Origin of the sequence: Arcicella sp. LKC2W (assembly GCF_034931005.1) — a bacterium.
Classification (GTDB): Bacteria; Bacteroidota; Bacteroidia; order Cytophagales; family Spirosomataceae; genus Arcicella.
On the sequence record NZ_JAYGIN010000019.1, the window covers coordinates 1 to 57,671 of the forward strand.

The following is a 57,671-nucleotide window of genomic DNA, read 5'->3' on the forward strand; positions in this document are numbered from 1 at the left end:
GTTAAAATGAATATTTACGTCGATGAAAGAACAATTAACAAACAAAAATTTGGACAACAACTTGGACTTTTCTAAGTTTACAAATAATCAAAAAAGTCAACCTATTTTAGGACGGGACATGTTAAAAATATAAAACGTTTACTTCGCTCCATTGACAGGTTGGAAACCTGTCCTACCCACTATGCAAATAGGATTTTTAACAATTGATTGGATTGACATTTTAGATATTTTATTGGTAGCATTTCTACTATACCAAGTTTATAAACTCATTCAAGGGAGTATAGCTAACAAAGTATTTTTTGGCTACATATTTATTTATGCCGTTTATTTAGTGGCAAAAGCTTTAGGAATGGAATTGTTATCAGCCATTTTAGGGCAATTTATGAATGTGGGCGTATTGGCATTATTGATTATTTTCCAACAAGAAATTAGACGTTTTTTGATGATGTTAGGTCGCTCAACTTCCATTCGTGAAAACGCTATTCTCAAGAAATTTTATACACCAAAAGTTGCCAAAGAAAGTATCACTTCCATTCAGTCTATTTTGGATGCAACGAAGGTTATGGCAACATCACACACAGGAGCTTTAATTGTGATTGAAAGAGAAGACGATTTGAAAAAGTTTATTGAATCGGGAGATATTATTGATGCCGAAATTTCTAAACGACTGATTTTAAATATTTTTCATAAAAATACACCACTTCACGACGGAGCAATTATCGTAAAAGACGGTCGTTTAGCAGCAGCACGTTGTATGTTACCTGTATCTGAAAGCGGTACAATTTCACCTGCTTTAGGTTTTCGTCACCGTGCTGCATTTGGTATGAGTGAGCAAACGGATGCAGCCATCATCGTCGTTTCGGAAGAAAAAGGAGAAATTTCATTCATCAATCACGGCGGTATTTTTAGAAATATGTCTGTAAATGATTTGGAAGCAAAATTGACGGATTATTTGTTGAAGGTGTAGGAATTAAATAAACAAAATATCATGATTAAGACAATCGTAATACCTCAAAATAATAGTTATAATTTAGCTATTCCAAGTAACTATATCGGGAAAAAAATAGAAATCTTATTCTACTCACTTGATGAAGTGATGGAAGAAAAAGTAGTTACTCCTAAAAAAACAATGGCTGATTTATGGGGGAGAATTAGTATAGAAACTGGTGACGAGTTAAATAAAGAGGTTGAAGAAGGACGTAAAAGTTGGGAAGAACGACTAAATAAACAATTCTAAAATTCATGTATTTATTAGACACAAACACGGTTATAGATTTCTGCACTTCAAAACTACCCGTTAATGCAAAAAACTTGTTAGTCAGGATTGAACCAAAAAATTCTGTAATATCCCGAATTGAACTTTTTGCGAGTTCCAAAATTTCCTTACAAGAGAAAGAAACGTTGGAGTTATTTGTTGAGATGGCAACAAATTTTGACCATATTGATGAAGACATAATAGCTAAGACTATCAGGTTAAGACAACAATATAAAACTCAACTTCCTGATGCAATTATTGCTGCTACTGCATTAGTGAATGATTTAATTTTAATTACAAGAAACTCAAAGGATTTTGAGCAAATTTCTGATTTGCAGGTTATCAATCCGTACAATATTTAAGAGTTAAACTTCATTCAAACGTCGGTAAGATAATTTCTTACCGACGTTTTTTATTGAGTAAACTCCAAATCTAATTTTCTCTTAGTTTTGTAAAATACTTACTACAAATCAGAGCCATCATGACCAATCCTAATCTTGTAGAAACACTCATTAATTCTGTTGGAAAAGAAACTATTCTCACGCATGGAGAAGCCTCTGTGCGTCCTGCCAGTGTGTGGCGAGCAGGTACAAATCTCCAATGTAAAGCATTAGCCAGACCAAAAAGTACGGTTGAGGTTTCGGAAATTATGAAAATTTGTTTTGCCAATAATCAGACTGTTGTGCCACACGGTGGCTTGACAAACGTGGTAGGAGGGGTGAAAACCAGTTTGGATGATGTTGCGATTACTTTGGAACGAATGAATATGATTGAAGAAATCGACGTTCGGAATAAAACCGTGACAGTGCAAGCGGGAGTAATTTTGCAAGATTTACAAAAAGCGGTTGCCGAAGCAGGACTTTTATTTCCTTTGGATTTAGGTGCAAAAGGCAGTTGCATGATAGGCGGAAACATTTCAAGTAATGCAGGAGGTTTACAGGCTTTACGGTACGGTGTGATGCGTCAATTGGTATTGGGTTTAGAAGTTGTTTTAGCAGATGGAACTATCATTTCATCCATGAATAAAATGATGAAAAATAATGCAGGTTACGACCTCAAACATCTTTTCATTGGTTCAGAAGGCACATTAGGAATCATCACAAAAGCAATCTTGAAATTAGAAGATGCCCCTCAAAGTAGAAATACGGCTTTGGTGGCTCTGGAAAGTTTTGATAAAGCCATTGATTTCCTAAATATTGCCAAACGAACTTTAGCAAATACATTGACTTCTTACGAAATTATTTGGCAAGATTACTACCAATTAATGACTTCGTCTCCTTCAACTTTTTCAGCTCCACTTCCTCAGAATTATGCTTATTATGTGTTGATTGAAGCTTTGGGGCAATTGCCAGAAGCAGATACAACTTTGTTTCAAAACCTACTTGAGCAAAGTTTAGAAAATGGTTTAATTGCCGATGCTGCTTTGGCTCAGTCGCAACAAGAATTAGATTGGTTTTGGGGTATTCGGGAGCAAGTAGAATTTGTTTTTTCAGTCCATAATCCTGTGTTTTTGTTTGATGTAAGTTTACCCATTACCGAAATGGAAAATTACATTGAAACAATTAAAACCAATTTGAAAGCCGTCTGGAATGATGTAGCTTTTTATGCCTTTGGACACATGGGAGACGGTAATTTGCACCTGTTTGTTAGTTGTGGACAGGATGATGAAACTACACGCCACAAAGTAGAAGAAATCGTTTTTATGCCATTACAACCAATTGGTGGTTCAATTACTGCCGAACATGGGATTGGTTTAGAGAAAAAAGCATGGTTACATTTAAGTCGGAGTGCGGAGGAAATAACTTTAATGCGAATGCTCAAAAATACCTTAGACCCTAAAGGAATTTTGAATCCGAATAAGGTGGTTTAGATTAGCTACAAATAATAACTGGTGATTCTTTATTATCTATATCATTTTTGCACGTTTTCCAATCGTTCAATTATATCTTTGATTTGTTATAGAATGAAATTCGCAATATCAATAAAACAAAACCATGAACGTAAAGACCAATCAAGACAAATTTGATATTTTAGATAAAAAAAATGATGAAGCGTTGTTAGGCGGAGGCGAAAAAAGAATTGAGGCTCAACACAAAAAAGGTAAATTGACTGCTCGTGAGCGTGTTACGCTATTGTTGGATGAAGGAAGTTTTGAAGAGATTGGAAAATTCGTCATGCACCGTTGTAAAGATTTTGGTCTTGATAAAGAATATTACTTAGGCGATGGCGTAGTGACTGGTTACGGCACAATCAATGGGCGTATCGTATATGTATTTGCTCAAGATTTTACGGTTTTTGGTGGAGCATTATCCGAAACTCACGCTGAAAAAATCTGTAAAATCATGGATTTAGCCATGAAGAATGGAGCTCCTGTAATTGGCTTGAATGACTCTGGTGGTGCAAGAATTCAAGAAGGTGTCACGTCATTGGCAGGTTATGCGGATATTTTCTATAAAAATACGTTAGCATCGGGAGTAATTCCTCAGATTTCGGCTATCATGGGGCCATGTGCAGGTGGGGCGGTGTATTCGCCTGCCATTACAGATTTTATCATGATGGTTGAAAATACTTCATACATGTTTGTGACTGGTCCAAACGTCGTAAAAACAGTTACGCACGAAATAGTAACTTCTGAAGAATTAGGGGGTGCTTCTACCCACTCAACGAAATCGGGCGTAACCCATTTTTCATGTGCCAATGAAGTTACTTGTATCAATGACATCAAGAAGTTATTGTCATATATTCCCCAAAACTGTGAAGACCAGCCACCATTCCTTCCTTATGAACCAAGCGATGAAATAAGAGCAAGTTTGGACTCTATTATTCCAGAAAACCCAAATCAACCTTATGATATGAAAGAAGTTATCGACATCATTACCGATACAGATTCTTTCTTTGAAGTGCATAAAAATTACGCTGAAAATATTATTGTTGGTTTTGCTCGTTTGGGTGGTAGAAGCATCGGTATTGTTGCCAATCAGCCAGCGGTGATGGCGGGTGTATTGGATATTCTCGCCAGTCAGAAATCGGCTCGTTTTGTTCGTTTCTGCGACTGCTTCAATGTACCATTATTGGTATTGGAAGATGTACCAGGATTTATGCCAGGAACAAATCAAGAATGGGGCGGAATCATTACGCATGGTGCCAAATTATTGTATGCTTTTTGCGAAGCAACCGTGCCAAGAATTACCGTAATTACTCGTAAAGCCTACGGTGGAGCGTATGACGTGATGAACTCAAAACACATTGGAGCAGACATGAATTACGCTTGGACTTCTGCCGAAATTGCCGTTATGGGAGCAAAAGGAGCGGCTGAAATTATTTTCAAACGTGAAATTGCTGAGGCAGAAAATCCACAAGAAAAACTACAAGAAAAAGTAGATGAATATACCGACAAATTTGCCAATCCATACCGTGCCGCTCATCGTGGATATATCGACGAAGTGATAAAGCCTTCGGAAACTCGCCAGAAATTAATACGTGCTTTCAAAATGTTAGAAACTAAAGTGGCAAATTTACCAAGAAAAAAACACGGCAATATTCCATTATAATCGTTATTTTTGTAAGTTATGCAAGATGATTGAATGATTGGTAAGAGGTAGTTTGTAAACTCGCTCAATCCCAATTCTTTCAATCATCTTTCACAAATCCACTCAACAAAAAGAAATAATGATTGCCTACATTGACGGAAAATTAACCTACAAAGACCCTGCTTATGTCATTATTGATGTAAACGGCGTAGGTTACGAAATGAAAATCTCTTTACAAACTTATTCTGCATTGCAAGACGGCACCGAACGCTGTCGGCTTTATACCTTTCTTAGTATTCGTGAAGATGCCCATACACTCTTTGGGTTTAAAGAACCTGACGAAAAAACGCTTTTCTTGGACTTAATCAGTGTTTCTGGCATAGGCCCAAGTACCGCTTTGGTGATGCTTTCGTCTTTGTCTTCGGGAGAAATTCGTCATGCTTTAATGCACGAAGACGTAAAAACCATTCAAAGTATTAAAGGAATTGGAGCAAAAACTGCCCAAAGAGCCATCATTGAGCTAAAAGACAAACTTCGTAAGGAAAATATGTTGGGAACTTCTGCTCCAACCATTTTTGGTTTATCGTCTTCAAAAGTTAAAAACGAAGCATTAGCTGCCTTAGTAACGCTTGGTATTCCTAAAAATGTGGCTGAAAAAAGTATTGAAGCTATCCTCAAAAAAGAAGGTGATGATGTTACCGTAGAACAATTGATTAAATTAGCTTTACGTTAAATTGCATTTTCAGAACAAAATTCTAAGGGTTTTATAATATTGGCAGGGTTTTAGACGTTTCAATTTTAATTACTTTATTAGGATTTTGTCCTCTTTTTTAGACCATTAAGCAATCCAAAAACATCAAACACATCAATACCTTTCCACTTGCTTGATTTGTAAGATGTTTGAATAATTACTAAGCTATAAACTGTGCAACATAAAAAGTTTTACATACTTTCTGGATTTCTCGTTTTTTCAGTTTTTGCATCGCTTGCTTGGGTGTCACCTTTGCGTGATGCTGTCATTAGGTACAACATACAATTAAATACTGAAAGACTTTTCCGCTCGCTGAAAGCTGATACTATTAAAAAATCGGGTCGCCGACCAAGACTCAAGCTGAAAGACCGCTATTCCAATCGTTTTACCGAAAAAACTCCTTCGTCCCCTTTCATTATCAAAGACCCCAAAAGTATTAGCACTGAGTTTAAATTAGACTCGGCAGGAAAAATATCGGTTTATGAAAAAGCGAAAGATTTGACAGGAAATGATAATTACCGTCCCGCCGAAAGAATGTCGATTGAAGATTATAATAATCTTCAAGAAAATCGTTTCATGCGTGATTATTGGAAAAAATATGCGGCTTCTCAAGACGGAAAAGATGATACCAAAGGACGTGGATTATTACCCAAAATTGAACTTCCACCTGCCATCGACCGAATTTTTGGAGGAACGCAGATTGATTTTAAACCCAACGGAAATATCCTTTTAGATATTGGTTACATTGGTCAATTTATTGATAATCCAGCCCTTCCAGTTGCTCAGAGGTATATCGGAAACTTAAATTTTAACGAACAAGCACAAATTAATTTTCAAGGTAAAATTGGTGATAAATTAAACCTTAATACAAACTTTGATACCAAAGCAAGTTTTAATTTTCAGAATCAGCTAAAATTAAATTGGAGAACTAATGAAGAAGATATTTTACAAAATGTAGAAGTTGGAAATACCTCTTGGCAACTCAATAGCCAATTAATTCCTGGCGTTCAAAACCTATTTGGGGTAAAAACACTCATGCGTTTTGGAAATTTAGACGTTACTGCGGTTGCTGCTCAACAACGTTCTAAACAAGATTGTATCACTTTACGTGGAGGCTCGCAAGGCAAAGGTTTTGAAATAAAAGGAAGTAATTACGATGAAAACAAGCACTTTTTCTTATCTCAATATTTCAGAAGTAATTACGAACGTTCATTAAGAAATTTACCAATGATAACTTCGGGTGTAACCATTACACGCCTTGAAGTTTATGTGACAAACCGTACTCAAAGTACAGAATCACTAAGGAATTTAGTTGGTTTTTCAGATTTAGGAGAAGGAAATCCATTCAATAGAACGCAGGTAAGAGTATCAGGAGGAAAAAATGCTACAAGTCCTGTCGATAACTTAAATAATAATTTATTCCAAAAACTTCGGGCTGATTCTGTAACACTTCGAAAAGTAAACGAAACCTCCTTTAGATTAGAAAGTAATTTTGGACTACGTAAAGGCACTGATTATGACCTTTTGCGTGGAGCTAAAAAATTGACTGAAAGAGAATATCGTTTCCATCAAGAATTAGGATATATTTCATTGATAACGCCACTTCGAAACGATGAAGTATTGGCAGTTGCTTATGAATATACCTTGAATGGACAACGCCATCAAGTTGGAGAATTAACCGAAGATTATCAGGGCTTAGCTGATAATCAGGTGCTGTTTTTGAAAATGTTAAAATCATCAACTATTCGGAATAACCTCGACCATCCGATGTGGAATTTGATGATGAAAAACGTGTATTCATTAAATTCTCAACAATTAACTCGTCAAGGTTTTCAATTTAGAGTAATCTACAAAGATGACCAAACAGGCGTTGATAACCCAAATTTACAGGAAGGGGAAAAAATTGTTGACAAAGAAAGAAACCTGAAATTGAAAGACACGCCTTTGTTACGAGTAATGGGGCTTGATAAATTGAACCAAAATAACGACCCACAAGTAGATGGTAATTTTGACTTTGTGGAGGGTGTAACGGTAGATAGTAAGAATGGAAATATCATTTTCCCTGTTCTTGAACCCTTCGGTCAGTCATTGAAGGCACAGTTTAATCCAGAGGAAATTACAATGGTTGATAAATACGTTTTTGATAAACTGTATTCTCAAACTAAAGCTGATGCTATACAATTAACAGGTAAAGATAAATTCTTTTTGAAAGGTAGTTTTCAGTCGGGAGTTGGCGGTGATGTCTCATTACCTTTTGGGGTAGATGCTAAATCGGTTCAGGTGACGGCTGGCGGTGTTCCACTTGCTGCGGGAACGGATTATATCGTTGAACCTCAATCGGGTAGAGTTCGTATTTTAAATGCAGGTATTTCAAATTCAAGTCGTGAAATTAAAGTTTGTTATGAAAAACCTGATTTATTCAATAATCAAATTCGGACACTTTTAGGAGCTCATATTGATTATACCGTAGGGCAAAACTTACATTTGGGCGGTACCATTCAGCACATGAGTGAAAGTCCTCCAGGTTTTTTGCGTCGTGTACAAATGGGCAATGAACCTGTCAATAATACCATTTTTGGTTTTGATGCTGCCATTCAACAAAAATCTAATTTCTTGACAAGAATGATAGATGCACTTCCTTTAATTTCTACAAAGGAAACTTCTGCATTTGATTTTCAAGGAGAATACGCTCAATTAATTCCTGCGGTAAATAATGATGTGCAAGGCAATGCTTTTATTGATGATTTTGAAGCAGCAAGAAATATATTTAGCTTGAATAATCAGGCAACGGCTTGGAAACCTGGAGCAACACCACAAAATTTTCCACAAGGAAGTCCAAATAGTTTTGAAAGACATTTTAAAAGAGCTAAGATTTCGACTTATGTAGCTGATTTTAGTTTGTACGGACAAGGTGGAACAGACCTAAATGTTTCAGGGGTAAATTATGAAGAATCTTCACGTTATGCCTATGAACGTGCCGTTTCGGTAACGAGTTTATTTCCTAATAAAGCACAGCCCAATAATATTACAGGTATTCCTATTGGCGTTTTAGACCTTGCTTATTTCCCTAATGAAAGAGGTATTTATAACTTTAATACCGACTTAAATCAAGATGGTTCGCTCAAGAATCCAACTCAAAATTTTGGAGCGATTACTCGGGCCATTACTTCTGATACCGATTTTGACAATGCTAACATTGAAACTTTAGAGTTTTGGATGATGAACCCATTAATTACAGGTGAAGCTGGCGTTGTAAGAGCAACTGGAAATCTTGAACAAGATAGAATTAATAGTCAAAGAAGAAGTTTGACAGGTGGAAAGTTAATTTTTAACCTTGGTGACGTTTCCGAAGATTTTGTTCCTGATGGTTTTTCAAACTTTGAAAATGGTATTCCAGCAGGACAAAAAATTGAGGCAGGTACAGGACAAAATGTTGAGAAAACCATTTGGGGAATTGCCCCAACGCAACAATTTGTAACCAATGCTTTTACAACTGGAAATACTGAAAATAGAACTGCCCAAGATGTTGGTTTAGACGGTATGCCTAATAATTCATCGGAGAATAATGAAATCTTTAACGAAAATAGTATTTTTAAAGAATACCTTGATAAAGTCGGAGCAATTGTAAATACGGATGCCCTTACAAACTTCAGAAATGACCCCGCAGGTGATGATTTTACACATTACTTGAATGAAAGATACAATAATACCTCAAGTATTGTGCAACGATACAAGAATTATATGGGTTTGGAGAATAACTCCCCAACCACAAATTCAGCAACTGCCAATACCAATTCTGGTTTTACAGAAGCTAATAATCAACAACCAGACCGTGAGGATTTGAATCAGGATAATACTATCAACGATAATGAAGCTTATTATGAATATGAAATTGATGTAAAACCTGGAAAATTAGAGGTTGGTCAAAATTATATCGTTGATAAAATTGTTGAAAATGGCGTTGAATGGTTTTTGTTTAGAATCCCTTTAAAATCTCCGACTCGTGCTGTGGGTGGTATCAACGGTTTAAAAAGTATGCGTTTTATTCGTACTTATTTAACGGGTTGGGAAGCACCAGTGGTTTGTCGTTTTGCCGCTTTTCAATTGGCAGGTTTTCAATATCGTAAATTTACAGGGGAACTTACTCCACGTGGATTACAGGATGTTCCTGAGCCTTATGATGCGAAATTTAGAGTTACAGCGGTAAATATTGAAGAAAATGGAGCAGTTCAAGGTGGTTCAAAAGCCAATGAATCAGTTGCTTATGTTGTGCCTCCTGGTTTTGAGCGTGACCGAGATATTACAACTATTAATAACGCACAACTCAATGAACAATCAATGAGCCTTTGCGTTGAAAATCTACGTGATGGAGACTCAAGAGCGGCTTTTAAAAATACACTTTCAGATTTTATCAATTATAAAAACTTGAAAATGTTTATCAGTTTGAACGGCCCAGCAGGAATTGATAAACAAGTAAAAGCATTTGTACGTTTTGGGTCTGACTTAACGGATAACTATTACGAAATTGAAACACAAGGCTTAGAAAGAACAGATTACGGTGCAACGCAAACACCAGAAAGCGTTTGGAAAACTGCTAATGAAATTGATATTCCTTTTGCACTTTTAAAGAGTGTTAAATTATCAAGAGACAGTGCTAATTCTAAAATTACGGAAGGATTTAGTAGAACAAGAACTTATGAAGGAAGAACATACACCATTACTGTCGTTGGTCGTCCAGATTTAAGTACCGTTTTGACAACCATGATTGGGGTACGAAATCCTATTTCATCAGATGGTCAAGATAGAAGTTTTTGTATTTGGGTAAATGAATTAAGAGCCTCAGGTTTTGACCAAACTTCTGGACAAGCTGCCATTGGAAAATTAGGCTTAAAATTAGCGGACTTTGCGAGTGTAACGGTTAACGGTTCATTCAAAAATTATGGTTTTGGTGGTGTTCAGTCCAAGATTTCTGACCGTGCCAGAGAAACAACCCTTGAATATGGAATTGCAGCCAATGTGAATGTCGATAAATTATTACCTGAAAAATGGGGTATTAAAATTCCGCTTTATGTAACCTATGACAAAAAGAATATTGCTCCACAATTTAACCCACTTGACCCAGATATTCCCTTAGAAAGTTCTTTGGAGAATATCAAAGACCCAAATGAGCGTGAAGCCTACAAACAAAGTGTACAAGATAATACAGAAAGAAAAGGGATTAATTTAACGAATGTTAGAAAAGTAAAAACGGGGCAGAATACCAAATCTCATCCTTGGGATGTTGAAAATTTGACTTTAACGTATGCTTTTTCTGAACTGACCAGACGTAATACACTCATTGACGAATACCGACAAACACAATATAAAGGTGGTTTAACGTATGCCTTTACAGGAAATCCACAACCACTTGAACCGTTCAAGAAAATAAAATCTAATCACCCTTTGATGCGTTGGGTAAAGGAATTTAACCTTACTTTATTGCCAAATTCAGTGACATTTAGAGCTGATATGGATAGAAGTTTTGTGAAAACGCAACTTCGTAACGCTTCAACTACGCAGAATTTGGGCGTAGGTACACCCAAATTAACTACCGAAGGTGTGCCTCCTCTTTTTGAAAAATATTGGTTGTTTAATCGTGCGTACAATCTCAATTGGAATCTTACTAAAAGCGTTGTGGTTGGTTATACTGCTAACGTAAATGCCATTATTGATGAACCTTACGGAGAGTTAAATACGACAGGAAAGCAAGATTCTGTTTTGAGGAATTTACGCCGTTTTGGTCGTACTAAAGGTTTTGACCAACAAGTAAATGGTGTTTGGCGTTTGCCTTTGAATAAATCACCATTAACGGATTGGATGACAGCCGATTATAGTCACCGATTTGGTTATACTTATTTTGCCAATTCGTATGAAATTAAGGACGATGACGGTTTCTTATTTGGAAATATTATCAAGAATACAAGAAGTAGAGGTATCAATGGAAAGATAGATTTAGTGGCACTTTACAATCGTGTTAGAGCCTTACGCTTAGCGAATCAGCCACGTGTTTCAAGAAAGAATATCGCTCGAAATCCAGGAGATGACGAAGATATTATTAAACCACAACCTAATTTTTTACGCAGTGTTACTCGTTTGTTAATGGCAATTAGAGGTATTCAAGTAAATTATACCATTGATGAATCAACGTCTTTACCTGGTTTCATTCCAACGCCAGGGATTTTGGGAATGAATAGTGTAAATTCGGCTCCAGGTTTTGCATTTATTACGGGTAGCCAAGACCCTAATATCCGTTTTAGAGCTTCTGAAAATGGTTGGTTAACCCAAAGTAGAACGCAAAATGTACCGTTTTTACAAATGCGTACTCAAAACTTAACGTATCGAACTGCGATTGAACCTTTCAGAGATTTTAAAATTCAGTTGGAAGGAAAATGGAGTAGAACAGATAATTATCAAGAAAATTACCGCATGGATAGTTTGGGTACAGGATTTAAGAATTATAACCCTGTGCGTTCTGGAAATTACAGTATGTCGTTTTTGTCGTTCCTGACGGCATTTGATAGTAATTCGCCTGATGATAATTCTGTAATTTTTAATCGTTTTAGAGGTTATCGAGAAATTATTTTAGCAAGATTAAATGCTAAAAATGCAGCGGAAGGTTTAGAGGGAGTTTACAATAAAAACTCACAAGATGTACTTATTCCAGCATTTTTTGCTGCTTATAGTGGACTATCACCCGATAAAGTTAGTTTCTCTCCATTTGTAAATATTCCGCTTCCCAATTGGCGTGTAGATTACAATGGTTTGTCTAATATTGGTTGGTTCAAACGGAAATTCTCAAATATTTCAATCCAACATTCATATTCATCAACGTATAGCGTAGGAAACTTTATCTCGAATTTGGGTTATAGAGATGTATCGCTGCTAACTTTAGATAATATGATGTACAATACCGCTTATTTGAGTAAAGGACAAATTGTTCGTTTGGATGATAAAACGTATGAAAATCAAGTAGGCGATGAATATTTGTCTCCTGTTTATGCCATGAGTGTGATTACATTCCAAGAGAAATTTTCACCACTAATTGGTATAAATGCTACTACAAAAAGTAAAATTTCATTACAACTAAGTTATAGTCAAGACCGTAATATTGGCTTGAATTTAGCGAGTAATTACGTAAATGAATTGAGTAATAAAGATTTAATGGTGGGAATGGGCTTTACAAAAGCCAATATGTTGTTGCCTTTCAAAGTAGGAGGAAAGCGGGTAAGATTGCAAAATGATTTAAAATTTGAAGCAAGATTGACCATCAGAGATACCAGAACGATTCAACGTAAATTAGATGATGTTCCAGTGGTGACGCAAGGTTTTACGCAATTCCAATTTCGTCCGCAAGCAAGTTATAATGTCAATAAAAAATTAAGTGTTACTGCATATTACGATAAGAACTTTAATAATCCGTTTGTATCAAATTTGTACTATCGTTCAACCGACCAAGCAGGTGTACAAGTAAGATTTAGTTTATCAGAATAAGAATTTGAATTTTAGTGTTTCAGAAGGAGTCGTTCATCGTAAAGAACGACTTTTTTTGTTTTATGAAATGAAAATTAACCATTAAAAACAAGAAAATTATAAAAAGGATAAGTCTGGATGCTTAAAGCTAATATCTTTTGAAAAAATTGTCTTAAATTGCACCCGAAATCAGCAACAGATTATTATGCTGAAACGATTTGGGATTTGTTAATGAGAAGTCGTATGATTTTTGATATTAACTTTCTCACTTTTCGCTTCATATACTAAACATTAAATTACAATAAAGACAATGAATTTTCCAGCAGAGCTTCGTTACACAAAAGAACATGAGTGGGTTAAATTAGAAGGAGATATCGCTACGGTTGGTATCACAGATTTTGCTCAAAGCGAATTAGGTGACATCGTTTACGTAGAAATCGAGACAGTAGGACAAACTTTAGCCCAAGACGAAATTTTTGGTTCAGTTGAAGCCGTAAAAACAGTTTCTGATTTGTTTTTACCAATTGCAGGTGAAATTTTAGAAGTAAATGCTGTTTTGGCTGACCAACCAGAATTAGTGAATTCTGACCCTTTTGGAGAAGGTTGGATGGTGAAAATAAAAGTTTCAGACATTGCAGACGTTGAGTCTTTGATGGATGCTGATACTTATAAAGCCCATACTGGACATTAATATTATTTAGATATTCTTATAAAGCCCTGACAATCAGGGCTTTTTTTTGATAAACATAGATAGGTTATAGGGAATAGTCATTAGGTTTTAGTGAATAAAACAAGAATGTAATTCTCGAATAAATTGAAAAATGGCTTATGTTTAAGGAATTAGTAAGTTTTCAGCAAGTGTTTCCAGTTCACTTACTAAACCCTAAAACCCAAAACCTAATACCTGAAAAAAGATGAAAACCCTTATTCGTTCCGCTAAAATTATTTGCAAATCTTCTGAATTTCATGGTCAGACTAAAGATATTTTTATCGAAAATGGCATTATTAGCCAAATCGGTGACTTTGTCGATATGGAAGTAGATGATATTATTGAAGGTGAAGATATTTGTGTTTCTGTTGGTTGGTTTGATATGCGTGTACACGCCAAAGAACCTGGACATGAATATAAAGAAAGCTTGGAGTCGATGGAGGAAACTGCTTTAGCTGGCGGATTTTCTGAAATTGCTTTATTGCCTAATACTCAGCCAGTTGTACAAACTCGTGAAAGTGTTAATTATTTAAAACGCTCAGGTGTGAAAGTTAAATTTCACCCAATGGCAGCCGTAACTTTGAAGTGCGAAGGAAAAGATTTTACCGAGATGATTGACCTTCATGAAGCAGGAGCAGTAGCCTTTACTGACGGTGAGCATCCTATCCAAAATCCTGATATTTTCTTGAAAAGTTTGCAGTATCTTACTCAATTTGGCGGTTTATTAATCAATCATCCAGAAGATACTCATTTAACGCATTTCGGACAAATGCACGATGGAACGGTAAGTACCTTTTTGGGAATGAAAGGAATGCCCCAAATGGCAGAGGAAATTATGTTGATGCGTGACCTCAAAATTCTGGAATATGTGATGCAAACGCCTTTTAGTCAGGGTTTTACTGATGAAAGTATTTTGCATTTTTCTTGTATATCATCAGCTCAAACTATCAATTTTATCAGAATGGGAAAAGATATGGGCTTGCCAATTTCATGTGATGTGGCGGCTCATCAACTATGTTTTACCGAAAATGATTTGGTTGATTTTGATACCAATCTCAAAGTAAATCCTCCGTTTAGAACGCAAGAAGACGTGGATGCTCTTTGGGAAGGTTTGGCAGATGGAACAATTGATGTGATTGTTTCTGACCATAATCCGCATGACGAAGAATCTAAAAAATTAGAATTTGACATGGCTGAATTTGGGGTAATTGGCTTAGAAACAGTTTTTTCATCTATCAATACCAATAATGAAAAACTTTCGTTGGAGGAAATTATTGAGAAAATCACCGATAATCCACGCAGGATATTAAGATTAACAAATCCAACCATTAAGGAAGGGGAAAAAGCAAATTTAACGGTTTTTGCTCCCAACAAAACTTGGGTTTATGAAGAGAAAAAGATAGTTTCAAAATCAAGAAATTCTCCATTTATCGGGAAAACATTGAAAGGAAAAGTAATCAGAGTGATTGCTTAGTATGGAGGTAGATTTCTAATCACAAATAATATGTTTAATAAGTCATTATTGAAGAATGTAGTGCTTTATGGTTTTTTGGCAGGTTTATTAACCATGATTTACTGTTATGTTTTGTATGCTAATGGTGCTGTTCCTTTGGATGGAAAAAAAGCTCCAACTATACTTTTAAGTATGGTTTGTATGATTTTATCAGTTAAAAGTTACCGTAAAGTTAATCCTGACCATACACTCCATTTTTGGGAAGGGCTTGTAGTGGCTAATCTTACTAATTTGATTGGAGCTTTAGTGAGTGCTATTGCCCTGTATTTTTGGTTGAGCGGTAGTGGAAGTTCTATTCTTTCTACTTATATTTCCGAAAGTATTCAAACACTTCAGATTGCAACTGTGAAAGCAGGTTATGTAAAAGAAATGGGAGAGGCTTCTTTTAAAGAATTGATTGATGCTTTTAGAATTTTATCCCCCAAAAATATTGCTTTTGATGAAGTCGTAGGACTGAAAGGCAAATTTCCTTTGGGTGTATTAATTTCAATCATGATTTCACTCTATTTTAGAAGAGGTTATGTCAATTAAATATCATTATTAAACTAAAAAAAACTATGGAAAATCAAACTACTACAACTCGTACAGCCTTAAAATGGGGCGTAATTATTGGTGTTATCAGCATTTTATATAGCACTGCTATTATGGTTTCTGGGCAAATAGGCAATCAAGCACTGGGTTATGTCGTTTATGTAATAATAGCAGTCGGTATTTACTTAGCGATGAATGATTTTAAGAAGGAAAATCAAGGCTATATGTCTTATGGGCAAGGACTTGGCTTAGGTACATTGAAGTGTGCCATTGTTGGTTTGATTTCTGGCTTTTTCTCTTTTGCGTATATGAAGTTTATTGACCCAACCATCACCGAGCAGATGATGAAGAAGGCAGTAGAGGAAATGGAAAAAAAAGGAATGCCTGATGACCAAATTGAACAAGCTATGGAATATTCAAAAATGTTTATGAGTCCAGGTGTATTGTTTGTATTTAGCTTAATCGGAATGATATTTATTGGTTTTATTTTATCACTAATTATTGCCGCTATACTTAAAAAAGATAAATCAGTTTTTGAATAAACTTATTCTTAAACTTAAAAATAGATACTTAACCCAATGCTGCAAATTTTTAAAAAAGAACTCAATTCATTCCTCAATTCTCTTATTGGCTATATCGTTATTGGTGTATTTTTGACGGCTACGGGGCTTTTTACGTGGTTTTTTAAAGATAATATCCTTGATTTTGGTTATGCTGATATGAGTCTATTCTTTCAGATTTCCCCTTTCATTTTCTTGTTTTTAATTCCAGCCATTACCATGAGGGCTTTCTCGGAAGAAGTAAAATCTGGGACGATTGAGTTACTTTTTACCAAACCATTATCCAAATGGGAAATTGTATTGGGTAAGTATTTTACCAGTTGTTTTCTGGTGTTCCTCTCATTATTGCCAACATTACTTTACTATTATTCGGTATATCAATTAGGAAATCCTCAAGGTAATATAGACTCTGCGGCAGTTTTTAGCTCATATTTGGGGTTATTCCTTTTAGGTTGTGTATTTGCAGCAATTGGCGTATTAATGTCTTCATTGACCGATAATCAAGTAACTGCTTTTGTACTTTCTTTTGTGGTTTGCCTAATTCTTTATTATGGAATAGGACAATTTGCCCAACTTCCTTTTATGGGTAGTTTTGGGTATCTATTCAATCAATTTGGACTCGATTATCAGTATAATGCTTTAGGAAAAGGATTAATTGATTCTCGTAATCTTATCTATTTTCTCTCCGTTATCTTTCTTACCTTGTGGGGAACAAAACTGAAAATTTCTACCTTGAAATAATATTTTCGTATTTAACACAAACGGTTCAGAAGATTGTATTTTAAGACTTTGCTCAATAAACATTTAGTAATCAATTGGTATTCAGATGTTTGATACTCATTCCTGCCTTATTTAATCTCTATCTCGTTAAAATTGAGTTAAAACTTGGCTAACATTTGACATTGACTAATAAAAAAGTTAATTTAGTAATTGTTTTTTAACCGAAACCTGACCCGCATTTTAAGATAATATTCACTAACTCAAATGAAAAAAATATACTGTCTTCTCTTTTCAATCATTACTTCTCATTGCCTAACCGCCCAACAAGGCACACTTTTAGCCTCCGCAAAGAGAGATTCATCAGGCGTTTTTATTGGTGATATGCACGCTACTGAACAGGTTGAATCTGTTAGTGCGGCACGTCAATATGCCATCATAAACTTAAAAAAAGACCTTGAAGGGCTTGACCGTGGTAGTAAAAATACGCTATTGGCTGATGCAGGTGGAAATGAACGAAATTTGAATAGCGAAATTTTTGCAACTTATTTAGCTCGGTTAGACAAAAAATATAAAGGAGATGTTCGTTCAATTGAAACGGATAATATTCGTGATATTTTTCAAATCGACCAAAAAAGTGAAATTAAAAAACGACACTCAAGTGTTATTTCTGCCCAATGTTTTAGCAATAAAAATGATGGAAGATTTATTAAAATGAAAGATTTGGATGGTGAAGAAATTATCGGTTTCCCACTCGAATCTTTTAAAGGAAATTCAAGATATGGTTTGGTCGAAAACTATCATCAAGGTTTTGCCAGAATCAAAAAAGACCAAGTTTTTGGTTTTTTGAATTACTGTGGTGATGAAACAATTCCATGTCAATACGAAAAAGCTGAGCCATTCAATGATGGAAAAGCTTTAGTTAAGAAATTTGACTGGTATTTTGTAGATGTTTATGGTAATGAAAGTGAAGGACTTGAAAATATTGTTGATGCCAAAGCTTTGAGAATGGGAGTGAATGTTGCCAAATTTAAAAATGGCAAGTATGCTTTGATTGACAATAATTATGACATTAGTAAAAAACCACTTTCTGATTATTTTGATGAAATAGTAACTTTCAATAATGAATTATTTAGAGTAAAAGTAGGTAAGAACTACGGTTTAATTAAAATAGATGGTTCTACCAAAATAGATGCGATTTACGATGACATCAACGCCACTGCCGAACAAGGTAAGTGGATGATTATTGAGCAAAATAAAAAAGTTGGTTTGATGGATACGGAAGGGAATATCAAAATTAAACCTTCATTTGAATCCATAGTAAATATTAGTATTGACCCTACAATTTCTAATAATAGCACTTTAGGAATCGCTCGTGATGAAGCAGGTATTCGTCTCATCGACTTTAAAGATTTAAGAACCAGCAAAACCTATTCTGCCATCAGTGATTTTAACAAATATGGTTTGGCTCAGGTAAAAGATGGAAAATATGTAGGCTTCATCAATCTTGATTTGAAAGTTGTCATTGAGCCTGTTTACAGTACCTTGGGTAATTTTAATCAGTACGGATTAGTTTCAGCCTGCAAAACAAATCTTAATGGGGCAACCAAATGTGGTTATATCAAATATGATGGCACAGAGATTATCCCAATTGCTTTTGATGAAGTAGCGGGTTTTAATAGATTTGGATTAGTAGTGGCTAAAGAAAATGTTAAAAATTGTAGTTTGCCTGCGGGTAACTGCCGTGTAGATGTTATTTATGACAAAAACGGTAATTTGGTTATCGGAAAAACAAATGAAGCCGCACCAATTGGGATAAAATATGCTACAACCGATACGCTTTTTAATGGAAGTTTTATTGCTATCAAAACCTTGAATCCACTTAAAAATGGTGATGATATGCCCGTTGAATATAACTTGGTTGAACGCAACGGTTTGAAAAGAATTACTACTCAGAGCTATTTGTCAATTAAGAGATACGATGCCAATTTGTTGTTTCCAGTGATGAAAGACGGTAAATGGGGGTTGATTGATACCACAGGAAAAATAATTGCCAAACCGACTTATAAAGACATCATGGTAACCACTGAAGGACTTTATGGTGTAAAATACGACAACAATAAATACGGTTTTATTGATAAAAAAGGAAAAGTGCAAGTCGCATTTGATTATGACGAAGTTCGTCCTTTTAATAATGGGTTATCTATCGTTTCAAGAGGACAAGGAAAATTAGGAGTTATCAACCGTTTCAATGCTAAAATTGCACCTTGTTTCTTTTCGGAAGTAAATATTCTTCCTGCTACAAAACAGTTTGAATTATTAGATTCTTCGGGAAATAAATTTGTATTAAATAGCAATGGAGACTGCGTAACGAATTGTACTAAGTTTGATGAAATACGAAAATTAGCAAACCAGTAAGCCATAATATCAAATAGGTTTCAACGAAATCCACTACCTTTGTAAGTAGTGGATTTTTTATTTATAACTATCAAACAATGCTGATACACAACATTACATACAATATTGATACTAAATTAGAAGAAGAGTTTTTGACTTGGATGAGAACTGTTCACATTCCGAACGTAATGAAGACAGGGTTTCCTAAAACCCAGAAAATTATGCGACTTTTGACGGAATTAGATAATGGAGGAACAACGTTTTCTGTTCAATACAAATTTGATAGTATCGAAGGATTTGAAGTATTTGAAAACGATTATTTGGATGATTTACACGATGAAGTTCACAAAAAATATAAAGGAAACTATGTTCATTTTGTTAGCCTTTTAGAAGAACTAGATTAGGTAATGATTTAGTTGTTAGTGAATTTAATACTAACAACTACGGAATTATCTACAATTTGTCGCAAGACAAAATTAGACCACGGATAGAACAGATAAAACAGATTTACACTGATTTTTCTTTAAATTTATCCGTGTAAATCCGTTGAATCAGTACAATCTGTGGTCTAATTTTATTCTGTGACAAATTATAGATAGTTCCGAACAACTAAATCCTAAACCCACTCAAAATTACTTCTCTTCCAACAACTTTAGAATATCTTTCAAAATTTCAGGGTCACTTGGTCTTTTGGCATTTGGGTCGGTGATTTCGCCCTTTTTATTCATCAACATATATCTCGGGATTGATTGTAAACGAAAGAATTTTGCTGCGTTAGAATCCCAACCACCCACAGAATGAATATTAGTCCCATTGTCTAATTTCATATCAATCATAGCTTTTTTCCAGTTTTCAGCTACTTCATCAATTGAAATGTATAGAAACACAATTTGCTTTTTTTGCTTTTCGGTCAGCTTGTCATGGAGTAATCTTGAATACGGAAACTCTTTACGGCAAGGTCCACACCAAGAAGCCCAAAAGTCTAAATAAACAACTTTTCCTTTCAAATCTGCCAATGAAAGTGTGTCGCCTGTGGTAGTGAGTGCCTTAAACCACTTTTTGCCATCATCTTTTTTCTTAGCAATTTCTTCATCTTTTTTAGTCATTAACTCTCCACATTTCTCTTTTACTAAATTGGCGTACTTGTCAGAATTGGGCGTAATATTTAATGCGGCAAACGTATTTCGTACCGTTGAAGGTAAACATAATAAGCACTGATTTTCAAGAAGATACGCCAAATAATATTGATATGTTTTAACAGGTAAATGTTCACGTGCAAAACGATGCTTATCTTCCATCGCTTTGTTCATGTCAGAATATTTTGTAAAATTATGCTCTTTTGAATTAAAATAAGTAACATAATAAATCAAGAAATTACGATATGCAGACGAAATTAGAGCCGATTCATCCTGAATTTTTTTGTCATCCAACCCTTCTAAAACGGGGGAAGGAAGTGAAATAACCTGTGTTTGTCCCGTATTTGCATTACCCCTCACCACTGGATAAGCCAAAACATAGTACCAATAATTCCAACGGATTTGATTTTCAAGATATTTCTTGAATTCTTCTGAAAAAGTGACTTGGTCTGGATAAGTTTTGTAAAAATCTGATTGAGCCTTTTTTGCATCAAAAAGTCCCATTTCCAATACGTCGATGGGTTTGTCTACAATTTTTGCAAACATGATTTGTGAGCTAAAATCAGTCTTGAATTTTTGATAAAATTTTTCTAAAAAAGTATTCTCAACTTCTCTATTTCCTTTAATGATTAGTGATTTGTGTAATTCTTTTCCATCGAAAGTAAGGTTGAGATTGTCGCCTTTACCCAAAAAAAGAATGATTTGTTGTTGTTTGAAACGGAGTTCGACGATACCCTTTGTTTCAATGTCAATCCCAAATTTAAAATCCTTTCCAGATGTAAATATATGTTCTTGAATTTGTGGTTTTATACCCAAAAGTAATGGGTCAAAAACTAAAGTTAAGGTGTCACCCTGAGCATTTTCTACACTTCCATTTATCGTCACAGCTTGTGAAAATGATTGAAAACTGATAAAAAATGCAAGGATAATTATGAGTCGTTTCATCGTTCTTATCGTCGTTTCGTTTATTGAAATTATGGATTATCTCACTCAAAAATCATGCAAATACAATTGATTTCGATAAAGACTTATTGGTAATGCTTTTTTAAGACTTTTCTGATGGTTTTCGTCCAAATTTCGTAGCCTTTTTTATTCAAATGAAGCTTGTCGTCCAGAAAAATATCTGTCATCAATTCTCCATTGGGTAAGTAAAATTCCTTTTGGATGTCTATGTAGTAAAAACGTTTGTTTTGCTTGCAATATTTCTTGAGAGATTTGTTAAAAGCGGTTTGTTCATTTTTTAATTTTATACGAGCTAAACTCGGACGAACAGATAGAAAAATCACCTTTGTTTGAGGAAGTTTTTCTTTTGCCAATTGAGTAAAAATTTTATAATCGTTAAAAACAGTTTCAGGACTTTTTCCTGCATTCAGGTCATTATCTCCTTCATAAACCAAGATGAGTTTTGGTTGATATTTTGAGACAATTCTATCAAAGTAAAAGATGACATCGCTCATTTGTGAGCCTCCAAAACCTCGATTTGTAACAGGAAAACCAACTAAATCTTCTTTAAATTCTTTCCAAATTCTGAATGAAGAACTTCCGACTAATAGAATTTCATTGCTTTTAGGCATCGCAATTGAATCTTCTTTTTCAAATGCTTGTATTTCTGAAATGAATTTTTGGGCTGTCGAAATGTAACTTAGTAATAGACAAAAAGAGACGAAAATGAGTTTTTTCATTTTAATAATTTAAGAAACTACCATTCAATGGGCTTTAAACCTTTGCTTGTTAGGTAGTCGTTTGTTTGTGAAAAATGTTTAGTGCCAAACCAACCACCATAATTTGCTGCCATTGGAGATGGGTGTTTTGCTTTCAAAATTAAGTGTTTTGTTCCATCAATTACTGCTCCTTTATCCTGAGCATATTTTCCCCAAAGCAGAAAAACAACATCTTGTTTTTGTTCAGAAATACACTTTATTACGGAATCTGTAAATGTTTCCCAACCTTTTTTTTGATGCGAACCTGCTTCGCTTACCCGAACTGTTAGGGTAGAATTGAGTAGTAAAACGCCTTGATTTGCCCAACGCTCTAAATTCCCTGATTCGGGTACAGGAATATCCAAGTCGTCTCTGATTTCTTTGAATATATTTTTAAGTGATGGAGGAGAAGCCACTCCGTCATTTACCGAAAATGATAATCCATTAGCTTGATTGACTCCGTGATAGGGGTCTTGCCCCAAAATGACAACTTTTGTATCGTCAAATGAGCATTTATCAAAGGCATTGAAAATCAATTTTCCTGGCGGGTAAACGGTATTGTTTGTGTATTCGTTTTTGACAAATTCCACCAAATTAGTAAAATACGTTTTTTCAAACTCATCGGTTAGACGAGCTTTCCATGATTCTGCAATTTTTACATTCATAGTTTGCTTTGTGAAGTGCAAATGAATAAACCAATTTTTAAATGGCTTATTGGGGTTGCATAAGAGGGTTAGTAAACCTTTAATTGATATTTACGACGAAGTTTATTAATCAAAAATTTCTTTTGAGCTGTAAAGCTCTCGGGACTAACTTGATTGAATATGACTTTTAGTTCTTGGAAGTTTTCGGGATTTTCCCATAAAAACTTTTCAGAATCTATATTTTTTTGTTCGAGATATTGTTCAAAAACCATGATTTGTTTAGATAAATTTTAAACTTTTATTAGCCCCGAAGTGATACCCATTATCACAATGAGCATAAATGAAAAACCGTAAGTGAATACTAATAGAAAGCACTTAAATATTGTTTTGCCCCAACTTTGTTGATAGACTTTTTTGATGGAAATTAAAAAATAAATAAATGTCACTAAAAGCGAAGTTACTAAAAGATAAACATTGGTGTTTTCAATAGTGTTTTTCGAGAATATTTCATCATAAATCTTGGTTAGAAAATTTACAATTGCCCAAAGTAAGAAAATAGCAGAATGGGTATTTAGTGTAAAAACAAGATGTTGAAAATAAAATCGCCACTTGCTGTGTCGTTCAAAAAACCACAAAATGAACGCTGCAAAAGGTAATAAAATAAACATAATCGTTGGTAATACACTTCCAAAAAGAATTCCCTTTCTGTCAACTACAAATGGAACGCCATATTTTTCTTGAATATAAAAATGATATTCCTTGTCAATGCTATTTTTTATAGTCAGTTTATTGGAAATAAAAGTGGATATATTTTTTGTAATTAAAACAGAATCCAATTGGTCATCATTTAACTGAAAATAAAATGGAATAGAATCTTTAGCAACTTTCAAGTGTTCAAATATTCCCAAATAATAATAATCTTTATTGTTTTTTTGGGATAAATAATCTTGATATGAGCCTTTTTTATCTTCCTTTAAAGTGTTTTGATGAACTTTATTACTATCGTTTTCTATTGCTTCAAAAACATTTTTTTTAAATGATTTGGCAATAGTTTTGGTAATATTGTTTCCATTGTCAATCTGTTTTTGGCGGTTAAGTGAATCAGATTTTGAAATATTGTTAGGAGAAAAATTCTCTTTTTTTGAAAAATCAAAACCCAATACAAAAAAGAAAATGGCACTCACCCAAAAATACATTCTTACAGGGTGCATATATTTCACCCTTTTGCCAGAATTGAAATCTAAAGTTAATTTTCCTGGATGTGTAAAAATAATACTTGCGGTATCAATAAATTTTGTTTCAAAAAAGGTAATACTTCCGATAAACTCCATGATTAAATCTTTCATGGGTACGTTCAAATTATGATTTTCCTGTCCACAAACATGACAATAATTTTCGTCACGTTCAAGTACGGTTTCACAATTTGGACATAAATGGGTTTTACGGCGTATTTTTCTTTTTCGCATTATTAAATAGCGGTATTAAGATTGAGTTTTAGACAAATTTAAGCAGTTTTATGAGAAACTCCCTAAATCAAAAAAAGTTGTTGGCATTGCCAACAACTTTTCTAATAACCCTAACCCATAAAAAATTTAATTTATGCTCTTTAATTTTTTCATAGATGAATTTTGTGTTTTAAAAAAGTCGTCAGCAATACCAACGACTTTTTTGGTAACCCTAACCCATAAAAAAATCTATGAAAAAACTATTAATAATCTTACGAAAATCAGAAAAATGTAATTGGAAAAAAACTTGCCGAGAGAGAGAAATGATAAGAAATTCTATGAAAGAAAATCTGTTTTTGAATGAGACAATTAGCGGATATTATTAGTAGCTAAAATGGCACATCATCATTACATCTGGCGGTATGTCTTTCTGATATATAATTCTTTTACAATATGCGTGCCAATATTTTAAAAAGCAAATATATTTTCAAAATAGTGGGATAATTTGTGAATTTCTGACAAATCGTGCTTTTTTTCTACGTTCTTATACAAAATAAAATTTAAACTATTTGAAACCTCATGATTCATCTTTCGTGAATTGTCAATTTATATGCGTTTTTGGTCAAGAATGAATTTAATGTTTTCTCCAAACTTTGTGTCATCATAAAAACTCAAAGAAAATGAAATCAGAAATCTTAATTCTTGGCTCAACGGGGAGTATCGGTTATGCCTTTGCTGAAAACTTAATCTCCAAAAGTGTTCCAGTAACCATTTTAGTACGTAATGTAAAGAAGGCTGAAAATCTATTTAAAGCAAGTTCGAAGGTAGAAATAATTGAGGGCGACGTTCAAGATTTGTCATTATTGAAGCAAATTTCAAAAGACAAAAAATATATTTTTCATGGAATAAATTATCCTTATAATGAATGGTTTGGGAATATGGATACGGCGACGCAAAAAGTTATTGAGGCAGCTTCGCAAAATAAAGGGATGATTATATTTCCTGGAAATGTTTATAATTATGGAAATATGGCTGTCATTAGCGAAGATTCTATTGAAAATCCTTGTTCTAAAAAAGGGGTGTTACGAGTTGAAATTGAAAAAATGTTGCGTGATGCCGCCCAAGCTGGTAAATGCAAAGTGTTGAATGTTTGTTTACCCGATTTTTGGGGTCCCAATGTTTTAAATGAAGGTATTAGACCCATTTTTGAAAATGCTTTAAAGGGAAAAGCTTTGCCTTATATGATTCAGACGGATATTCCGCATCAATTGGTTTTTACGAAAGATGCGGCTGAAATGATGGTGCGATTGATGCAAAGAGGAATGATAGAACCCTATGAAAAGTATAATTATGGAGGACAAATTCAACCTGATATGAAATCTTTTTTAAACAGAATTTCCAGATTGGCAAATTCACCAGAGAAGGTTTCTGTTCATTCAAAATGGATATTTAGTATTTTAGGTTTGTTTGTACCGATGTTGAAAGAAGTAAAAGAGATGCTTTATTTGTTTGAAGGAACCGTAATTTTGAATGATACAAAGGTGCGAAATATTTTTCCAGATTTTAGAGAAACTCCTTTAGATGAAGCTATCACAGAAACGTTGAATTGGTTTAAAAATCACAAATAATATATATGAAAGGTCTGTTAAAATTGGAAGAATTAGCTGAATTTATCTTGGGAATATTCATTTTTAGTCACTTAGATTTCGCTTGGTGGTATTTCCCACTTTTACTATTATCGCCTGATATTGGAATGTTGGGTTATTTGGTAAATCCCAAAATAGGAGCATGTTTGTATAATCTGTTTCATCATAAAGCACTGGCAATCATGATTTTAGCTTTTGGGTTCGTTCAGCACAATCAACTCATGATGATGGTAGGAACAATTCTTTTTTCTCACGCAGCTTTTGACCGTGCAATGGGTTATGGACTAAAATATGAAGATAGTTTTGCGAACACTCATTTGGGAAAAGTAGGCAAAGAAAGAAATTAGGCAACCATTTGGAAGGTTTTGCGATAGACAGTTGGGGTTTGTCCAGTCCATTTTTTGAAGGAACGAAAAAATACACTGGGCTCAGAATATCCCAATAAGTAGGCAATATCGGTTGTACTCAATTGAGCTTCTTTTAAATGTTTGGTTGCTAAATTTTTACGAATTTCATCAAGGAGTTGCTGAAAAGTGACTCCTTCTTCCTTGAGTTTTAGTTGGATTGAACGCACACCGATTCCCAATTTTTTTGCAATATTTGATAAAGTTGGCTCTTCTCCTTTTAGGTCTTGTAGGATTTCCTTTTTGATTTTCTCTTGCAACAATTCTGCTGGTTTTAAGCTCTTTAAAATAGCATCAGCATGAACTTCAAATATTGAAAATAGATTGGGACTTGCATTTAAGATTAGACAATCTAAATATTTTTTCTCAAAGACTAATCCCGAAAAATGACTACTAAATACGATTTCTGCTCCTTTAAAAATACGATGATATTCTGATAAATCATTGGCATAGGCAGGATAATCAAAATGCACTGCTGTTAATGGAATCGTTTGTCCAAGCATTCCACTAATCGCTGAATTATAAATAGATAATGTGGACTCATAAGCATAATGTGGGGCAAAAATATCATTACTTGGTTCAGAAATGGTGAGATACGCCAATTCGTTGTCAATGATTAAAGATGTTTTACTGGCATCACAAACAATATCTTGATACTGGCACAACTTATCCAAAGCCTTTTTCAAAGTAGGACTGTGCATCATTACATACGCCAAAATTCCTACTGAAATGGTATTAATCATTTCGCCAATGTGTAAAGGCAAAAACGCATCTCCCGTCATTTCAATGGCTTCTTTCCATAATTTTTGAGCTTTGATAATTGGTAAATGGTTATCAGGATTTTGTAAATCCTGAGGTGTGATACCCACTTTTTTACAAAGCAAATCATAATCAGCTCCTTTCTGTTGAGCAGCGTAAAGAATTAGATTGAAAGATGAAACTGATAAGGTATTTTGCATTGATGTATTTGTGAAAAAAAGGGACGAAGAGTATTTATTCTTTTCGTCCCTTAAATGTTACTTAATATATCTCCAGTCTTCGTTACCTTTCAAAGCCAATAAAGTGTGATAAATTAAATCAATTACTTTTTGAACATCATCTTTAGAAACGGTTTCAACAGTTGTGTGCATATATTTCAAAGGTAATGAAATCAAAGCAGAAGCTACACCTTCAGTTGCATACGCAAACGAATCCGTATCTGTACCTGTTGAGCGTGAAACGGCTTGACGTTGGATGGCAATTTCTTTTTCTACCGCCACATCAATGATAAAATCACGCACATTATTTTGTACCGCTGGGCCATAACAAATCACAGGGCCGTTTCCACATTTCAAATCTCCTTGTTCTTTTTTATTATACATTGGAGATTGTGTGTCATGTGTAACGTCGGTAATAATCGCCAAATCTGGTTTCAAACGTCTTACAATCATTTCGGCACCACGTAAGCCAATTTCTTCTTGAACTGCATTAACCACATAAAGCGTAAAAGACAATTGCACGTTATTTTCTTTCAACATTCGGGCAACCTCCGCAATCATGTAACCGCCCATTCTGTTATCCAAAGCACGACCTGTGAAATAACGATTATTCAGTTCCATCAAACCATCTGTAAAAGTTACAACCGTACCCACGTGTACGCCCATTTCTTCCACTTCTTTTTTATTGGCTGCTCCCAAATCAATGAAAATGTCATTAACAGTTGGAGCTTTATCTTTTGACGTATCTCTAACGTGAATGGCAGGGTATCCAAAAACGCCTTCCACAATACCCTTTTTCGTGTGTAAATTACAACGCATCGAAGGAGCAATAACAGCATCAGAACCACCATTACGACGCACGAAAATGTATCCGTTATCATCAATATAATTTACAAACCAAGAAATTTCATCGGCGTGAGCTTCAATTACTACTTTGTAATCGCTACTTCCTTTGACAACCCCAACGGCAGTTCCGTAAGTATCAATAATTGTTTCGTCGATATAAGGTTTTATATAATCTAACCAAATTTGTTGTCCCGAAGCCTCAAAACCCGTAGGCGAAGCGTTGTTTAGGTATTCGTAGAGGAATTTTTTACTGTTTTCGTTCATGATTTATTTTGAAAATATTGGTCTAAAAATTGTTTTAATTTTGTTAAAGCAGGGGAGTTCAAATCCCAGTGGTTTGTATTTCGATAATTTCTTTCACGTTCCTTTATCAAATCTTTTTCACTATTACTTTCGCCGAGAAGTGCTTCTAAATAAGCATAAATTTTAGTTTTTCTTGCAGGAGTTGTAAAAACACCGTCTTTTCTAACAGAAGTTTTTAAGCAATTTTCGTAACCTTCCCAACACTTAAAAATTACATCGTTATCTTGATTAATAATTTTAGCTAAAAGTGTTTCCAAATCACCATTAGATTGATTATCAGGGAGTAAGAAATATTCAATTGAAAAATCCTTTTTTAATTCTATGAATTTATCGTTTTCTTCACTAAAAATATCAGCATCAAAAATTACAATACTTAAAATATCATTATCAGAATTTAGCTTAAATAAAGGTTTGAATTTCTCTAATTTCGTTTTGCCATTGGTAATTAAAATATTGGCGAGTCCATTTTTTCCTGATTGGTCAAAAATCATCTGTTCTTGATACCATTCAAAAATTAAATCTTGAATAAGTTTAGCATCAGCAACTCCTTCTACGTAAATTTTTATTTTTCTCATCTTTCTCCTCCTCTTGTATTAGCACCAATTTCTAAGGCAAATTCAAACTGTTCGTAATCAAAGATTACTGATTCAATATTGCCTTCTTTATTTTCTAATAAACTAATATTACGAGCATTTTTTCTATCTTCTTCTCCTAATTCAGCCAAAGCATACACAAAATATTTTTGACATTCCAAACTATGCGTAGTGGCAAATAATTGGACATCATATTTTTTACAAAGGGTTATAACTGTTTTCCAAAACTCTTTTAATCTTGAAAAATGAATACCTGTTTCTATTTCGTCAATCATTAAACGTTTGCCTTTTGCCATCAAAATTTCCAACAATACTCGAACAAGTTTGACGACTCCATCTCCAAATCTTGTTATTGGATATAGTCCATTGTCATCTTCGAGAGAAACACAAATAAAATCAATATCGTTGAGCATTTTTTGTGTACGTGTTTCCTCTAATTTAGGAATGAATGTTTTTAGATTTGAGTCAAACTCCTTCCTTAAATCTTTGTCTGCGTTTATTTTTTTATAGTAAAAATCTAATAAATCGAAATCATAACCAAGATTTGTTGGAATAAATGGCATATAGCCCCAATTCATCTCAATTTCTTCATTTGTTGTGCGTGAAAAAGGATAAAAATTATAAGAAAATGGATAATATTTTTTATCCTTTTCAGCATACTCTGATGAAATTCTCACCCCCTTTTTAAATATAGATACACCATCGTTTCTGTATCCTTTTTTATTTATTGCATTCCAATCAGACTCTGTTAATGTTTGATGTTCAACTATCTCCCAATTTATTATCTCTTGTTCATCGCCATAGCCATTATTTACTTGTAATGTTTTATCAATATTTTTTAAAATAAATTTCCATAAATTCTCATCATTAAGATTAGCTAAGACTTTCTTCTTATCTACAAAAAATAACTTTCTAAAGAGTAACGTTTGGAATAAATTGGCTAAACAAGTGTCTCCATCTGGATGAAAGCATAACCCTTCCAAAACACTCGTCTTGCCCACATTATTATCCCCAACCAACAAATTAAATTGCCCAAGATTTTCCATTTCAAAAGAGTCAAATCTTTTGAAATTTTCAATTTTGAAGTATGTTAAATGATTTTCACCCATGATTTTACGATTTTTAACAAAAATACAAAACCCAATAGCTTTTCAAAGCCATTAAATGAAAAAGTCTGCATAAGGGTTAGCTATGCAGACTTTTTATGTTTTCTAAAAGAGATTATGAAACTCTAATTTTCATTCCTGCTTTTACTACATTTCCTTTAATTCCGTTCAACTTTTTCAATTTATCAATTGAAATTCCTCCGTAACGCTGTGAAATATTCCAAAGTGTATCACCATCTTGAACACTATGAAAACGAGTTTTTCCTCTTTTTACAGCTTCTTTTTCACGATGATTATTCTTAGCATATTTAACTTGACTTGTAACGGCTGATTCTTTATAGATAACTAACTTTTGTCCTGGTTGAATAGTTGATTTATGCAAACGATTCCAAACTTTAATATCATAAACTTCTACATCAAATTTTTCTGCAATTTCAGTTAAATTATCCTTTTTGCGAACAGTATAATATTTCTTTTTAGGTTTTTTATTGATAACAACGTCTTCAATGTCATCCTCAACAATTTCTTGCTCTACAACCATCTTAGGTTCAGTAGTTGCTGCTCCCATTACTGGAGTGGTAATGATAATTGGCTTTTCATCATTACTTGCCAAGATTTCTGGATTTGGTTGAATTGTTTCAACAAACACAGGAGGCAATTTTGTAGCAGAATCAAGAATGGCTTGACGATTTGCTTTGAAAAATGCAATGTCTGTTTTGGGTAAACGAAGAGCAAAATTACGAGTATGTCCTGGCAAAATATGTGTCAGTACATGAGGATTTAACTTTTGAATTTCTTCTAAATTAATTGAACTCAAACTCGCTAATTTGTCGAGGTCTAAATATGAATTGACATGAATCGTATCGTGAGCAACTGCGGTTTCGATATTCTCAGGGAAAATATCATGAGAATCTGCATGATTAATCATGTAAACCATACCGATATATTGAGGAACATACCCACGAGTTTCACGAGGAAGGCAGTTATAAATTGCCCAGAAAGTTTGTCCACCATTACAACGACGAATGGCTCTTCTTACATTGCCAGGCCCTGTATTATATGCCGCTAATACCAAATGCCAATCTCCAAAAATATTATATAATTGACGCATATAACGACAAGCTGCCTCAGTTGCTTTTTCAGGGTCAAAACGTTCGTCAATGTATTCATCAATTCTCAAACCAAAATCAATTCGTGCCGTTTTAGGCATGAATTGCCATAGTCCACCTGCACCAGCACGAGAAATTACTTTAGGATTCAATCCTGATTCAATGAGGGAAAGGTATTTTAATTCGTCTGGTAAGCCGTATTTTTTCAAATATTTCTCATAAATCGGGAAATATACGCCTTTACGCTCCAACATTGTTTTGGTAAATGAAGGTTTACGATAGGCAAAATACTCAACAAATTGATGTGTTGTAGCATTATACGTTAAGGGGATTTCTTTTTGTAAAGCCTGTAAACGAGGCTGTACAATGGTGGGGTCAATTAACCACGTTTGCTCTGGAACAACTGGCTGAGCATTACTTACAGTGGTGGTATCGGTAGTAACGGGCTGTTCTGTACTGCCAGTTACTTGGGCATTTATCGTTGCACTTGCCAGTAGCAAAGAGCCGATAATGTACGAGCGAATTGTGGCGAATATCATAAAGTAAGGAATTAAGTATCTGGGTTGTAAGTGGTTATTGACAACGTTTAATAAACAAAATTAAAAAAAATAACCGAAAAATCTAACCTTTGTTATAGAGTTACGCAAAGGTTAGATTTTTGTTAAGTTTTAAAACAGACTGATAAATTAAACGATGCACTCACAAAGAATATTATCAATGTTAAGGGTCGAATACTTCTAAGACTTTATTATTTTTCAATACTCTTGGCAAAAGATAATAAAGTTGCTTCTTGAAAGGCACCTCCCATGATTTGAAAACCGATTGGCAATCCATCATTATCTACCCCATTTGGAATCGAAATAGCGGGTAAACCAACCACATTTGCTTGTACGGTGAACAAATCTCCCAAATACATTTGGATTGGGTCAGCCGTTTTTTCTCCTAATTTGTATGCAGTCGTTGGGGTGGTTGGGCAAACTAAAAAGTCGTAATTCTCTAATAAATTATCTGTAAATTCTTTAATAAGTCTTCTAACTTTCTGAGCTTTCGTATAGTATGCGTCGTAATAACTGGCACTCAATACAAACGTTCCTAACATGATTCGTTTACGGGTTTCTTTTCCAAAACCTTCAAATCTTGACTTTTTATAAAGTGACATTAAGTCGGTAGCTGCTATACTACGATGTCCGTATTTTACACCGTCAAATCTTGAAAGGTTAGAACTTGCTTCGGCAGTTGTTAAAATATAATAGGTTGGCAAGAATGACTTAATCAATGGAAAATCAACCGCCTCTACTTCGTGACCTTGTGATTTTAAATATTCTAATTTTGCCCAAGTGGCAGCTTTTACTTCTGGTTGGAGTCCATCGCTTTCAACGGCATCTTTCAAATAACCAATTTTATATGTTGTTTTGTCTGCTTTTAATTCAGAATATGCTTCAACAGGAAGATTTGAAACGGTACTGTCTTGTTCGTCTTTTCCTGCAATTACTTCTAATAAAATAGCCGCATCTTCAACCGATTTTGTAATTGGCCCAATGCAGTCGAATGAAGAAGCGTAGGCAATCAGACCCCAACGAGAAACTCTCGAATATGTTGGTTTTAAGCCAACTAAGCCACAAAAACCTGCGGGCATACGTACAGAACCGCCTGTGTCTGTACCCAATGAAGCCAAACACATATCTGCTTGAACGGCAACGGCTGAACCTCCCGAAGAACCTCCAGCAACTCTATTTTCACCGATTTCATTCAAACAAGCACCAAAAGCAGAATTTTCATTGGTCGAACCCATACCAAATTCATCACAATTTTGTCTTCCGATAATGATGGCATCTTCGTCTAAAACTCGTTGAACAGCCGTAGCATTAAATTGAGATTCAAATCCATTCAGAATCTTACTCCCTGCTTGAGAAACATGGTCTTTGTAACAAAGTAAATCTTTGATTCCCAGAACCATACCTGCTAATTTTTTGGCAGTTCCTGCTTTTATTTTAGCATCAATTTCATCGGCTTTTTGCAAAGCTTCTTCGTCAAATACGGAAAGAAAAGCATTTAATTTCTGATTTTTTTCTTCGATATTTTTAAGATAAAATTCTACCAATTGACGGCAGGTAATTACCCCAGAAAAAAGGTCTAATTGTATGGATTTTAATGTGGTATATTTTTGCATAAAATTTGTAGGACAGGTTTACTAACCTGTCATTCTATAATCTTGACAGGTTAGTAAACCTGTCCTACTTAAAAAAACAAAAGCATAGTCATGACGAAGTAATCATCGGGACTATGCTTTAATAAGGACTTTCAAATACTATTTTGTTGTATCGTCTTCTAAACTTTTAGAGATTTGCTCTTGAACATCTTTTTGAGCATCTTTAAATTCTTTCATTCCCTTGCCCAAGCCTTTCATTAATTCTGGAAGTTTTTTACCTCCAAACATTAAAAGGACAACCATACCAATCAAAACTAACTCTCCCGTTCCGAGATTGCCTAATAATAAAAATATTGATGTGAGTTCCATGTCTGTATTTGTTAAAATTTGCGTAAATATACGATTTTATGAGTTATGAGTTATGAGTTATGAGTTATGAGTTAAAAAAAAAGTTTAAAATGAATAAAAAAATATAAATTTTATCTTTTTTCCCAAGCTTCAAAGTTGGCGAAATCTTCTGTTAAAGACGAAAAAAGCCACATTACTAAGGCTAAATCATCGGTTAAGCCAATGATGGGTAGAAAATCTGGGATAAAGTCAATCGGTGACACAAAATAAATCAGGACAGCAATGATTTTTACAATCGTACTCCACGGAATTACTTTATATTCTCCCGAAACGTATGCTTTTACCATTCTACTAAGTGTCATTACTTTCTCGGCAAGGACTTGCCCAATGCCTTTGTTTTGATTGTCCGCAACATCTTTGGCTTTGCCTAAAACTTCTCTTAATAATTCTAAAATTGCCATTCCACTGCCTGCATATTTGCCAGCTTTGCGGGTAGCAGATTTGAAAAAAATGGACTTTAAAATTCGGGTGATTAAATCTTCTTTAGTATTCATTGATTAGACAAGAAAATGTTTAACGTAACACAGACTTCAGTCTGTAAATATGGTTTATTTTGATAAAAGTAACACAGCCTTTAGTCTGTAAATATTGTATTTAAAAAACTTCAAAAAGTAAAGAAAATTGTATTAGCTCAACTCTGCTTATTTAAAATTATTCTTGATACAATGCTAAAAAATAAAAATATATCCTTTTTTGATATTCAATTTTTTAGAAAGTTGTCAAATTATAGAGCTTGAATTTACAAATGACTTACTTTTGTATCAAAAAATAAACGTATTTCACAAAAAATAAATTCAAATTCAATCATGTCAAAAATAACTGTTGTAGGTGCTGGAGCTGTTGGAGCTACTACTGCCGATAATATCGTAAGAAAAGAATTAGCTGACGAAGTAGTAATCCTTGATATTAAAGAAGGTTTTGCCGAAGGAAAAGCATTGGATATGTTCCAAACTGCTGCTATTTTAGGTTGGGATACTTCTTTCAAAGGAGTTACTAATGATTATTCACAAACTGCAAATTCTGACGTTGTAGTAATCACTTCTGGTCTTCCACGTAAACCAGGTATGACTCGTGAAGAACTTATCGGTGTGAATGCTGGTATCGTTAAGAGTGTAGTTGATAATATCTTGAAATATTCTCCAAACGCTATTTTCGTAATTGTTTCTAACCCTATGGATACAATGACGTATTTAGCTCTTAAAGCTTCTGGTTTACCTAAAAACCGTATCATCGGTATGGGTGGTGCTTTAGACTCTGCTCGTTTTAAGTGTTATTTATCTTTGGCGATGAATGTTTCTCCAAACGATTTACACGCAACAGTTATCGGTGGACACGGTGATACTACCATGATTCCTTTAACTCGTTTAGCTACTTGGAATGGTACGCCAGTAACAAACTATGCTGATGCTGATACTTTGAAGAAAGTAGCTGCTGATACAATGGTTGGTGGTGCTACTTTGACAGGTTTATTAGGAACTTCTGCTTGGTATGCTCCAGGTGCTGCAACAATGGCTGTGGTTGAGTCAATCATCCGTGATGAGAAAAGAGTAATTCCTTGTTCAGTTCTTTTAGAAGGAGAGTACGGACAATCTGATATTTGTATGGGTGTTCCAGTAGTTTTAGGTAGAACTGGTTGGGAAAAAATCATCGACTACAAATTGAACGAAGAGGAGCAAGCATTATTCGCTAAGTCTGCTGATGCAGTTAGAAATATGAATAGTGTTTTAGCTACGCTTTCTCTATAATATTTGTGATTTAGTGAGTTGTGATTTAGTGAATTTTAAAACACTCAATCACAACTCACTAAATCACTCAATAATTAAGGTGCTTCATCTACACGAGTAACAAAGTATTCAGTGTCGCCCATCCAAAAGAATTTCAAATAACGTTGCTCATAGTGCAAACGTAATCTTCTACCTGTTAGCATTGCATCTTCTAATTTTTTGCTCATCGTTGGGTCGTCAGAATCTACGGTGAAAGCCCACAAATTATTTGCCATATTTCCCACTTGCCCTTGAGCTCCAACATTCAATTCGCCTTCGTCTGTTTTGAAAATATATCCCTTTCTTGAAAATTTAGAAACAACCCCTGCTCTTTCTCCTTCCGAATAAGGAACTTTCGTTGCTAAAAAACTTAATAAAAGTCCTAAAACTGCCAAGACGATAATGCCAATAAAAAGTCTTCTGAAAAAAGTCATCGTTGATTGTTTTGCTGAATTTAGTTGGTCGTTAAATGCCATTGTTTTCTTTTTGATTTATAAATTATTAGCTTAAAATATACTTACGTTTCAGTAAAAAATAGCCAATAATTAAACAAATTGACTACCGATACTCCAAACGCTTTGTTTTCCACTGACTTTGTTGAATCGGAACTTCAACGCTTGATGCGGACGAATTTACAGTTTTTTTATGATTTAATAAATGAATGCTCAAAACTCCTGCAATAATCTCTTCGTCAGCATCAACAGGTTCGTCTAATTTATCAGGTGTGTAATACAAGCCAATAAAACGAGTATCAAATTTACCAGAAAGGAAGGCTTCATGTTTTAAAACAAATTTACAGAATTGTAAAGTCGTTTCAATTCCCGAAATTTTGAATTCATCAATCGCACGAATCATTTTATCAATTGCCTCATTGCGGTCTTTGCCGTAAGTAATCAATTTGGCAATCATTGGGTCGTAGAAAATCGGAATTGCCATGCCTTGTTCAAAACCATCATCAACCCGCACGCCATTTCCTTGTGGACGTATATATGTGTGTAAAGTACCGACATCGGGCAAGAAATTATTTCGTGGGTCTTCGGCACAAACTCTAATTTCTATGGAATGACCATTGATTTTCAAGTCTTCTTGTTTAATAGAAAGTGGATGTCCTTCTGCAATTAAAATCATTTCTTTTACCAAATCAATGCCCGTAATTTGCTCAGTAACAGGGTGTTCTACTTGCAGACGAGTGTTCATTTCTAAGAAATAAAAATCTAAATTTTCGTCCACAATGAATTCAACCGTACCCGCACCGTAATAATTACAAGCTTTTGCTACCATCACGGCACATTGTCCCATCGCCTCACGGATTTCGGGTGTAAGCACCGCAGAAGGAGCTTCTTCCACTACTTTTTGGTGACGGCGTTGTATAGAACATTCACGTTCAAAAAGGTGAATTACATTGCCATGTTTATCGCCAAGAACTTGTATTTCAATGTGTTTTGGAGCAGTAATGTATTTTTCAATGAACACAGCTCCATTACCAAATGAAGTAATTGCCTCAGAAACCGCTCTGTCCATTTGCTCATCAAATTCTTCTTCATACTCAACTACTCGCATTCCTTTTCCACCACCACCTGCGGAGGCTTTGATAAGGACAGGGTAGCCAATTTCTTTAGATTTTTGCTTGGCAATTATTCTATCCGTCACGGCATCGGGTGTACCTGGAACCATCGGAATTCGGAACGCCGACCGATTGTATTTAGCAACGGTATGTTTTGAAGTCAATTTATCACCCATCAAATCCATACTTTCGGGAGAAGGGCCAATAAAAATGATTCCTGCATCAGCTACTTTTTGACAGAATGCAGCATTTTCCGACAAGAATCCATATCCTGGGTGAATGGCATCGACATGGAGATTTTTACAAATTTGAATGATTTTATCGCCTAATAAATAGGATTGATTGGAAGGAGGAGGTCCAACGCAAACGGCTTCGTCGGCAAAACGCACGTGTGGAGAGTTTCTATCGGCTTCTGAAAAAATGGCAACGGTTTGGATACCCATTTCACGAGCAGTACGCATGATACGCAGGGCAATTTCACCACGATTGGCAATTAAAATCTTGTTAATCTTTGACATAAAATTATATAATATTTGTTTTGTTTCGTTTTTAAGAAGTCCCAAGTATTATGTCTTTAGTATTAAGCTGCAAGTATTGTACATCGTGCGTTAGCCAATACTTTGTACTTAATTCTTAGGACTTAATACTTTGTACCTTACGACTTTTAAATCTCACTCCTCATCAAAGTCCTTTCTATTAAATAATGCTCTGAAAGTTTCAGACATGGCAATGAGGTCATGCACTTTATTTTTCGCTAATTTTAGAATTCGAGTTTCAATTCCTTGTTGAATCTGTTGGTCAAATCTATTCCAAAGAGCAATCATGTCGTTCATATTTTCCGAAAATCGTTCAACCACATATTTTTCAAAATGCGTTTTTGAACTTTCAGCTAAAAATAATACGATGTGGAAATCCTCTTCAATGAAGACCCAAACGAATTGACTTTTGCTAAATTCCTTAATCATGGCGTTGTTGTCCACCAAAAAATCAATAATCGAAACTTCGTCGTGTATTGTTGTAATAGGATTAGTATTTGCCATATCGGTTTGTATTTTTTGTGGATTTGATACACTAATAACTCAAATACGTCAGGCGATTTTAATAACAATATAAGAAACCTAAATTAGAATTTAAAATGATAGGTTAAACTTCTTAGAATATTACCATAAAAAGCAAAACCAATATTTTATCAACTTGATTTAATACAAGAGGCTTAGACATTTTGTATATAAGAAATATTAATTTAACTTTGTGATTATTTTAAGTTAATCATTGAATTTTTTAGAGAATTATATAAAATATCTAAGAAATCAAGGCTTGCTTAAACCCAGATTTTCTCTATTTTAAGAAAGTCTAAATTCATAAATTTAAAATCATTTAATCATACAATAAAGTGGATATTTTCGATAAAGTAGGCAAAGGTCTTGGACCTATCGGAGCCCATGCTCACTATTCTCATCATTATTTTACCTTCCCAATGTTAACAGGGGAAATAGGTCCAAGAATGACATTCAAGGGAAAAGAAATGTTGAACTGGTCATTGAACAACTATTTGGGTTTAGCAAACCATCCAGAAGTACGTGAGGCTGATGCAAAAGCGGCTGCGGACTATGGCTTAGCTGCTCCAATGGGTGCGAGAATGATGTCAGGTAACTCTGCTTTACACGAAGAATTTGAAGCTCAATTAGCAGAATTCGCAGGAAAAGAAGATGCTTTTCTTTTGAACTTCGGTTATCAAGGTGTTATGTCTGTTATTGAGTGTATTTGTGACAGAAATGACGTAATTGTTTACGATGCTGAATCTCATGCTTGTTTGATTGATGGTATCCGTTTACACAAAGCAAAAATGGGGCAATATTATAAATTCAATCACAATGATATGGACTCATTGCGTAAGAATTTGGAACGTGCTACTAAAAAAGTTGCTGAAACTGGTGGAGGTATTTTAGTAATTACGGAAGGTGTTTTCGGAATGTCTGGAAAAGTAGGTTCATTAGACGAAATTGTGAAAATGAAGGAAGACTTCAATTTCCGTATTTTAGTGGATGATGCTCACGGATTTGGTACAATGGGAGAAAATGGTCGTGGTGTACATGAAGAAATGAATTGTATTGAAGGGATTGATTTATATTTCTCTACTTTCGCAAAATCAATGGCTTCAATCGGTGCATTTGTCGCAGCGGATAAAGACATTATCATGTTCTTGAAATATAATATGCGTTCACAAATCTATGCAAAAGCATTACCAATGCCATTTGTGGTAGGTGGAATGAAACGTTTAGAATTAATCAAGAAACACCCAGAATTGCGTGAAAAATTATGGGAAAACGTTCGTGCCTTACAAAAAGGATTAAAAGAAAGAGGTTTTGATATTGGAGAAACAACATCGCCTGTTACGCCTGTTTTCTTACACGGAGACTATGAATTAACACACGTTGTTGGGCTTGTTCAAGACTTAAGAGAGAATATGGGTGTGTTCTGTTCTATCGTAACTTATCCAGTTGTGCCTAAAGGACAAATCATGTTGAGAATCATTCCAACGGCTTCTCATACCTTAGAAGATGTTACTTATACAATGGATTGTTTTCAAGTGGTTCAGCAAAAACTTCAAGATGGTGTTTATCGTCAACTTGCAGAAGAATTTATTGCAAAACAGGTTGAATTGGTATAATTTTCGTAAAATATTTCATTTTTTTGTTCATTTTTCATAATTTGAATTTGGAAGGTGTAAGAAATTAGCTATATTTCGACCATAAAAATACGTTTCAACGTTATTTAAGGCTTTTTTCAACCATTTATTCAACCTAAATCCAAGTTTCGATTATGAACAGATTTGCAGAAGTAAGGGACTTAATTATGTCCTTAGAAGGAGATTTTGATAAGTTTTATGACAAAGGTAATCAAGCAGCCGGTACTCGTGTAAGAGGTGGTATGCAACAATTGAAAACTTTGGCACAAGAAATTCGTACTCAAGTGCAAGACATTAAAAATAGCACAGAAGCTTAGTATTTACTGTTGTTATTTAACAAAAAAAGGCTCGGATATAAATCTGAGCCTTTTTTGTTGTTTTTGGGAGATGAAGAGTTTATGAGGGAAGAGTATATGAGTTTATGAGGGAAGAGTATATGAGTTTATGAGGTAAGAGTTTATGAGTTTATGAGGTAAAAGTATATGAGTAGTACAACGAATGTTCCTTTCTCATATACTCATTAACTCATAAACCTATTACCCCATATACTCATCAACTCATATACTCTCCATCAAAACTCTTCCTTATTCATAATGACTGCCATTCCTTCAGTCGTTTTTTTACCCGTTGCGACATCAAAAATTTCTGTGGAAATTTCAGCCGTGTGTTTTGCTTCATTAATTGCCATAACAGTAAAAACGGCTTCGTATTCAGTATCTACAAACATCGGACGTTTGTATTCAGAAACTTGTTTCATGTAAACACTACCAAATCCTGGAAATTCAGTTCCCATAATTTTTGAGAAAACACTTGACGCTAAAGCACCATGAATAATTGGTTTTTTAAAGGCGGTTGTAGCCGCAAAATCGGCATCAAGATGCAAAGGGTTATTGTCGCCCGAAACTTGAGCAAAAAGAATTACATCGTTTTGTGTAAATGAAAATGTGTGTCTGTAAACGGTATTTACTGGAATCATGAGTGAGTTATGAATTATAAGTTATGAATTATGATTGAGTTTGGAAGGGTGAGTGATTTGATGACTGAAAATTTATAATATTACCTCAATCACTCATTTACAAATCACGCAATCACTTATTAAGAAGAATGGTCGGCAATGATGAGCCATTCGCCATTTATTTTTTTCCAAAGAAGTGTGTAATGTCCGCCTATATCGCCTTTTTCGGGACGAGTCAAGTGCCATTTACCTACAACGAAGCAAGCATCGGAGGATATAAAATTAACTTTAAGGATGTTAAAAGCCAAAACTCCCATTGTGGCTTTGTTGGGATAATTTTTCTTGTAATTTTCAAGTGTTTTATGAAAACCATACGTTACACCACTTTTCCCGATGTACATCAAAGAATCAGATTCCCAATATCCTTTCATAAAATTGTTAACATCGCCATCGTTCCAAGCTCTGGTTTGGCGGTCTAAAATCTTTAATATTTGAGCCTTATCATCATTTGTTTGAGCATTTACTTGACAAACCGTTGAAAGTAATAAAAAGAATATGAGTTTTTTCATGCTTTATTTTTCTGTAAATTTGTTTATATATTAAAATTTGAAAGATATGAAGTGGAATGAGTTATTTGAAAAGTACAAAGATTATTATTTAGTGGATGGCTTAATGTATCTGTCGTTCATATTGGTATTGGCAATTCTATTTATCTTTTTTAGCTAATGGTTTGGTTTGTGATGAATCCAATGTCGGGTACGACTACGCCCGCACAGAAAAATAAAATTAAGCAGATTGTTTCAAAATTACCTGAAAGTCAGTTGTTTTTTACAGAATATGTAGGTCATGCTACCGAAATTGCCCAAAGAGCCGTCAGAGAAGGAGTTTCAAAGGTTGTTGCTATTGGTGGTGACGGAACGGTCAATGAAGTCGGTAAAGGCTTAATTGACTCTAATACCGCCTTAGCAATTATTCCTATTGGTTCTGGAAATGGTTTGGCTCGGCACTTGAAAATTCCTCTAAAAATTGAAAAAGCCATTCAATTTGCCGTTAGTCAGTCGGCAGTTTTGATGGATGTTTGCTTTTTAAATGATATTCCATTTTTCTGTACCGCTGGTGTTGGTTTTGATGCTGAGGTTGCTCATGAATTTGCCAAACAAAATTCAAGGGGATTGAAGACTTATGCCCGAATGGCATTAAAATCATTTAGAACTTATAAACCTGAGATATTTCAGATTAATGAGGAAGATAAAACCGTTTTTGCAATCACTTTTGCTAATGCTACGCAATATGGTAATAATGCGATGATTTCTCCAAAATCTAAAATTGATGATGGTTTGATTGAAATGGTTATTTTGAAGCCATTTCCGTTTGGAGCAGCTCCAATTATTGGCGTTCGTTTGTTTAGGGGAACTTTACCAAATTCAAGATATATTGAAACCCAAACAGGAGAAATTTTTAATTTAAAATCTGATAAAAACTTTTTGATACATTATGATGGAGAACCTCATCAATTGGCAACGAATGAATTAAAAGTAAAAATTAAAAAGCAATCTTTAAAAGTAATTGGCAATGTCTAAAAATAAAAAAATACCCGTAGGCGTGGTTTTCTCTACTAATCCAGATTTTGATTTTTCATTTGATAACGATGAAGTTGCCGAGACTTTGCCTCCAGAAAAGCAGAAATTAAAAATTCAGTTAGATAAAAAAGCTCGTGCAGGGAAACAAGTAACTTTAATAACGGGTTTTGTGGGGAATGAGGATGATTTAGAGATTTTAGCCAAAAAACTAAAAAATCTTTGTGGGTGTGGAGGTTCTGCCAAAGACGGAGAAATATTAATTCAAGGCGATGTGAGAGATAAAGTTTTGGCTTGGTTAGTGGCTCAAGGGTATAAGGCTCATAAATCGGGAGGATAGGAGCATGAAACAAAAAAGAGAATTACCGTTAATGCAAAGCACTAATTGTAATTCTCTTTTTTATTTATTGGTAAATCGTCAATTGCTTTTAGGCTTGTTTTACCAATTGAATATTTGCAATCAATTTTACTTCTTCACTTACCAAAGCACTACCTGCTTCTGTGATTGCGTTCCAAGACAATCCAAAATCTTTACGGTTGATTTTTCCAGTTAATTCAAAACCTGCTTTTACATTTCCCCAAGGGTCAGTTGCCGTTCCGCCATATTCTACTGCTAAGGTTACTGGTAAAGTTGTTCCTTTCATCGTTAAATTTCCTGTTAAAGAAAATTCATCATCCGATTTTTTCGTGAATTCAGTTGAGGTAAATGAAAGGGTTGAAAATTGTTCAGCATCAAAGAAATCAGCACTTTTCAAGTGTCCGTCACGTTGTTCGCTGTTTGTATCAATAGAGTTTACATTTGCCTCAAAAGAAATCGTTGCGTTTTCAAAACTGTCTCCAGCTTCTACTGAACCACTAAATTCTTTGAAATTTCCTGTTACGGTAGTGATTACCAAGTGTTTTACTTTGAATTGAATTTCTGAGTGTGAGGCATCAATTGCCCAATTTGAAGTAGCCATTTTTAAATATGTTTTGATAATTAATGTATATACATTTAATGTTATAACATTTCAAGTTTAAAATGGTTCAAAGAATTTGAAAAAAATAAAAAAATCCCAAAAGTTGATGCTTTTGAGATTTGATAATAAAACGTTGGCAGAGTTCAAAACTCTGCCAACGTTACAAAAATATACCTTACAACTTCATTAAGCTAATAGCACAACCGCCACCTTTGGCTAATTTCAAGTCTAATTTTGATTGTTTGGTTACGATAACTTTCTCAATTTTATAGCTTTCTGGATTATTTTGCCAATCTGAGTTGTCGCTATCTTTATAAATTATTGCTTGATATTTAGCTCCATTATCCAAGAAATCAAGTGAAATCGTGGCGTTACGGCTATTTTCATCAGTAATTGCTCCGATAAACCAATTGTCTTTTCCTTTCTGTTTTCTCGCAATGGTAATATAATCGGCAGGTTCGGCTTCTAAAATTTTGGTATCGTCCCAATCAACAGGCACGTCTTTAATAAACTGAAACGCATCTAAATGCTGATTGAAATTATCAGGGAAATCACCCGCCATTTGCAAAGGACTGTAAATGGTTACGTATAAAGCCAACTGTTTGGCAAGCGTAGTGCGTACACGAGTTTTACGACTTGAGTCAAACTGATTTAATTGAAAATGGAAAAACCCTGGCGTGTAATCCATTGGTCCACCCATCAAGCGTGTGAAGGGCAAAATAGTTTCGTGTTCGGGAACGAGTGCCAAATTGGGAGCATTGTTAAATTCATTTCCTCGGGCGGCTTCATTTGCCAACCAATTGGGGTAAGTACGGTGCAAACCCGTTGGATGCACAGGTTCGTGAGCTTCCAGCATAATATGATTTTCAGCCGTTTTTTCAGCCACTCTTTGGTAGTGATTCACCATCCATTGACTATCATGGTGTTCACCTCTTGGAATAATTCGTCCGACGTAACCCGTTTTCACGGTATTCATATTGTGGTCTTTCATAAATTGAAAAGCCTTATCGAAATGGCGTTCATAATTGGTAGCCGAGCCAGAAGTCTCGTGGTGCATGATAAGGCGTAAACCTTTTTGCTTGGCATAATCAGCCAAATAATTTACGTCATAATCACTGTAAGGCGTTACAAAATCAAAGACATTTTCTTTCCAATTTCCAAACCAATCTTCCCAGCCTTCGTTCCAACCTTCCACCAAAACACCGTCAAAACCATGTAGAGCCGCAAAATCAATGTAGGTTTTTACATTGGCAGTATTGGCTCCGTGTTTGCCCGATGCTTTGTCCCAATTAGCTTTTCCTGTGTGCATTTCCCACCACATTCCGATAAATTTTTGGGGTTTTATCCAAGACACATCCGTGATTTTTGAAGGCTCATTAAGGTTTAAAATCATTTTTGAGGCTAAAATATCCGTTGCTTTGTCGCTCACGTTGATGGTTCTCCACGGCGTTTGAAAAGGCGTTTGCAAATAAGCTTTATTGCCAACGGCATCAGGAACTAAATGAGATGTGAGCGTGAAAGTATTTTTATCCAAAGTCAAATTCATGGCAGGATAATTTATCAAAGCGGCTTCGTGGATGTTGATATAAATACCATCGTCCGTTTTCATCATCAAAGGACATTGAATGGTATTTACGCCAATGACAGATTTCAGGGCAATATCAGGTTCTTTATCGGCTGCTTTGACGGCATCAATTTCGCTTAATTTGGTAGTATTATATAAATATTCGTTGGTGTCATAATCCCCTGGAATCCAGAAGGTTTTATGATTTCCTGCTAAATTAAATTGAGTAAGTTCATCGCCAACGATAAAATGTTTGAAATTATCTTGTGTTGGAAATTCATAGCGAAAGCCCAAACCTTCATTAAAAACTCTGAAAACAACTTTTAAAATGACTGCCGATTGATTTTCTTTCAAGGTCAAACTCAATTGTTTATAGTTATTTCTAATATTGCTCATTTCTCCCCAAACAGGTTTCCAAGTTTCATCAACAGAGGTTGAGTCAATAGAAATAAAGCTAAAATTTTTTAGGTCAATTTTGGGTTTATTCAATTGAAAACCAAGTAGTGATGGCTCAAGAATGGCTTTGTTTTTATAAGTTAGACTGTACGAAACCGCATTGTTTTTGTCGCTCTGAACTTTTAAAGTGACGTTTTTATCAGGAGATGATAAATAAATGGGTTGTTGTGAAAAAGAACTAATACTCCCGAATAGGAGCATTAATAGAGAAGTTACGGTTAATTTTTGCATGAAATTGTTTGCTTATCAAAAATGGTTAATTCATAAATTATTCCTCTAAATAACGGAAAAAATCAAAAAAATCAATCTATTATTGTTCCTAAAATCGACCACATGAAAAATTATCTTTACACACTTTCCATTATTTTAGGGGCAACAATCGCTTATTTTTTTCCACAATATTTTATTTCGGTAGGTAATTTTCAACTGAAAGAATTAATCATTCCTCTGCTTCAAATTATTATGTTTGGTATGGGAACGACGATGAGTTATGATGATTTTTTAGGCGTGGTAAAAATGCCTAAAGCCGTTATTGTTGGGTTAATTTGTCAGTTTACCATTATGCCATTTTTAGGCTTTAGCATTGCAAGAGCCTTTAATTTTCCACCAGAAATTGCGGCAGGAATTATTTTAGTGGGTTGTTCTCCAAGTGGATTGGCTTCCAACGTGATGTCGTACATTGCCAAAGCCAATGTGGCTTTATCTATCACTATTACGTCTTTTGCTACGCTTTTAGCACCCATTCTTACGCCACTTTTAATGAAATTATTGGGTGGACAATTCATTGAAATTGACTTTTGGAGTATGACTTACGATATTTCTAAAATGATAATAATTCCAGTCGGTGTTGGTTTCTTGGTCAATAAATTTTTGGCGGGAAGAGCAGAATGGTTACAGAAAATATTACCAATCATTTCAATGGCGGGTATTGCTGTTATTATCGTTATTATTACGGCGGTTGGACAAAAATCTTTGCAAACGGTGGGATTAGCCTTAGTTTTTGCTACTTTACTGCATAATATCGGAGGATTTATCTTGGGTTATTGGGGTGCAAGATTATTCAAATTACCAGAACAAGATTGCAGAACGGTAGCAATTGAGGTGGGTTTACAAAATGCTGGATTAGCGTCAGGATTAGCCAAAGCGATGGGGAAATTAGCAACGGTTGGAATAGCTCCTGCCTTATTTGGACCAATTATGAATGTTAATGGCTCTTTATTGGCGAGTTATTGGAGTAAGAAGAAGGTTTGATTTTAATTTTTGATTTTCGTATTTCGATGTTGGGGTATCAATTCCAAACATCGAAATACGAACATCAAGCATCAAAACGCTACTTCATCAATTGCTTACTTTCACGTTTATCCAAAGTCATTAAGAAAGCGGGTAATAAAACTAAATTACAAATCATCGCCATTAAAAGCGTGATTGAAACTAAAATTCCTAATGATTGCGTGCCTTTGAAAGTTGATGCCGTAAAGATGAAAAAGCCTGTAAATAAGATAATTGCCGTATAAAACATTGAAACGCCTGTATTCAAAATCGTTTCTCTGATGGCATCTTTTACGTTTCGTTTTTTGTTAATTAATTCGTCTTTGTAACGAGTCAAGAAGTAAATCGTCCCGTCTGAAGAAATACCGAAAGCGATTGAGAAAATCAAAATCGTTGAATATTTCAAGTGAATATCGAAGAAACCCATCAATCCCGCCGTAATCAATAATGGAATTAAACTCGGTAAAGTTGAGATAATGACCATTTTCCAAGAACGAAAAAGCAAAGCCATAATTAAGCAAATCAATACAATAGCTTGGAGTGTACTTTCTACTAAATTTGCTTGTAAATAATCGTTTTGCCAAGCATAAATTACACTATTTCCCGTTATTTCCGCATCATAGCCACGTTTATCTCCACGTTTATAAAACTCATTTGTTTCGGCATTATAATTGAAAATTGAGTCAATTTTAGGTTGTAATTCATTGATAATCTGATTGGTACGAACAGTTCCACAATCGGCAATTTGATAACTGACCCGTGTGTAACGTTTGGTTGAATCAATGAAACCTTTGGTGAATCCTTGTTTTCCTTGTACGCTTGAATTATACTCTTTCAGTTTCGCTAATTCGTCAATTCCTGGTAAAACAAAATATTTTGGGTCGCCACCACGATAAGCTTGATAAATGAATTTTGCAGCAGTTACTAATGAAATCGGTTTGGTAAATTCTGGATATTTTGCAAACTCTTTTTCCATTTTCTTGATTTTGGTCAAAAGCTCAGGTGAACCCAACACACGACCTGCTTCATAGGTATCAATAGCCACTTCAAAAGGCATAATTCCTTTGAAATTCTTTTCTATAAATTTTAAATCGGTCAAAATTGGATTGTCATCAGCAAGGTCATCCACGATGTAACCAATTGATTTTATTTGTGTCATTCCATAAACTGAAAGTCCAATAATGACGATAATAATGCTGTAAATAACCGAACGTTTGTGGTTTACATATCCGTCAATTTTTAGTAATATTTTGGCAACTCTTCCCGAATCTAAACGAGCTGTTTGTTTTTCAGAAGGAGGGGCTAAGTAGCTAAATACCAATGGGATAAATATCAATGAAACCACGTAAGTAAGCATTACATTGATAGCCGCCACAATACCGAATTCAGATAAAAATGTACTTCCCGTAAACGCAAAAACGCCAAAGCCAATCGACGTTGTGAGGTTTGCTAAGAAAAGTGTTTGCCCAATTTTCTCGATGGTTGTTTGCAAAGCCAACATTTTATCGCCGTGCAAAGCGTATTCTTCGTAGTATTTATTAAAGACAAAAATAGTATTTGGAACGCCAATGACCACGACTAATGACGGAATCATTCCCGAAATAATCGTGATTTTATAACCGAACAAAACGATAAAGCCGAGCGACGAAACAATACCAATCAAAACCACAATCAGAGCAAAAAACATGACTTTGAAACTGCGGAAGAATAACAATAAAATTAGCATGGTTACCACAAGGGCAAGGCTAACAAAAATGCCTAATTCAGTTGTGATTTGTGCGGTCATTTCGGTACGGACAAATGGCATTCCCGAAAGGTGTAAATCCGTTTTTTGCTTCTCTTCAAACTGTGCCGTAATTTCTTTAATTTTCTTAACCGCTCTAACCCTTGCTTTATCATTGATGGCTTTTTGGTCGAAAGTAATCATCATTAAATGCACATTTCCTGCTTCATTAATGATAAAACCTTTGTAAAAAGGCAGTTTTACCAAACCCGTTTTTACGCTCTCCACTTCTGCTTGCGTAACGGCTCTTTGCGTGATAAGTGGTTTAGTATCAAAGCGTTTTGCGGTGTCATTTTTGACAACTCTCGGAATATTTCCTGCGTAAACAACGTCTTTGATGCCTTCTACACCTTTGATTTCCTTCGCTAAATCTTGCCATTGTTGGAAAAATGGAAGCTGAAACATTTTGTCGGTTTCAACGCCCAAAACCATGACCGAACCATCTTCGCCAAAGCGTTTTTTGAAGGATTCGTACAATTGAAGACGACTGTCGGACTGAGGAAGAATTTTAGGTAATTCGCTTGAAACTTGGGTTTTAGTAGCCATGTAGCCCATAAAAATTGCCAAGAAAGCAACGAGAGCCAAAAAGTAAGGACGATTTTTAAGGATAGCGACTGATAGCTTATGCCAGATATTGTTCATTATTATTGTTTGTAAAAGACTTCCAAAAGTTCGTAAGCGGCATGAATTGGGTGTTTTGTGCCTTCGCTAACGGCTTTTTGAATGTCTCTGGTTTTTAAGGAAACGTTTTTATTGCTGTAAAAATTTTCCTCTAAGGTTTGTTTAATGAAATCGTTCATCCAATCTAAATTTTGGTTTTGCCGATTTTCTGCAAATTTACCACTCTTACTTAACAAATCCCGATGCTTTTCGACTAATTCCCATATTTCAGCGATTCCATTGAGATTTGTTGCCGAACAAGTTACCACTTCTGGAAACCAACCTGTGCCGTCGGGTGGAAATAAATGTAGGGCATTTTGGTACTCAATTTTTGCCAATTTCGCCTGATTTTCATTGCCCGAATCCGCTTTGGTGATGGCAATTAAATCCGCCATTTCCATAATGCCTTTTTTGATGCCTTGCAATTCGTCGCCCGCACCTGCCAACATCAACAAAAGGAAAAAATCGACCATGCCATGCACGTAGGTTTCGGACTGACCAACACCAACGGTTTCAATGATAATGACCTCAAAACCTGCGGCTTCGCAGAGTAGCATGGTTTCACGAGTTTTATGCGAAACTCCGCCCAAAGAATTGCCCGTAGGAGAGGGGCGAATGTACGCCAAAGGCTCACGGGAAAGCTCTTCCATGCGGGTTTTGTCGCCCAAAATACTGCCTTTAGTAAGTTGAGAACTTGGGTCGATGGCAAGTACCGCAATTTTTTTCTGTTGATTAGTTAAATACTTGCCCAAAGCCTCAATAAAGGTACTTTTGCCCACACCGGGAACGCCTGTAATACCTAATCTGACGGATTTGCCCGTATAAGGTAAAATGGCTTCTATAACCTCCTGAGCCAGTTTTTTATCAGAAGGTAAATTGCTCTCAATCAGCGTAATAGCACGACTAAGTATCATTCGATTACCCGAAATAATACCGTCTGTATATTCTGAAAGAGAAAGTCTTTTTTTCATGGATTTTGTTTTGGTGATGTGGTTTTGTCAATGTGTTTTGCTCGAATTTTGCCTTTGTCGTTTATTGATTCAAATCTGTGACTTGGACAGTTTCGTATTAGTTTCTATATTCTTATTATCACTTTTTGCTCACCCCGATTTGTAATCGGGTGTGGATTGGTTTTGCGTTTATAACGCTAAAATATATTTGCGACACAGTCGCAAAACCATTTCCGCCCGATTATAAATCGAGGGGAGCGAGGTTATCCCAACCACTTCTTGAACCACGTTTTCTTTTTATATCCTTCTATTTCTAAGGCTTCGTAAATATCAATAATGTCATCAAATATTATATTATTATGCTTTATTAATAACTCTTTATTAATAAGTTCATTACTTGTATCAGGCTCAAAACCGTGCAACTGTGCTAATTTTACCCAAGCTGTTGCTGGTTCACAAATAAAAGCAAACATGGGATATTCCCAATTCTTCACCATGCTTCTAAAATATTTGATTTCATATTCTATGCCTTCATTTATCATTGCTAAATCACTATGCAATATACCTGCTACTACATAAGCCAAGCCACGACCATAGGTATCCGTTTTTGAATAATAATCTCCCATTTTTTCTTTGGCTTTGGCTTTATCTCCAAGCAATAAATATTTTAAAGCATAGCCCATTGCAACGTAATGTTTACTCTCTAAACTCCCTTCAATCAGTTCACTGATAGTGGCAAATTCATATAAATCTTCCTCATTATCAGCTAATAACAAGGGGATAATCCCCCAATGAAGTGTACCCCATAAAGAAGGAGGAGGTTGTTCATTCCATTTATATTGTGGGTAATGGTTATGTAATAACTTAATTCCAAGTAATGAAACTTTAGATGCTTTATAGTAGGCTTTTTTTGCCTCAAAAATTTCTGAATTTAGAATTATGTCACGGCTTGCAATGAAAAGATAACTATTATTGAAAAGCACACTTTGGAAATTCTTTTTTTTTGTAAGAACTTCCACCCATTTTGCAAGACTCGCAGTTTGTTTAATTTTAATATCCGAAAAATAAGAAACAATATCCATCTTAATTCAATTTTAGTATTCTGGTAGCACCGTTACCGTTAATAAATACTCCATACTTCTCTAAAACAATACTTCCGTTTATGGCATCTTGCAATATTTGACCAGTTCTATTATTAGTACCTCCTAATGCCGTTACAACACCATTTAACCAACCTGTTTCCATTTGAAGGGCACCATACCCAGTTCCGAAACTCCAAGTTTCATTCGCAGTAGCACGAGTTGACCTTCTGGTTCAAGCGTCCTCGCTTGAACTACTCTCGTGCGTAGGCAATTGAACTGCACAAGGTTAATTGAATTTCATGGTTCAAGCGAGGACGCTTCCAGCCGTTGTCTGTGTCTCCACAGACGACTACAAATTATCGTCTGTGGAGACACGGACAACGGCAAGGGACAACAGCAAATCTCACCCTTTCCCCAAAATAATCTCCGCCCATTCCAAATCTTCAGGTGTGGTGATTTTTATATTTTCGTAGCTTCCTTCAATGAGATTTATTGTAAAACCTGCGTGTTCTGCTACACTGGCATCGTCTGTGAAGGTGCTTAATTCTTCGGTTTCAAAGGCTTTTTTAATTAATGAAATCTGGAAAGTTTGTGGTGTCTGAATCAATCTAACCGTTGAACGGTCGATGGCTTGTCCGTTTACTCGCACCGAATCTTTGGAAGGAACGCTCACCACGGCAGTTCCTTTTTCGTTGGCAACTTTAAAACTTTCTTGAATTATTTCCGCAGAAACAAATGGACGCACGCCATCATGAATGGCTACAAGTCCTTCGTTTTCAATGGTTTTTAAGCCATTCAATCCCGACTGAAAGCGTGTATTTCCGCCTTTTACCAATCGGTGTGGAACAGTTGGGTATTTCTCACAGAGTTGATTCCAATACTCAAATTGCGATTCGGGTAAAACCAAAATCAGCTCAATTTCGGGTTCGGCTTCTTTAAATCTTTTGAGGGTATGCATTAAAATTGGCAAACCACCTACTTCAATAAACTGCTTAGGAATGTCACTTTTCATGCGACTTCCCGAACCTCCTGCAACAATAATTGCGTATTTTTTATTCATTTTTTTATACGTTATTGACAGAAAACCTCACCCCCAGCCCCTCTCCGTTGGAGAGGGGAGTATTCGACCCAATTTCCCCCCTCTCCAACGGAGAGGGGCTGGGGGTGAGGTTTTTGCAACTCAAATAAGTACACATACTATTCTACTTAATTTTAGATTAAACCTAATTCCCCAACAAAGCATCCCACAAAATTTCTACGGGATGTTGGGCAGTTCTTCCCGTTCCATCTTTTATTTGGTGACGACAACTTGTGCCTGGGGCAGCAATAATTACCTCATCGGCTTGTTTTCTGATAGTTGGAAAAAGCACTAATTCACCAATTTTCATCGAAACTTCATAATGTTCTTCTTCGTAACCAAAAGAACCCGCCATACCACAACAACCCGACGGAATCAATTGAACTTCGTAATTGGCAGGTAATGACAAAATTTTCTTGGTTGCCACCAATGACGATAATGCTTTTTGATGACAATGCCCATGTAGTTTAATGAGTTTTTTATCCGCCTTGAATAAGTCTTTGGTAATCTTCTTTTTATCAATTTCTTGGGCTAAAAATTCATCAATCAAATACGCATTTTCGGCTACTCTTTCCGCATCAGAATGTAAATGTTGCGGTACTAATTCAAGGTATTCGTCTCGCAAAGTTAAAATTGCTGAAGGTTCAATTCCCAAAATTGGAGAATTGTCTTTTATCGCTTCACTCAGCATTTGAACATTCTGAATCGCAATTTGCCGAGCCTCTTTTACCAATCCTTTTGAAAGATAAGTACGTCCACTTTCAATGTGTTTTGGAATGTGAACTTCGTAACCCAAAGCGGTCAATAACAAAATGGCTTTTTGTCCAACTTCTACATCGTTATAATTCGTAAATTCATCACAGAAAAGATACACTTTGCCTTGTTTTCTGCGTTTTCCAAGATTGATTTGCGAATAATGAACGCTATTTTTTTCACGCTTTTGCTGAACCTTAATTCTGTCTTCTTGCCACTTTCTCAAAGTAATATTTCCAACCGTTGGAATTGACCTTTCTGGAGCAAAACCTAAGAACTTTTTAGTCAGATTTGCCGTGAAATTATTGGTTACTAAAAAGTTATAAATTCTTGGGAATTTAGAAGCTAATTCTTGCGATTTCGTGAAATTACCAATCATTTTTGTCCTGAATGGTACGCCATGTTCATCGTAATAATGTTGTAAAAACTCCGCTTTCATTTTGCCCACATCAACTTTCGAGGGGCATTCAGATTTACAGCCTTTACACGACAAACACAAATCCATAACCTCCTTAATTTCCTCGTGGTCGAAACGGTTTTCCTTTTCAGAATTGGTTAAAAATCCACGTAAAATATTGGCTCTGGCACGGGTTGTGTCTTTTTCCATGCGAGTAGCCATGTAACTCGGACACATCGTTCCGCCCGTCACTTCGGTTTTGCGACAATCGCCTGAGCCTGAGCATTTTTCGGCTAAACGAAGGATTCCTTCTTGGTTTGAAAAATCGAAATACGTATTAATTTCTGGATTTTTCTTGCCTGCTTCGTAGCGTAAAAACTCGTTCATGGGTGGCGTATTGACGATTTTACGAGCATTGAAGATGTTTTTCGGGTCGAATATTACCTTGACTTCTTTCAATAATTCGTAAACGTCTTTGCCCAAAACGCTTTCGATAAATTCACCTCGCAAACGTCCATCGCCGTGTTCGCCACTCAATGAACCATTGTATTTTTTGACTAATTCTGTTGTCTCTTTTAAGATTGTTCGGAATAATTCTTTGCCCTCAACCGTTTTCAGATTTATCATCGGCTCAACGTGCAATTCCCCCGCACCCGCATGAGCGTAATACGAAGCATTGATATTGTGGCTTGCCAAAAGTCCTTGTAAATCAGCAATATAAGCTGGTAAATCTTCGGGAGCAACGGCACAATCTTCAATCAAATTAACGGGCTGAATGTCGCCTTTCAAGTTGCGAATTAATCCCAAACCAGCTTTTCTCACGTCCCAAGCGGGTTTGGTATCTTCACCTTTTACTACTGGATACGCATAGCCAATTCCTGCTTTTTGTAAGTCTTCAATTAAAGCATTGGTTTTAGCATTGAGTTCTGTGTCAGTTTCTGCCATAAACTCAACCATCAAAATAGCGGCTGGGTCGCCTTTAATGAAAAAGCGATTTTGGTTGTAAACGTGATGTCCTTTGGTGAAATCTAAAATGTATTTATCCACCAATTCCGAAGCCATCGGATTATGTTTTAAGGCAACTAAATTGGCTTGTAAAGAATCTTGAATGGTATGGCTATGAATACAAACCAAAGCAATTTCTTGCGGAGGAAGCGGAATTAAATTCAATTTTGCTTCCGTCACAAATGCTAAAGTACCTTCTGAACCTGCCAAGAGTTTACAGAAATTAAAAGGTTTATTCGACTCTGGATGAAACAGTTGATTATCGCTCAGCATATCAAGAGCGTAACCTGTATTTCTGCGTTGTAATGTTTTTTTAGGATAGCCTTTTTCAATCGTTTCTTGAATCATTGGATTATTCAAGATTTTGAAAATTTGACCGTATAAATGACTTTCTAAATTCTTTTTAGTGGCTTTTTGAAAAAAATCTTCTCGTGACGTTTCTGAAAAGATAACTTCTGAACCATCACTCAAAAGAACATTTGCCGATAACAAATTACTGCGAGTATCACCCCAAACAATTGAGTGTAAACCGCATGAATTATTACCAATCATACCACCAATCATGGCTCGATTGGAGGTAGAAGTTTCTGGGCCAAACATCAAACCGTAAGGCTTCAAAATGACATTCAAATCATCTCTAATGACTCCAGGTTGTACCCTTACCCAACGTTCTTCTTGGTTTATTTCAATGACTTCCGTAAAATATTTTGAAATATCCACAACAATTCCTTTCCCCACAACTTGCCCTGCCAATGACGTTCCTGCCGAGCGTGGAATGAGCGTAACTCGGTACTGATTCGCAAATTTTATCAATGCTTTTAAATCGGCAATATCTTTTGGAATGGCAACGGCTAATGGCTTTTCTTGATAGACGGAAGCATCAGTGGAGTACAGGATTTTCTGAGCATTATGCGAAGTTGAGTTGTCAAAAAAAAGTTCTCCCGCAAATGACTCTTGCAAGATATTGAAGTCAGTGATGGTAATTTTAGCAGACATATTTTTGTGGTATTGGCTACGCAAGATTTATCCTAATCTGTAAATTTAGGACAATCCTTATATAAATCGCTGTAAAATTATGACATTGAAATACTAAATTAGCAATTAGCGAAAAACTTTATTTCCAATCTTACACTTATTCTGCCTTTCAGCCTACTGATAGTTTCCATTGGTCATTTCATTGTTGTAATTAGGATTGTGTTTTTCTAAATTTAAACTTCAAAAATCGTATAATTATGAAATTTCTTCGACAACTTTTAGAAAGTATCAGATTTGCTTGGCAAGCTCTTCGTAGTAATTTGTTACGGACTACCCTTTCACTTTTGGGTGTTACGATTGGTATTTTTTCAATTGTGGCAGTTTATACTTTTGTCGATTCTATGAATTCGGGTATTCGTGAGCAAATTGATTCGTTCGGGAAAGGCGTTGTGTATGTCGGAAAATGGCCTTGGGTGATGGGTAACAATTATCCTTGGTGGAAATATATTAACCGTCCAACGATGAAGTACAATGAATATCGTTATTTGACTGATAATCTGGAAAATGCACAGGCAATTTCTATTTTGGATGGTCGTCAAACGACTTTGAAAAATGGCAATAATAGTATAGAATCTCGATTGTTGGGAGTGAGTTATGATTACAATAAAATTTCAGATGTACCCGTAGAAAATGGACGATATTTCTTGACAAATGAAACAGATAATTCTGCTTTTGCTGTAATTCTTGGGGCTGATATTAAAGAGGCTCTTTTCCCAAATATTGCGGATGCCATTGGTGAAACGATAAAAATAAACGGAATTAAATTTAAGGTAATTGCTACGATGCGGAAGAAAGGGGAAGATTTAATTAGTCTCGGAGGTTCGCCCGATGACCGTGCTTATATTCCATACACCACTTACGCAAGCCTTTTCCAAAAAGATGAACCTGAGCCAGATATTGCCATTAAAGCGTATGATTGGGATAATGGACAAGAAACTTTGGAAGGTGAAATTACAGGCTTGATGAGAAGTAGAAGAGGGTTGAAACCTACGCAAGACGATAATTTTTCGATTAATAGATTAGATGGAGCGGTGAAATTTTTTGATTCCATTTTCTCAAGTTTGAATGTTGGTGGAGGGATCATTGCTCTATTTTCATTATTGGTTGGGGGTTTCGGAATTGCCAATATTATGTTTGTTTCGGTAAAAGAAAGAACCAATATTATCGGTATTCAGAAGTCGTTGGGAGCAAAGAATTATTTTATTCTTTTTCAGTTTTTATTTGAAGCGGTTTTCTTGAGTTTAATTGGTGGATTGGTAGGAATACTATTAGTCTGGCTGATGTCTTTCATAGATTTTGGCTCGCTAAAATTAGTATTGAGTTATTCAAATATGATTAAAGGAATTATTACGGCAACCGTTATTGGTGTAATTTCTGGAATTGTCCCTGCATGGATTGCCGCTCGTTTAGACCCAGTAATTGCGATTCGTTCAAAGTAGCACAGGTTTTAACCTGTTGTCGTTTAGTTAAACCGCTCAACTTTCAGAAAATTTCTACAAAACTAATTAAACTACATTGATTTTTAACCTGTCAAAATTTAATCGGACAGGTTAAAAACCTGTGCTACTTATGACGTTGCAAACTTAAAGGCACTTGTAATACTCAAAATAAAAATGAAAGAAATAACGTAAAGAAAAAATAAAATAACCGATTTGAATAAGGTTTTGATAATCCCTTGACGATAAACCGTTTTGAGTGAAAGAATAAAATATAAAAAGAACCCTAACATGGTCATTATTAAGGCAATTTTCCAATAGCCTAATAAAATTCCGCCACCTACAAATATAAGAAGCATCAAAAAGAATACGCTATGAATGTGAATTGAGAAAATCAAGTGTTCATAGTAATAGCGGGTATGTCCTGCCATCAAATGCGGAATGTGGCGATATTTTCTGATTTTTCTAAAACGAATTAAATACAGTAACCAATCCCATAAATATCTTAACAATCTAAATGGATAAGAAATAATACTATGCGTTCTTTTGCTATAAATGATTTTCAGTAAAAGAGCCACAATGGGCATTAAAATAAACATCATCAACGAAAATGCTCCAATGCCCAAATGAGCAATTTCTGAAAAAGCTTTCTCTGCATCTTCTCTAAATGCTAATTGGTAATAGGTTAAATTCCGTAAAATTCCTCTTTGAAAAGGTTGTAAAAAAGCCGCTGCTGTGTTATCCTTTTTCCTATTAAG

At 35.1% G+C, this 57,671-nt stretch carries 50 protein-coding genes (1 of these 50 running past the window's edge); 23 read left to right on the forward strand and 27 right to left on the reverse strand.

Translation table 11 applies throughout. The annotated features are described in order from the left end of the window. Positions 1 to 181: 181 nt before the first annotated feature. From cdaA to VB796_RS15785, 14 genes are all read left to right on the forward strand, one after another. Positions 182 to 967, forward strand: coding sequence for a diadenylate cyclase CdaA (cdaA, locus tag VB796_RS15720; RefSeq protein ID WP_323347519.1), 786 nt, complete (start codon positions 182 to 184; stop codon positions 965 to 967). A gap of 21 nt (positions 968 to 988) precedes the next feature. Next, positions 989 to 1,237 carry a hypothetical protein gene (locus VB796_RS15725; RefSeq protein WP_323347520.1) on the forward strand — a complete coding sequence of 83 codons (249 nt, stop codon included), beginning with the start codon at positions 989 to 991 and terminating at the stop codon, positions 1,235 to 1,237. A gap of 5 nt (positions 1,238 to 1,242) precedes the next feature. Beyond that, positions 1,243 to 1,617 (forward strand): type II toxin-antitoxin system VapC family toxin, encoded by a 375-nt coding sequence (locus tag VB796_RS15730; RefSeq protein ID WP_323347521.1) that lies wholly within the window; start codon positions 1,243 to 1,245, stop codon positions 1,615 to 1,617. A 119-nt stretch (positions 1,618 to 1,736) separates the two neighbouring features. After that, on the forward strand, positions 1,737 to 3,125 hold the full coding sequence (locus tag VB796_RS15735) for an FAD-binding oxidoreductase (protein ID WP_323347522.1): 1,389 nt from the start codon (positions 1,737 to 1,739) through the stop codon (positions 3,123 to 3,125). 124 nt (positions 3,126 to 3,249) lie between these two features. Then, entirely contained in the window at positions 3,250 to 4,806 is a 1,557-nt protein-coding gene (locus tag VB796_RS15740) for an acyl-CoA carboxylase subunit beta (protein ID WP_323347523.1), read from the forward strand. A gap of 118 nt (positions 4,807 to 4,924) precedes the next feature. Beyond that, entirely contained in the window at positions 4,925 to 5,518 is a 594-nt protein-coding gene (gene ruvA, locus VB796_RS15745; RefSeq protein WP_323347524.1) for a Holliday junction branch migration protein RuvA, read from the forward strand. Positions 5,519 to 5,710: 192 nt separating this feature from the next. After that, positions 5,711 to 13,066: a cell surface protein SprA gene (sprA, locus tag VB796_RS15750; protein WP_323347525.1), complete on the forward strand. Its 7,356-nt coding sequence runs from the start codon at positions 5,711 to 5,713 to the stop codon at positions 13,064 to 13,066. A gap of 289 nt (positions 13,067 to 13,355) precedes the next feature. After that, on the forward strand, positions 13,356 to 13,736 hold the full coding sequence (gene gcvH / locus VB796_RS15755; protein ID WP_323347526.1) for a glycine cleavage system protein GcvH: 381 nt from the start codon (positions 13,356 to 13,358) through the stop codon (positions 13,734 to 13,736). A gap of 223 nt (positions 13,737 to 13,959) precedes the next feature. Beyond that, complete coding sequence (locus VB796_RS15760; protein ID WP_323347527.1) at positions 13,960 to 15,228, forward strand: dihydroorotase; 1,269 nt, start codon at positions 13,960 to 13,962, stop codon at positions 15,226 to 15,228. 30 nt (positions 15,229 to 15,258) lie between these two features. Next, positions 15,259 to 15,798, forward strand: coding sequence for a DUF4199 domain-containing protein (locus tag VB796_RS15765; RefSeq protein ID WP_323347528.1), 540 nt, complete (start codon positions 15,259 to 15,261; stop codon positions 15,796 to 15,798). Between the two features lie 26 nt (positions 15,799 to 15,824). Further along, entirely contained in the window at positions 15,825 to 16,340 is a 516-nt protein-coding gene (locus tag VB796_RS15770) for a DUF4199 domain-containing protein (protein ID WP_323347529.1), read from the forward strand. Between the two features lie 36 nt (positions 16,341 to 16,376). Continuing rightward, on the forward strand, positions 16,377 to 17,099 hold the full coding sequence (gldF, locus tag VB796_RS15775) for a gliding motility-associated ABC transporter permease subunit GldF (protein ID WP_323347530.1): 723 nt from the start codon (positions 16,377 to 16,379) through the stop codon (positions 17,097 to 17,099). 243 nt (positions 17,100 to 17,342) lie between these two features. Then, positions 17,343 to 19,493: a WG repeat-containing protein gene (locus VB796_RS15780; protein WP_323347531.1), complete on the forward strand. Its 2,151-nt coding sequence runs from the start codon at positions 17,343 to 17,345 to the stop codon at positions 19,491 to 19,493. Between the two features lie 77 nt (positions 19,494 to 19,570). Further along, positions 19,571 to 19,876, forward strand: a complete 306-nt coding sequence (locus VB796_RS15785; RefSeq protein ID WP_323347532.1) for a DUF4286 family protein — start codon at positions 19,571 to 19,573, stop codon at positions 19,874 to 19,876. 228 nt (positions 19,877 to 20,104) lie between these two features. Here the strand turns inward: VB796_RS15785 and VB796_RS15790 are convergent, their stop codons facing one another. From VB796_RS15790 to VB796_RS15810, 5 genes are all read right to left on the reverse strand, one after another. Continuing rightward, positions 20,105 to 21,553, reverse strand: coding sequence for a TlpA disulfide reductase family protein (locus tag VB796_RS15790; RefSeq protein ID WP_323347533.1), 1,449 nt, complete (start codon positions 21,551 to 21,553; stop codon positions 20,105 to 20,107). Positions 21,554 to 21,636: 83 nt separating this feature from the next. Then, positions 21,637 to 22,290, reverse strand: a complete 654-nt coding sequence (locus VB796_RS15795) for a GDSL-type esterase/lipase family protein (RefSeq protein WP_323347534.1) — start codon at positions 22,288 to 22,290, stop codon at positions 21,637 to 21,639. 17 nt (positions 22,291 to 22,307) lie between these two features. Next, positions 22,308 to 22,973 carry a uracil-DNA glycosylase gene (gene ung / locus VB796_RS15800; RefSeq protein WP_323347535.1) on the reverse strand — a complete coding sequence of 222 codons (666 nt, stop codon included), beginning with the start codon at positions 22,971 to 22,973 and terminating at the stop codon, positions 22,308 to 22,310. A 68-nt stretch (positions 22,974 to 23,041) separates the two neighbouring features. Then, positions 23,042 to 23,224 carry a hypothetical protein gene (locus VB796_RS15805; protein WP_323347536.1) on the reverse strand — a complete coding sequence of 61 codons (183 nt, stop codon included), beginning with the start codon at positions 23,222 to 23,224 and terminating at the stop codon, positions 23,042 to 23,044. Positions 23,225 to 23,242: 18 nt separating this feature from the next. Beyond that, complete coding sequence (locus tag VB796_RS15810) at positions 23,243 to 24,418, reverse strand: DUF3667 domain-containing protein (RefSeq protein WP_323347537.1); 1,176 nt, start codon at positions 24,416 to 24,418, stop codon at positions 23,243 to 23,245. 659 nt (positions 24,419 to 25,077) lie between these two features. Here VB796_RS15810 and VB796_RS15815 point away from each other — a divergent pair. Both VB796_RS15815 and VB796_RS15820 read left to right on the forward strand, forming a co-directional pair. After that, positions 25,078 to 26,025, forward strand: a complete 948-nt coding sequence (locus VB796_RS15815) for an NAD-dependent epimerase/dehydratase family protein (protein WP_323347538.1) — start codon at positions 25,078 to 25,080, stop codon at positions 26,023 to 26,025. Between the two features lie 5 nt (positions 26,026 to 26,030). Continuing rightward, entirely contained in the window at positions 26,031 to 26,390 is a 360-nt protein-coding gene (locus tag VB796_RS15820) for a DUF4260 domain-containing protein (protein WP_323347539.1), read from the forward strand. Here VB796_RS15820 and VB796_RS15825 read toward each other — a convergent pair. The 8 genes from VB796_RS15825 to VB796_RS15860 form a co-directional block, all read right to left on the reverse strand. Then, complete coding sequence (locus VB796_RS15825; protein ID WP_323347540.1) at positions 26,387 to 27,406, reverse strand: AraC family transcriptional regulator; 1,020 nt, start codon at positions 27,404 to 27,406, stop codon at positions 26,387 to 26,389. The two genes, VB796_RS15820 and VB796_RS15825, sit on opposite strands and share 4 nt — an antisense overlap. Positions 27,407 to 27,463: 57 nt before the next feature. Beyond that, complete coding sequence (locus VB796_RS15830; RefSeq protein WP_323347541.1) at positions 27,464 to 28,534, reverse strand: M20/M25/M40 family metallo-hydrolase; 1,071 nt, start codon at positions 28,532 to 28,534, stop codon at positions 27,464 to 27,466. Beyond that, on the reverse strand, positions 28,531 to 29,148 hold the full coding sequence (locus tag VB796_RS15835; protein WP_323347542.1) for a DUF3226 domain-containing protein: 618 nt from the start codon (positions 29,146 to 29,148) through the stop codon (positions 28,531 to 28,533). Before VB796_RS15835 ends, VB796_RS15830 begins: the two co-directional genes overlap by 4 nt. Next, positions 29,145 to 30,275 (reverse strand): AAA family ATPase, encoded by a 1,131-nt coding sequence (locus VB796_RS15840; RefSeq protein WP_323347543.1) that lies wholly within the window; start codon positions 30,273 to 30,275, stop codon positions 29,145 to 29,147. The genes VB796_RS15835 and VB796_RS15840 overlap by 4 nt, the downstream gene beginning before the upstream one ends. Positions 30,276 to 30,387: 112 nt before the next feature. Continuing rightward, positions 30,388 to 31,920, reverse strand: coding sequence for a lytic transglycosylase domain-containing protein (locus tag VB796_RS15845; protein ID WP_323347544.1), 1,533 nt, complete (start codon positions 31,918 to 31,920; stop codon positions 30,388 to 30,390). Between the two features lie 209 nt (positions 31,921 to 32,129). Then, on the reverse strand, positions 32,130 to 33,551 hold the full coding sequence (gene gatA, locus VB796_RS15850) for an Asp-tRNA(Asn)/Glu-tRNA(Gln) amidotransferase subunit GatA (protein WP_323347545.1): 1,422 nt from the start codon (positions 33,549 to 33,551) through the stop codon (positions 32,130 to 32,132). A 138-nt stretch (positions 33,552 to 33,689) separates the two neighbouring features. Beyond that, the gene (locus VB796_RS15855; protein ID WP_109740988.1) at positions 33,690 to 33,899 is read right to left on the reverse strand and encodes a Sec-independent protein translocase subunit TatA/TatB; all 210 of its coding nucleotides are present in this window, start codon (positions 33,897 to 33,899) and stop codon (positions 33,690 to 33,692) included. A gap of 110 nt (positions 33,900 to 34,009) precedes the next feature. Next, positions 34,010 to 34,432 (reverse strand): YkvA family protein, encoded by a 423-nt coding sequence (locus VB796_RS15860; protein WP_323347546.1) that lies wholly within the window; start codon positions 34,430 to 34,432, stop codon positions 34,010 to 34,012. A 312-nt stretch (positions 34,433 to 34,744) separates the two neighbouring features. Between VB796_RS15860 and mdh the strand changes: the two genes are divergently transcribed. Then, the gene (gene mdh / locus VB796_RS15865; protein WP_323347547.1) at positions 34,745 to 35,683 is read left to right on the forward strand and encodes a malate dehydrogenase; all 939 of its coding nucleotides are present in this window, start codon (positions 34,745 to 34,747) and stop codon (positions 35,681 to 35,683) included. A gap of 74 nt (positions 35,684 to 35,757) precedes the next feature. On the opposite strand, the gene VB796_RS15870 is transcribed toward mdh, so the two are convergent. From VB796_RS15870 to VB796_RS15880, 3 genes are all read right to left on the reverse strand, one after another. Then, positions 35,758 to 36,177, reverse strand: a complete 420-nt coding sequence (locus tag VB796_RS15870; RefSeq protein ID WP_323347548.1) for a hypothetical protein — start codon at positions 36,175 to 36,177, stop codon at positions 35,758 to 35,760. A gap of 82 nt (positions 36,178 to 36,259) precedes the next feature. After that, positions 36,260 to 37,783 (reverse strand): acetyl-CoA carboxylase biotin carboxylase subunit, encoded by a 1,524-nt coding sequence (locus VB796_RS15875; RefSeq protein ID WP_323347549.1) that lies wholly within the window; start codon positions 37,781 to 37,783, stop codon positions 36,260 to 36,262. A 153-nt stretch (positions 37,784 to 37,936) separates the two neighbouring features. After that, entirely contained in the window at positions 37,937 to 38,305 is a 369-nt protein-coding gene (locus tag VB796_RS15880) for a hypothetical protein (protein ID WP_323347550.1), read from the reverse strand. Between the two features lie 353 nt (positions 38,306 to 38,658). Between VB796_RS15880 and VB796_RS15885 the strand changes: the two genes are divergently transcribed. Together VB796_RS15885 and VB796_RS15890 are read left to right on the forward strand one after the other, a co-directional pair. Further along, positions 38,659 to 39,936, forward strand: coding sequence for a pyridoxal phosphate-dependent aminotransferase family protein (locus VB796_RS15885; protein WP_323347551.1), 1,278 nt, complete (start codon positions 38,659 to 38,661; stop codon positions 39,934 to 39,936). A gap of 152 nt (positions 39,937 to 40,088) precedes the next feature. Further along, the gene (locus VB796_RS15890; protein WP_323347552.1) at positions 40,089 to 40,271 is read left to right on the forward strand and encodes a histone H1; all 183 of its coding nucleotides are present in this window, start codon (positions 40,089 to 40,091) and stop codon (positions 40,269 to 40,271) included. Positions 40,272 to 40,525: 254 nt separating this feature from the next. Here VB796_RS15890 and VB796_RS15895 read toward each other — a convergent pair whose 3' ends face one another. Continuing rightward, the gene (locus tag VB796_RS15895; protein WP_323347553.1) at positions 40,526 to 40,930 is read right to left on the reverse strand and encodes a MaoC family dehydratase; all 405 of its coding nucleotides are present in this window, start codon (positions 40,928 to 40,930) and stop codon (positions 40,526 to 40,528) included. Positions 40,931 to 41,049: 119 nt separating this feature from the next. Beyond that, positions 41,050 to 41,478, reverse strand: coding sequence for a nuclear transport factor 2 family protein (locus tag VB796_RS15900; RefSeq protein WP_323347554.1), 429 nt, complete (start codon positions 41,476 to 41,478; stop codon positions 41,050 to 41,052). Between the two features lie 156 nt (positions 41,479 to 41,634). Between VB796_RS15900 and VB796_RS15905 the strand changes: the two genes are divergently transcribed. Both VB796_RS15905 and VB796_RS15910 read left to right on the forward strand, forming a co-directional pair. Continuing rightward, entirely contained in the window at positions 41,635 to 42,489 is an 855-nt protein-coding gene (locus VB796_RS15905; protein ID WP_323347555.1) for a diacylglycerol/lipid kinase family protein, read from the forward strand. Beyond that, positions 42,482 to 42,826 (forward strand): translation initiation factor, encoded by a 345-nt coding sequence (locus tag VB796_RS15910; protein WP_323347556.1) that lies wholly within the window; start codon positions 42,482 to 42,484, stop codon positions 42,824 to 42,826. The genes VB796_RS15905 and VB796_RS15910 overlap by 8 nt, the downstream gene beginning before the upstream one ends. Before the next feature lie 88 nt (positions 42,827 to 42,914). Here VB796_RS15910 and VB796_RS15915 read toward each other — a convergent pair whose 3' ends face one another. Beyond that, complete coding sequence (locus VB796_RS15915; protein ID WP_323347557.1) at positions 42,915 to 43,445, reverse strand: YceI family protein; 531 nt, start codon at positions 43,443 to 43,445, stop codon at positions 42,915 to 42,917. A gap of 175 nt (positions 43,446 to 43,620) precedes the next feature. Further along, positions 43,621 to 45,696 carry a glycoside hydrolase family 97 protein gene (locus VB796_RS15920; protein WP_323347558.1) on the reverse strand — a complete coding sequence of 692 codons (2,076 nt, stop codon included), beginning with the start codon at positions 45,694 to 45,696 and terminating at the stop codon, positions 43,621 to 43,623. Positions 45,697 to 45,798: 102 nt separating this feature from the next. On the opposite strand from VB796_RS15920, the gene VB796_RS15925 reads away from it, so the two are divergent. Beyond that, entirely contained in the window at positions 45,799 to 46,716 is a 918-nt protein-coding gene (locus VB796_RS15925; protein ID WP_323347559.1) for a bile acid:sodium symporter family protein, read from the forward strand. A gap of 79 nt (positions 46,717 to 46,795) precedes the next feature. On the opposite strand, the gene VB796_RS15930 is transcribed toward VB796_RS15925, so the two are convergent. From VB796_RS15930 to VB796_RS15955, 6 genes are all read right to left on the reverse strand, one after another. After that, entirely contained in the window at positions 46,796 to 49,159 is a 2,364-nt protein-coding gene (locus tag VB796_RS15930; protein WP_323347560.1) for an efflux RND transporter permease subunit, read from the reverse strand. 2 nt (positions 49,160 to 49,161) lie between these two features. Beyond that, on the reverse strand, positions 49,162 to 50,148 hold the full coding sequence (gene meaB / locus VB796_RS15935; protein WP_323347561.1) for a methylmalonyl Co-A mutase-associated GTPase MeaB: 987 nt from the start codon (positions 50,146 to 50,148) through the stop codon (positions 49,162 to 49,164). A gap of 242 nt (positions 50,149 to 50,390) precedes the next feature. Then, positions 50,391 to 51,209, reverse strand: a complete 819-nt coding sequence (locus VB796_RS15940) for a hypothetical protein (protein WP_323347562.1) — start codon at positions 51,207 to 51,209, stop codon at positions 50,391 to 50,393. Position 51,210: 1 nt separating this feature from the next. Continuing rightward, on the reverse strand, positions 51,211 to 51,372 hold the full coding sequence (locus tag VB796_RS15945) for a hypothetical protein (protein WP_323347563.1): 162 nt from the start codon (positions 51,370 to 51,372) through the stop codon (positions 51,211 to 51,213). A 240-nt stretch (positions 51,373 to 51,612) separates the two neighbouring features. Continuing rightward, positions 51,613 to 52,269: a 2-C-methyl-D-erythritol 4-phosphate cytidylyltransferase gene (locus VB796_RS15950; RefSeq protein ID WP_323347564.1), complete on the reverse strand. Its 657-nt coding sequence runs from the start codon at positions 52,267 to 52,269 to the stop codon at positions 51,613 to 51,615. A gap of 163 nt (positions 52,270 to 52,432) precedes the next feature. Next, positions 52,433 to 55,438 (reverse strand): FAD-binding and (Fe-S)-binding domain-containing protein, encoded by a 3,006-nt coding sequence (locus VB796_RS15955; protein WP_323347565.1) that lies wholly within the window; start codon positions 55,436 to 55,438, stop codon positions 52,433 to 52,435. A gap of 236 nt (positions 55,439 to 55,674) precedes the next feature. Here VB796_RS15955 and VB796_RS15960 point away from each other — a divergent pair, with 236 nt between their 5' ends. Beyond that, complete coding sequence (locus VB796_RS15960; RefSeq protein ID WP_323347566.1) at positions 55,675 to 56,916, forward strand: ABC transporter permease; 1,242 nt, start codon at positions 55,675 to 55,677, stop codon at positions 56,914 to 56,916. A gap of 128 nt (positions 56,917 to 57,044) precedes the next feature. Here VB796_RS15960 and VB796_RS15965 read toward each other — a convergent pair whose 3' ends face one another. Continuing rightward, positions 57,045 to 57,671, reverse strand: partial view of a DUF3667 domain-containing protein gene (locus VB796_RS15965; protein WP_323347567.1) — the 3' end only. It continues 978 nt past the right edge of the window; 627 of the gene's 1,605 nt are visible here — the last part of the coding sequence; the start codon falls outside the window, past its right edge; the stop codon is at positions 57,045 to 57,047.

Coding starts and splice junctions, on each gene's coding strand:
- VB796_RS15785 (WP_323347532.1), top strand. CDS start 19,571: ATGCTGATACACAACATTACATACAATATTGATACTAAATTAGAAGAA.
- mdh (WP_323347547.1), top strand. CDS start 34,745: ATGTCAAAAATAACTGTTGTAGGTGCTGGAGCTGTTGGAGCTACTACT.
- VB796_RS15955 (WP_323347565.1), bottom strand. CDS start 55,438: ATGTCTGCTAAAATTACCATCACTGACTTCAATATCTTGCAAGAGTCA.
- VB796_RS15830 (WP_323347541.1), bottom strand. CDS start 28,534: ATGAACGAAAACAGTAAAAAATTCCTCTACGAATACCTAAACAACGCT.
- ung (WP_323347535.1), bottom strand. CDS start 22,973: ATGAATGTAAAAATTGCAGAATCATGGAAAGCTCGTCTAACCGATGAG.
- VB796_RS15780 (WP_323347531.1), top strand. CDS start 17,343: ATGAAAAAAATATACTGTCTTCTCTTTTCAATCATTACTTCTCATTGC.
- VB796_RS15895 (WP_323347553.1), bottom strand. CDS start 40,930: ATGATTCCAGTAAATACCGTTTACAGACACACATTTTCATTTACACAA.
- gcvH (WP_323347526.1), top strand. CDS start 13,356: ATGAATTTTCCAGCAGAGCTTCGTTACACAAAAGAACATGAGTGGGTT.
- VB796_RS15825 (WP_323347540.1), bottom strand. CDS start 27,406: ATGCAAAATACCTTATCAGTTTCATCTTTCAATCTAATTCTTTACGCT.
- VB796_RS15845 (WP_323347544.1), bottom strand. CDS start 31,920: ATGATATTCGCCACAATTCGCTCGTACATTATCGGCTCTTTGCTACTG.
- meaB (WP_323347561.1), bottom strand. CDS start 50,148: ATGAAAAAAAGACTTTCTCTTTCAGAATATACAGACGGTATTATTTCG.
- VB796_RS15820 (WP_323347539.1), top strand. CDS start 26,031: ATGAAAGGTCTGTTAAAATTGGAAGAATTAGCTGAATTTATCTTGGGA.
- VB796_RS15930 (WP_323347560.1), bottom strand. CDS start 49,159: ATGAACAATATCTGGCATAAGCTATCAGTCGCTATCCTTAAAAATCGT.
- VB796_RS15870 (WP_323347548.1), bottom strand. CDS start 36,177: ATGGCATTTAACGACCAACTAAATTCAGCAAAACAATCAACGATGACT.
- VB796_RS15860 (WP_323347546.1), bottom strand. CDS start 34,432: ATGAATACTAAAGAAGATTTAATCACCCGAATTTTAAAGTCCATTTTT.
- VB796_RS15815 (WP_323347538.1), top strand. CDS start 25,078: ATGAAATCAGAAATCTTAATTCTTGGCTCAACGGGGAGTATCGGTTAT.
- VB796_RS15915 (WP_323347557.1), bottom strand. CDS start 43,445: ATGGCTACTTCAAATTGGGCAATTGATGCCTCACACTCAGAAATTCAA.
- ruvA (WP_323347524.1), top strand. CDS start 4,925: ATGATTGCCTACATTGACGGAAAATTAACCTACAAAGACCCTGCTTAT.
- VB796_RS15940 (WP_323347562.1), bottom strand. CDS start 51,209: ATGGATATTGTTTCTTATTTTTCGGATATTAAAATTAAACAAACTGCG.
- VB796_RS15740 (WP_323347523.1), top strand. CDS start 3,250: ATGAACGTAAAGACCAATCAAGACAAATTTGATATTTTAGATAAAAAA.
- VB796_RS15835 (WP_323347542.1), bottom strand. CDS start 29,148: ATGAGAAAAATAAAAATTTACGTAGAAGGAGTTGCTGATGCTAAACTT.
- VB796_RS15810 (WP_323347537.1), bottom strand. CDS start 24,418: ATGCGAAAAAGAAAAATACGCCGTAAAACCCATTTATGTCCAAATTGT.
- VB796_RS15840 (WP_323347543.1), bottom strand. CDS start 30,275: ATGGGTGAAAATCATTTAACATACTTCAAAATTGAAAATTTCAAAAGA.
- VB796_RS15910 (WP_323347556.1), top strand. CDS start 42,482: ATGTCTAAAAATAAAAAAATACCCGTAGGCGTGGTTTTCTCTACTAAT.
- cdaA (WP_323347519.1), top strand. CDS start 182: ATGCAAATAGGATTTTTAACAATTGATTGGATTGACATTTTAGATATT.
- VB796_RS15925 (WP_323347559.1), top strand. CDS start 45,799: ATGAAAAATTATCTTTACACACTTTCCATTATTTTAGGGGCAACAATC.
- VB796_RS15875 (WP_323347549.1), bottom strand. CDS start 37,783: ATGTCAAAGATTAACAAGATTTTAATTGCCAATCGTGGTGAAATTGCC.
- VB796_RS15890 (WP_323347552.1), top strand. CDS start 40,089: ATGAACAGATTTGCAGAAGTAAGGGACTTAATTATGTCCTTAGAAGGA.
- VB796_RS15795 (WP_323347534.1), bottom strand. CDS start 22,290: ATGAAAAAACTCATTTTCGTCTCTTTTTGTCTATTACTAAGTTACATT.
- gatA (WP_323347545.1), bottom strand. CDS start 33,551: ATGCAAAAATATACCACATTAAAATCCATACAATTAGACCTTTTTTCT.
- VB796_RS15880 (WP_323347550.1), bottom strand. CDS start 38,305: ATGGCAAATACTAATCCTATTACAACAATACACGACGAAGTTTCGATT.
- VB796_RS15735 (WP_323347522.1), top strand. CDS start 1,737: ATGACCAATCCTAATCTTGTAGAAACACTCATTAATTCTGTTGGAAAA.
- VB796_RS15790 (WP_323347533.1), bottom strand. CDS start 21,553: ATGAAACGACTCATAATTATCCTTGCATTTTTTATCAGTTTTCAATCA.
- gldF (WP_323347530.1), top strand. CDS start 16,377: ATGCTGCAAATTTTTAAAAAAGAACTCAATTCATTCCTCAATTCTCTT.
- VB796_RS15760 (WP_323347527.1), top strand. CDS start 13,960: ATGAAAACCCTTATTCGTTCCGCTAAAATTATTTGCAAATCTTCTGAA.
- VB796_RS15905 (WP_323347555.1), top strand. CDS start 41,635: ATGGTTTGGTTTGTGATGAATCCAATGTCGGGTACGACTACGCCCGCA.
- VB796_RS15920 (WP_323347558.1), bottom strand. CDS start 45,696: ATGCAAAAATTAACCGTAACTTCTCTATTAATGCTCCTATTCGGGAGT.
- VB796_RS15770 (WP_323347529.1), top strand. CDS start 15,825: ATGGAAAATCAAACTACTACAACTCGTACAGCCTTAAAATGGGGCGTA.
- VB796_RS15950 (WP_323347564.1), bottom strand. CDS start 52,269: ATGAATAAAAAATACGCAATTATTGTTGCAGGAGGTTCGGGAAGTCGC.
- VB796_RS15805 (WP_323347536.1), bottom strand. CDS start 23,224: ATGGTTTTTGAACAATATCTCGAACAAAAAAATATAGATTCTGAAAAG.
- VB796_RS15730 (WP_323347521.1), top strand. CDS start 1,243: ATGTATTTATTAGACACAAACACGGTTATAGATTTCTGCACTTCAAAA.
- VB796_RS15725 (WP_323347520.1), top strand. CDS start 989: ATGATTAAGACAATCGTAATACCTCAAAATAATAGTTATAATTTAGCT.
- VB796_RS15765 (WP_323347528.1), top strand. CDS start 15,259: ATGTTTAATAAGTCATTATTGAAGAATGTAGTGCTTTATGGTTTTTTG.
- VB796_RS15900 (WP_323347554.1), bottom strand. CDS start 41,478: ATGAAAAAACTCATATTCTTTTTATTACTTTCAACGGTTTGTCAAGTA.
- VB796_RS15945 (WP_323347563.1), bottom strand. CDS start 51,372: ATGGAAACAGGTTGGTTAAATGGTGTTGTAACGGCATTAGGAGGTACT.
- VB796_RS15855 (WP_109740988.1), bottom strand. CDS start 33,899: ATGGAACTCACATCAATATTTTTATTATTAGGCAATCTCGGAACGGGA.
- VB796_RS15960 (WP_323347566.1), top strand. CDS start 55,675: ATGAAATTTCTTCGACAACTTTTAGAAAGTATCAGATTTGCTTGGCAA.